Source organism: Nostoc sp. KVJ20 (assembly GCF_001712795.1).
In the GTDB taxonomy this organism is placed as follows: Bacteria; Cyanobacteriota; Cyanobacteriia; order Cyanobacteriales; family Nostocaceae; genus Nostoc.
In genome coordinates, this window is sequence record NZ_KV757622.1 from 57127 (window position 1) to 114797 (window position 57671).

Genomic DNA, 57671 nt, shown 5'->3' on the forward strand with positions numbered 1-57671 from the left:
AGTACGGTGACCTCACCTTCAGTATTTAATGGCACTGTTCGGGTAGCTTTGTCCAGTTCTACTGCTGTCGCGCTACCGACAAGCAATTGAAACGAGAGTAAAACAGTGGCCACAACAACGCCAATTAGTCTTCTAAACATGTTTCCCCTTAAAAAAATTTTGACGCTCAACACAGCTAAGAAAGCGATTCTCAATCTCCAAGCTGCTAATTGCTAATGACTCATTGTTTTTTGCCATTAGCTATCAGTGATTAGCCAAAGCCGAGATCACCCTTCAAGTGACTTCGTTATCACCCACTGAGTCGCTAGTACCTTTTGGGTGTGTTTCAGACGATATTTGGGAAATAATTGCCTTTGCATCTTCTAACGCCAAACGGGTCTTTTGGTGTTTGTAGGCGATTCCCAGTTGGTTGCACAGAGAAAACACTTTTTCTACAGGAATGCTGTAGTCGGCTGCTATCTCTGCGATCGATAGGTCTGCAAAACCCATAATGCTTGTTAACTAATAGATAGAGATTGAGTCTCTGTAATACCAATATCACGTTAGGAGTGCAATTTGTTGCCCAAAATACTGTTTAGGGAATGGGGCATTGGGCATTGGGCATTGGGAATGGGGCATTGGGCATTGGGAATGGGGTATTGGGCAGGGGAAGAATTTTTAACTCTTGACTAATGACTAATGACTAATGACTAATGGCTATTAACCTTTTCCCCCGGTAAAGGTGACGCTTTGAATAAAGTAACGATTAAAAAAGGCATAAATGCCTAAAGCTGGCAGGGTAAAGACCATAGAAGCCGCCATAATGTAGTTCCAATAGCTGATGTATTGACCTTTAAAGGTGTTCAGCCCCAAGGGAAGGGTAAACATTTCTGGGTCAAATAGGATAACTATAGGCAGTAAAAAATTATTCCAACTCCCCATGAATACAAAAACTGCCTGTGCTGCTAGTGCTGGTTTTGCCAAAGGTAAGACAATATATCGGAAAATCCCAAAGGTATTTAAGCCATCCAGTTGCGCTGCTTCTTCTAGTTCTTTAGGAAAATTAACAAAAAACTGCCGCATCATGAAGATAAAAGTGGCATTAACCATGCTAGGAACAATCATGCCTTGGTAAGAATTCAGCCAGCCGATCGCTTTCAAAATCAAAAATGTGGGAATCAGGGTGATTTGCGCCGGTACTGCTAGTACTGCCAAAATTAGGAAGAACCAAAAGCGCTTGCCCACAAAGCGTAGTCTCGCCAAGGCATAACCAGCCATTGAGTTTAACAATAAGTTTAAAAGCGTAACGCTGACGGCGATCGCTACACTATTAAACAACCAACGCCAAAATAGCGGTTCTTGGAGAAAGATTTGCTTGTAGTTATCGAGAGTAAAATTCTTGGGGAGAAAGTTGGGTTCACCACTGACAATCTCTGTTAGCGGCTTAAATGATGCTGAAAGTGCCCAGAGAAAGGGTATTAGGGTAATGATGGCATAGAGGGTCAGCAGGACGTATAAGAGGGCTTTGAGCCAGGATAAGCCAGAGGTGTTAGTCAAATTCGTTCGCCTCCGAAAAGTCGTCGCTGAATCAAAGTAATGGCAATGATGACTGCTGCTAATAAAAATGCGATCGCAGCTGCATATCCCATTTGTAAATTCCGAAATACAGCTTGATAAATCAGCAACACCACAGTTAAGGTAGCGTTGTTTGGCCCGCCAGTACCGCCAGAAAAGATGTAAGACTGGTCAAAAAGTTGAAAAGTCCCAATTACCCCCACTGTTGCCACAAAGAAGGTTACAGGCTTAAGCAGGGGAAGAGTAATGTGGATAAATTGCTGCCATCCATTTGCGCCATCAAGTTCCGCCGCTTCGTAAAGTGTTTGGGGTATATCTTGCAACGCCGCCAGATAAATCACCATGAAAAACGGCGCAGTTGACCAAATGTTCATGATCATAATCCCTTTAAGCGCAACTGCTGGATCGCCCAACCAGTTATAAGTAGGTAGCCCCACAAAAGCGAGAAAATCGTTTAGTAGCCCATCAGTGTTATAAATCCACATAAAGATGAGTGTCAGCACTGCTGAAGAAGTGACTGTCGGCAAAAAATAGAGGATACGCCACCAGTTTTTACCGCGAATTGCAGAATTCAGAGTTACTGCCAGAATTAAAGCCAGGATAGTTTGAGTTGGCACAACAATACCTACATATTCGGCGGTGTTTCTCAAAGCAATCCAAACTCTTTCATCTTCAGCTAATCGTGTGAAGTTCCGAAAACCGATGAACTCGTATTCAATACCGCCAAGAAGTTGGACTTTTTGCAAAGAAAGAAAAACGGCGTAGAGAATGGGTAAGACTACAAAAGTTCCCAAAACTAGAATGGTGGGCATCATAAACATATACCCAGCCAAGTCTTCAGTGATGTTCCGCCTGGGGTTACTCCGCCGCCTGTTGATTTCAAACACTACTGAACCTCCATCTAATCTCGCACTAACCCGGCTGTAGCGATGGATTGTGCATGATTATTTATCGTACTCCCAGACAAAAATAAAGACATTGCTTGTGTGAGTTAGCTGGATATGTAAGTTAGGGAACTATATATTTAGTTTCCTTGGGATGCTCACAAAATGTCATATACAGCCTACTTACGTTCGATTAAAAATAAACTCCAGAGAACTGGGAAAACTCAAAAAAGCCTACGGGTCAAAACTATCATAGAACAGTTTGGCTACCAGCGTAGAAGTCAATCATTCATAGATGATTTTAATACTGCTCTTGATGAATTAGGGCTTTGTGCAAATCCTCAGTTGGATTTGCATATTCCGTTAGATACAAAAATAGCAATTTCTCTTAAAGGCGTAGAACCAATAAATGAAGTTGCTGAATCTCAATCTATTTCAGCCAAACTAAAAGAGGCAATCTCAGTTAAACACGATTTTTTCTACTACTTGTTTGATTTTGGCTCTGAACAAGAATATGAACGATTTCAAGCGTGTTTAGATTCTCACCAGCCAGTAGGTATTTTTTTAATTCCACAAGTAGAAGATTTCTTCTCTGATATTGTTGTCAAAATCTTTAATTATGAATTAATTAGAAAATACCAGTATGGCGGCTATAATAGTATCCCCAAAGCTGCCACTAGGAAAATTCCTACAAGTATTGCCTCAGAAGATAAAGATTGTGAAGATGAACAAGAAAATTCTATTTCTGATGCTAGTATTTTTCAGTTTTATCGTTCAACCATGACCAGTATTATACTTGGCAACACTGGTTTAGAATTGCTTGATTCTGAAAAATTCGATCAGTAGTTTGAACAGATATCTCTATATGCCAATAAATATAATTCCGAACAATTTTTTATTTTATTTCATTGTCCATCGGCATTAGAAATCCAAGCTCATCAACAAGAAGATGCTTTAGGCTACTTGGTAGATAGAGTTGCTAGTAAAATTCCTTTTACTTTTACTCTCAGGTGTAAATATCCAAATGAAGCCTCTATTGAATACAAAGAGGAAGTGTACGCCCATTTCCGCCTATTACTGGAACTTCCATATTATGAAATAGAGGAAGATGATGCATCTTTGCAAGATTACTTTGTCGAATTACAAAAAGCTCAAATACAGGCTGAGTCACAGTTACTATTAAAAATGAAAGCTGAACATTTTTATACTCTGAAGTGGCAGCAGGAAAGTAAAGAATATATCTACCTTAAGTATTTTGCTATTAAAACGTTGGAAAGTCTAGGATATGGGTTATCTAATATCGGCTGTGAAGTTGAGTTGACTTCTAGCGATGAAGAAACAATTGATGAAGAGACATCAGACGATGATGAAGAGTACCAAAATGAGATTATTGAAGTCTATGTCAAAAATCAGGTAGTGGTTGAGATAGAAACTCTCAAATACCAGGAATTTCAGGATAATAACCTCTTTTTAGATTCAATTAAAAGAGTTTTAAGGAAATCCAAAGTATGGCCGAATAAACTAGAAAGCCTTTGGTTAGTAATTCCTGGTTTTGAGATAGCACGAAATTATTACCAATTGAAAAAAGCTAAGGAAATATTAGAATATAAGTTTTCTGGATATTATGGCGATCGCTTCCAAGTTGTAATCATGGCTCCTGATTATGAAAAACACCAATTAGTCCCAGTATCCTTTGACTCTATCGACTATCCATCTTTTAATTATGGAGCTAAAAAACCTAGTTTAGTCCAAGCATATCCAATTACTAACCGCGTCAAAGAATTTAAACTTGACTTTAGCCAAGTACAAGGGCTAAATGAAGAAAAAGAGAAACTAACTAGACTCTTGAAGCTGCAATCTAAAGGATATAAGAGTTCAATTGGTGGAATTCTTTTCTATGGCTTACCGGGATGTGGTAAAACTCTACTAGCAAATGCCTTTGCTAATGAGTCTGGGAGATATTTCTTTAAGTTCTCTCCTGCCGATATTGTCAGTGTTTGGATTGGGCAAAGTCAAAAGAATATTCGAGATATCTTTGCTCAAGCTAAGAAAAAGTCTCCTTCACTTTTATTCATTGATGAATTAGACAGTATTGGATTTAATCGTAATGATGACAACGCACATACAGACCAAAAGGCAACCATCAACCAATTACTTATAGAACTAAATAATCTTCAAAATAGTGATGTAATTGTCATTGCTGCAACTAATTATTTGAGTGGAATTGATAGTGCTTTGAAACGTTCTGGTAGATTGGATTGGAAGATTCCTGTTTTTCCACCCGATCAAGTAGAGAGAAGAGATTTATTTCAATACTACTTGTCGAAAATTGATATTAATCAGCTAGTCAACTTTGAAATTCTGGCAGATAAAAGTGGGAGATTTACTTCATCCGATATTGAGTTAGTTTGTCGGGAAGTTAGAAATGCTATTCTTCTAGAAGAAATCAATTCGGCTTTAACAACTTCAGATGTGATTACTTATATCAATAATCTACAAGATGGTGGGTTAAGTCTTAACGAAGAACAAGTCAAAGAATTTTTAGAAGAGTGTAGGAGAATGAGTGTAAAAAATCCTAAGTTAGAAACTCTGAAATTAGAATGGGGATTGTATTAGAAATGGGCTAATAAAAATAGCGTAGGCGTAGCCCGTCGTAGACATTGCACCTTTTGGTAGTTTTGGAAAATAACTTTAGGAATATGAAATATTTTAATCATCGAAAACTGCTGCTAACAAGTCTAGGAGCAATAGCGATCGCCTACATTTCAACTTGTCTATTTTTGTTTGTTCGGCAGCGTTCTTTGATATTTAGCCCCACTCCACAAATTTTAACTCTACCTAGTTCACCCGACTTTTTTCTTCCTTACAAAGATGTGCGTTTATCTATTACCGACTCTAATGAATATATACATGGCTGGTGGATTCCAGCACCATTACCAAAAGAGAAAGTTTCTTTAATTCCAAATGAGCCTGTAAAAATTTTAAAATCACCTAAAACATTTTTATACTTTTGTGGTGCTGCTAATAATAAAGGTTACTACAATTATATAGGCAGACTTCAAGCAATGCGACAGTTAGGGTTTTCTGTATTAGTGATTGACTACCGAGGTTATGGTAGTAGCAAAGGGAATTTCCCTAGTGAGTCTCAGCTTTATCAAGATAGTCAAATAGCCTGGAATTATTTAGTAAAAATACAACAAATACCTCCTGAGAGAATTGTTATTTACGGCGAATCAATGGGGGGAGCAGTTGCTATAGATTTGGCAGTAAAACATCCAGAAGCAAGTGGATTAATTGTGCAAAGCTCTTTTACATCAATGGCAGAGGAAATCAAATATAGAGATTGGTTACGGATGTTTCCCATCGATCTGCTGCTAACACAAAAGTTTGATTCTATTTCTAAAGTTCGTTCTCTACGTCTTCCCGTTTTATTTATTCATGGAACTGATGACAGCATTGTTCCATCCTACATGAGTCAGCAGTTATATGATGCTGCCCCTGAACTCAAACAACTTTTATTAATTCCAAAAGGAAAACATGTCCAAATTTATCAACCTGGAAGTAACTCGTATTTACAAGCAATTCAGAAGTTTATCCAAAAGGTAGAGTCTCAAGAGTAAGAAATAGATCCATCACAATTACCTTCGACACGATTCAAAAATTCGTCCAAGAATCGATTTTAGTTGTAAAACTTACAACTTCCATTGCTAAATAATTAGTAAACCTCATCTTATTCTAGATTTTTTAGAGCGAACATTGCTCAATCAGATCCCCAGATTCCCGACTTTTCAAAAAAGTCGGGAATCTTGTGCCTCACGATAAATCCTATTCTCATTCCCTGTTCTCCCTAGCCTCTAAAAAAATTTGTTACCAAAACAGAAGCCACGGATGAGTCAGCTAGCTGCACCTATAAAATCAACATAAAGTTTCAGCAATATTACTGGCAAAAGTTAAATAATTTACTAATAATCGGAATTGATGCCGACGGGATAGGCTGTAAATAATCACTTATTGAGACTGACAAATCATGGGGAGTGCAAATAATCAGGGGATTTGCAGGTGGTTTCTACCAAAAGTGACCCGCTACAGTTTAACTTTGTTGCTGAGTGCGGTAATGCTTGCTGATGCTGTGGGGGCGACACCGACAAACCGAGGGTTGCAGATAGCACAGCACCCAGGAACCACTCAACAAAATGCCACTCGTGCTGCTGCGGAACGAGTTACTCAAGAAGGGAAGGAGTTTTATCAACAAGGGACAGCAGAATCACTGCGACAAGCGATCGCAAAATACCAAGAAGCGCTGAAGCTTTGGCAACAAGTTGATGATAGACGCTGGGAAGCCGAAACCCTCAACAATATTGGCAAAGTCTACGACGATTTAGGAGAAAAGCCAGAAGCGCTCAAATATTACAACCAAGCTTTACCAATACTCCGTGCAGTGGGGGACAAGGGAATGGAAGCCACCACCCTCAATAATATTGGCAAAGTCTACAACTCATTAAAAAAAAACCAAGAAGCGCTCAAATTCTTCAACCAAGCTTTACCCATAAGCCGCGCTGTGGGAGACAGAAAAGTGGAAGCCGTCACCCTCGCCTATATTGGCAAAGCCTACGACAATTTAGGAGAAGAGCAAGAAGCACTCAAATACTACAACCAAGCTTTACCCATAAGCCGCGCTGTGGGGGACAGAGGAGAAGAAGCCAGCACCCTCATCAATATTGGCATTGTCTACTCTGATTTAGGAGAAAAGCAAGAAGCGCTCAAATACCTCAAGCAAGCTTTACCCATAAGCCGTGCTGTGGGGGACAGAAAAGTGGAAGCCCGCACCCTCAACGATATTGGCTTTCTCTACGGCTTATTAGGAGAAACGCAAGAAGCGCTCAAATATTACAACCAAGCTTTACCCATAATCCGTGCAGTGGGCGAGAGAAGAAGGGAAGCCACTATCCTCAGTAATATTGGCGCTGTCTACAACTACTTTTTAGGAGAAAAGCAAGAAGGACTCAAATACTACAACCAAGCTTTAACAATACTCCGGGCAGTTGGGGACAGGGAAGAAGAAGCCAAAATGCTCTTTCATATAGCTTTTCTAGAATACAGTCGGGGTAATTTACAACCAGCCCAAACACATATTCAAGCAGCTATTGAAATATTTGAAGATTTACGCGCCAAAATAACTAACGAAGAACTACGCGCTGCTTACGTTGCCTCACTCCAACGCTGCTACCAGTTAAACACCTATCTGCTGATGGAACTGCAAAAAAAAAGACCTATGAAAAGGATATGATGCATTGGCACGAGAGCGATCGCTCTCGTGCCTATATTCTGATAGAACTACTAACCGAAGCAAACATAGACACCCGCAAAAAGATTGATTTTCGGTCAATCCATTGCTTTAATCTGCCGATTATCTTCATTTTCTGCCTTCAGCATCGCCTGCTTTAATGGTTGTTGTCCCAACAAGGCGCTGACAAACTGATTATCAAAGTTATTCATGATCGCACTTGGATACTGACCTACTTGCCACGGTGTAGCGTAATTAACACCCGCTACTAATGGCGATCGCAATGAGTCTTGGTGATAGCCGATAAATATTGAGCAATAGTTCATGCTATGTCCTATTAGAATATGACTATAGTCATGACTATGGTTATTATGAAATCAATTTCCAAAAGTAAACTCAAATCTCAACTTCTTGAGTTCTTACGACTTGTAGAGTCAGAAGGAGAAGAAATTGTAGTTACTGATCGCGGCAAGCCAGTCGTGAAAATTTCCAAATACGCGCAAACACCTTCAACAGAGGAGCTATTTGGAGAGATGCGCGGTAAAGTGAAGTACTTTGAGGATTTAACTACACCAACCGAGGAATGGACAAAAAGTGATTTGGTAGAGGCAAGAAAGATTGCTTAGACTAAGTATTACTCCATCGCTTTAATCTGCTGATTAGCTTCATTCTCTGCCTTCAGCATTGCTTGTTTTAATGGTTGTTGCCCCAACAAGGCGCTGACAAACTGGTTATCAAAATTATTCACGATCGCACTTGGATATTTCCCTACTTGCCACGGTGTAGCGTAATTAACACCCGCGACTAATGGCGATCGCAATGGATCTTGGTCATAGCCCAAATTCTTTGCTACTGATTTACGTGTTGGCAAAGCAAACCCTGTTCCTGTCCACTTTTGCATTCCTTCTTTACCTGTGAGATAAGAAATCAACTTCCAGGCTTCGGCTTTGTGTTGTGCTTGCTTATTCATTACGTAGGCAACTGTAAATACCATCGTGCTTTTTTTGTCATTAATAGTAGGCACTGGTGCAGTAGCAAACTCTATTTGCGGAAAAGTTTCAGTTAGATAAGGAATTGCCCAGTTACCCTCAATCACCATTGCCACTTTATTCTGACCAAACATTTCACTACCTGAGTTTGTCCCCACATCAGATTTTTGGGCAGAGGAGCGGTCTTTTTGATACTGGTCAACTACCAACTCTAAACCTTGTAAACCTGCCTCACTAGCAAAGGTAGCAGAACCGTTTTGATCAACGAGTTGTCCACCAAAGGCTTTGATTTTATAAGCCTGACGCGCCAATTCTGGAATTTCACCAAAGCCGTATTTGTTAAGTTTGCCTGTCAATTGCTTCGAGTAAGTCCGTAATTCATCCCAAGTCGCTGGCGGATTACTCAAGCCTGCAAAGGCAAAGGCTTTTTTGTTATAAAACAAAGCAAGGGTGGAATAGTCTTTGGGAAGACCGTAAATCTGGTTCTGATATTTAAAACTGTTGAGTAGGGTATCCTCGAAGTCTACTAAGTCAAATTCGGGGGTGATGTAACTATCTAACGGTTCTAGGACAGTTTGACTCATCAAGAAAGGAGCTTCCAGCGCATCTAGATAAAAAACATCAGGTGCAGCTTCTCCAACTAAACGAGTTTTGATTACATCCATGTATTGGTCGGAAATTACCTCATATTTGACCTTAATTGCGGGATGTTGTGCCTCAAAGTCTTGCAGTACTTGTCTCAAGAGTTTTTGCTCGACGGGAGAGCCTCCCCAACCACTGAGTTTAATGGTGACTGCGGTAGATGCTAACGGTTGGCTTGGTAATTGTAGGCTTTGACAAGCAATAATAGCGATCGCGATCGCCATCATCAATCCCAAAAAATTAAATAATCTTTGCTTAATCACAGACAGATAACAGTTTCTCTCTTCTTACTTATACCTTCTGTTGCTAAGGAGTGAAATTTTACTTATTTGAAATTTTTGTTGAGAATTGCAAGCTAAAATAACGAAAAATTATCAGCAATGCTTTGAAGAAGGCAGAAGGCAGGAGGCAGGAGGTTCAATTTAGAAGGGGATTCAAACTCCCTCCTAAATTGGGGCCACCAAACTAAAAATTTGGCGGGGGTCTTAAACCCAAGACCCGTCCGGTCACGGGCAAGAGTTAGGGGTCAGTTTTCCTCCTGCCTCCTGCCCTCTAACTCCTGCCTTCATTGATAAAGCATACTGAATTCCTCTGCAACCGGATTTATCCAGGGTACTTCACCCATAAACATAGATTATGGATTCTGTTCAGGTTGAAACAACTGCGCCACTGACTCTGGAATTTCCCCAGATTGCCTTACCACCAACAGCAATCTCTCCAAACTCTCGAATTCCCAAGGATACTATTCGCACTAGTTTAAAAGCTTCTACTGCGGATTCTGTATTAGCATCGGTTTACTCCCTGGGAACTGGCGGGATTTTACTCAGCAATTTATTGGTGGAATTGGGTGCTAGTCCAGTGGTATTTGGGATGCTTTGCTCCATCCCTATGTTGGTCAATCTTATTCAGCCGTTGGGTGCTTACTTGTCGGAACGCAGCACCAGCCGTTTTCAATATTCGCTTCGGACACACGGAATTGGTCGGCTGCTATGGCTGATTTTAGTAATTGGTATTGCCAGCGCCAATTGGGGAGTGGTTGATGCTCACCAGTTAGTGATATTGACACTCTTGATTGTTCTATTCAGCAATCTTTTGGGAGGATTAGGAACCGCATCGTGGCTAAGTTGGGTGGCAATGATAGTTCCCCGGCGATTACGAGGCAGGTATTTTGGGCTACGCAGTAGCGCCGCTAGTCTAACTAATTTGGTTTGCGTACCAATAGCTGGTCTAGTTGTATCACATTGGTATGGGGGATCTCTACAAGGTTATGGGGTAGTTCTACTGGTAAGTGTTGTCTTTGGAATTATGGGATTGGGGTGTCAATATTTCCAGGTGGATATGAATCCGCGATCGCAAAACACTTATTATGGCAAGTTAACTCAAACAAGTGAGATTCAATCAGAGGTTGCAAAAGATGAATCTTCTGAAGTGCTTCAATCAATTCATCCACCACAAAACCAATTAGCTAACAGTGTTTGGAAAAACTCTAACTTTTTGATATTTCTGCTGTATTTCAGCTTTTGGACACTTGCTGTTAACCTCAGCAGTCCTTTTTTTAACCTCTATATGCTGGATACGCTGGATTTAGATGTAAGTTACGTGACTATCTACAACAGCCTTCAGGCGGGGGCGACTTTGCTAATGCTCATCCTGTGGGGAAAATTAGCAGACAAGATAGGCAATCGTCCTATCCTCATCTGTATTGGGATTTTGGTTGGAGTCACACCATTTCTGTGGCTGGGAATTAGTATTAATCGCCTTGATATTTGGTTGTGGTTGCCACTATTGCACATTTTAGCTGGAGGTACTTGGGCAGCGATTGATTTGTGCAGTAACAATATACAATTGGCGATCGCACCAATTAAAAATCAGTCTATCTATTTTGCGATCGCAGCTGCCGTTGCTGGAGTAAGTGGTGCTTTAGGCACAACTATAGGCAGTTTCATCGTCCAATTTGCTCAGTCTGGAGGTTTACTAACCTTGTTTGTCCTCTCTGGTGTATTCCGACTAGTAGCCCTTGTTCCACTCATGTTTCTCCAAGAGCCACAAAGAAGTTAGGGAGCAGGGGAGCAGGGGGGGAAGTTGCAGTAAGTTTTTCCCCTCTGCCTCTTGTGCCCCATGCCTCATTCCCCAAACTTTATTCTGCGGCGGTAGAAGTTAAAGACATTGTTTCCCACAAAACCATGTGAGGTGTTGTTAATACAGGCTGGTGTAGAGCAATCAGCTGGGCTAGGGTGTTCTTTAATTGGGTACGGGGTACGATATCATCCACAAAACCATGCTGGAGCAAATCTTCAGCAGTCTGGAAATTTTCGGGTAGTTTTTCCCGCAGGGTTTGCTCAATCACTCGCCGACCAGCAAAACCAATGGTTGCTTTGGGTTCTGCCAAAATTATATCGCCCAACATTGCAAAACTAGCGGTAACGCCGCCCGTTGTCGGATTGGTCAAAACGGGAATATATAATAATCGAGCGTCTTTATGGCGCTGTAAGGCTGCGGAAATTTTCGCCATCTGCATCAAAGAAAGCATTCCTTCTTGCATTCTCGCGCCGCCGGAGGTGCAGACGATAACTACAGGATACCGTCGTTGAGTGGCTTGTTCAATCATGCGGGTGAGTCTTTCTCCCACAACCGAACCCATACTACCACCCATGAAGCGGAAGTCCATAACCCCAAGGGCAATGGGCAAACCATTAATTTGACCTAAACCAGTTCTAACTGCGTCTATCAAGCCAATTTTATCTTGTGTTTCTCGCAAGCGATCGCTGTAGAGTTTGCGATCGCGAAATTCTAGCGGGTCGGTTGGACGCAAATGCTCATCCAGCGGTTTCCAGGTATTGCTATCTATCAATTGGCGGATGCGCTCATCACTGTCTACCCGATTGTGATGATTACATTCGACACAAACCATCTGATTGGCTTTCAGGTCTTTTGTATATGCCAACACTCCACACTTAGAACATTTATGCCACAGACCATCAGCAATTTCACGTTCTTGGCGTTCGAGGCTGGTAGATCCTGACTTCCGTCGATTTGCAAACCAATCAAATAGAGACTTTAAACCACGTGATTCTTCGTTGTTAGCCATTTTTTATTTTATTTTAAGTGGGTATGAGGTCGAAAACATGTCAAACCGTATTGGATTGTCCTTAATCATTGGTCATTCGTCTTTACTAATGACTTAATGACTACATCGTTAAACTACGCTTTTAAGCAATTCAGACCTTAATTTTCATCTTTGGTTGCCAGCTTAACGAAAATACTTATACCAATACAAGTCTCTTGCTATTTTTTTCGGCAGACTTAATTATATGAACGTACTGACAACGCCATGAGAATACCAACCTCCAAATAAAATGCTCTCCCCCTCCTACCCAAATCAATTATTCGTATTGCTAGGTTCTGAACAAGCGGCATCTGTTGCACTAGCTGTGCTTGCCAACGGTTAATCGTCGTTAAGAGGGTAATACAAGTCACAAGCTGAATATTATCAAAATGTGAAGGGCAGATGGGGTAATGTTGGTTACAGTCACGAATTATAAATATTTTTTATGAATGGGCATTGGGTATGGAGCATTGGGCATTGATAAAGAGGCAGAGGGAGTGTGGGGAGTGTGGGGAGATAGAAAAAAGGTTCCTAACCTTCCACACCTCCCACACCATGAGTGATAAATCCGGGTGTACCCTGCTCCCCTTGCTCCCTTGCTTCTTCTGTAGTTCAATTCAAGACGCTGGAAAAAATAACCGCAGGTAACTAGACAAAATAGCTTCACCGCTAAATAGGGTAATCACAGATCCTAAAGCCAAAAAAGGGCCAAAAGGCATCTTTTGTCCTAACTTTTGTCGCGATGTTTCTTGATTTGCGGCTTTACGTCTACGCATAATAACACCAGTGCCAATTAACGCTCCCAGCGCACAGGCAATAAAACTAGCCAAGAGTAAATATTTCCAGCCTAACCAGGCTCCCATCATGGCTGCTAACTTGGCATCACCCGCACCCATTGCAGTTTTACCAAAGGCAATTGAACCCAATAGGGCGATCGCATCAAATAGCCATAAGCCTAATACTGCACCAACTATCGCCATTATCAGGTGATTTACCAATTCCACAAAACTACCTTCTGGTAGAAAACCAACTACCATTTGAAACAAAATCCCTACCACTAAACCCGACTGAGTAAGTGGATTAGGTAGGGTCATTGTATCTAAGTCAATGAGCGATAGCGCTAATAACCAACTGCAAAAAGCCCAATAGCCTATTGTTAAAGTCGAAACTTGAAATACCAAAAAAATTAGTAAAAAAATTATGCCCGTTACCCCTTCTACCACAGGATAACGGACAGAAATTTTGCTCTTGCAATATCGACACCGCCCTCTTAAGGAAATCCAGCCGAATACTGGTACATTGTCGTAAGCTTTTAGCTGGTTTAAGCATTTAGGACAACGAGAAGGCGGCCAAAGAATTGACAACCCAGCAGGTAGGCGATAAACAATAACATTGAGAAAACTACCAATAGATGCACCCAAAGCAAAGACCATTACACTCGCCGGGATGGCGAACAAAATGTCCATACAGTCATTTGTCCTTTGTCATTTGTCTTGTGTCATTTGTGCTTTGTCATTTGTGCTTTGTCAATAACTAATGACCAATGACTAATGACCAATGACTAATACATGTGGGATTCAATTTGACTTAAGGGCACAAAACACTCTTGAGGTAAAAGAACTGGTTGGTTAGTAAAAATAACCTTACCTCGATGAGTCACACGATTAATTGCTACACCGGAAGGTTGCCCAGCTATTTCGGGATGGACTTCACAGTGAGTATAGTATATCTGCCCAGCAGCTCTGATTACAGAGGGATCAATCAAAGGCGATTGGTTTTTTGGGGCGGTAAAATTTGCTTGTCCTTGTCGTAATGCGTACACTATCGACTGTTATTTGATTGCTAGATTTCCCTTTAGTCTACCCGAAACTTATAGCAAAGGTTGCCAAATTGCCCAAGTTGCTATGCAAAATTATTTTTGTTCGATAGCTTTGATGAGTGAGTCTCCCATAGCGCGGCAACCAAGGAGATTTTTTCCTGGAGAAATTATATCCCCTGTGCGATCGCCTTGTTCTAAAACTTGCAATACGGCTTGTTCTATGTGGTCTGCCGCTTTTGGTTGGTCTAAACCGTAGCGCAACATCATCGCCGCACTCAAAACCTGTGCTAAAGGATTTGCCTTATCCTGTCCGGCAATATCTGGGGCGGAACCATGAACTGGTTCAAATACACCAGGCCCAGAAGCGCCTAAACTAGCTGAGGGTAACATTCCAATACTACCCGTGAGCATGGCAGCAGCATCAGAGAGAATATCACCAAACAAATTGCCTGTAACTATAGTGTCGAATTGCTTGGGAGCGCGTACTAACTGCATAGCAGCATTATCTACATATAAATGAGAGAGTTCGATATCTGGATATTCTTGTGAAAGTTGGGTGATGCGATCGCGCCACAACTGAGATACTTCTAATACATTCGCTTTATCCACCGAACAAAGTTTTCCACCGCGTTTTTTTGCCGCTTCAAAAGCCACCCGCCCAATACGTTCAATTTCAGATTCGGTGTAAACCATTGTATTTACACCGCGTTTTTCACCTGTTTCTGTGGCAAAAATCCCTTTAGGTTTACCGAAGTAAATCCCGCCAGTGAGTTCACGCACCACCATAATATCCACGCCTTCTACAATTTCGCGTTTCAAAGTCGAGGCGTCGATTAGCTGCGGCAAAATTTTCGCTGGGCGCAAATTGGCAAATAATCCTAAACCGGCACGTAGTCCTAACAAACCTGCTTCTGGGCGTAAATTGGATGGTAGGGAATCCCACTTGTAGCCACCAATGGCTGCGAGTAATACAGCATCACTGTTACGACAAGCTTCGAGAGTTGCAGATGGCAGGGGTTCACCTGTGGCATCAATTGCTGCACCACCGATGAGGGCTTCTTGGAATTCAAACTTCAGATCAAATTGCTTCCCTACGACTTTCAGCACGTCTACCGCCACTGCCATAATTTCAGGGCCAATGCCATCGCCGGGGAGTAGTGTAATGCGGTAGTTCTGGGTCATAGCTGATGATTACTAGGTAAATGCTTACAGATCAAATATCATACCTAGCAAAATGTACCGATGGAGTTTTTAATTTATTTAGATGTGTGTTGTCTGAATCGCCCTTTCGATGACCAGACACAAAAACAGATTTTTATACAGAACTTACGCAACTGGCATATTATTTTTAGTTTGTAGTGAGGACTTTAGTCCTCAAAATCAGGGCTGTTCGCGGAGTATTCCCGTAGGGTAGCCCTTACTACAAACCAAAAGGTTTAATTTTTTGTGACACTTGCGTAAGTCCTATTATGTAAAAAGTGCACAAGCAAGACGAGAAGTAGAAAAAAACTGCTATGTAGTAACGATTATCTAGACTAGAAAATCCAGATAATCGCTACGAATACCACCTTATTTTATGACCTGTTCCAAACCTTGATGAAGGCAATCACTGAATGTCCACAAGCATTCATCATTACCCCATTTACCGTACCACCGATCGCAGAGCCTATAAAAGGTACTATCTTTGCTACGTTCAGTAAAGTTTTTTCGCCTGCTTTAGAGATTAACTTAATTCCTAAAGCTTTATTTATCTCAGTAAAAGTTTTACCAGGGACAGACATCAAAGCTTTTTGAATAGCCTGTTGTGCTGCCTTAGTTCCCAATTTATTTGCAAGTTCAGATACACTAACTCCAGCAGCAGCAGCTAAGACTAGGGGTTGTGTAGAATCGCTTGTTATGTCAATGCCGTAAATTGTGAAAAGAGCGGATGTTAGCTTAACTTGGAGAATATAGTGTAATTACAACATCACTTGGTATCCCGGCTATTCCCAAAAGGCCATTACTAATACCATTGCCCACTGACCAAAGTGTTGATTGGTAGATGACATTATTTGCCATATTATCTCTATTACCGATCCAGCGCGAATCGTTCACATAAGTTTGCCCCCACTTGTTACCACCTTCAATAGCACTAGCAATAGTTTGCCCGATAACAGGCATTTTCATAATCGATTCAAAATCCATACAGCTTTTACCTGATTAACTGAGAAGACCTAGAGATTTCTAGCTTTAGTATTCCCCGTAGCAAAACTTAAGAATTGGTATTATTTAAAACTTTAGTGAAGATAGGGTAAATAATGCCCATGACTAAAAGCAGCTTTATATAAAGCCAGTTTCAATTTCCGAAACCAACCTGACAAAAGCTGTAGAAAGAGGTTAGGTTAACTGTTAATCACAAGCCGCACCCCAGCAGCGATGGTAAAAGAATTAGCAATTTGCACCCGTGGGCTAACTAAGCAATTTGACCGCCACGTTGCTGTCAATGATATTGATTTAGAAATCCAGGCGGGGGAAGTATATGGACTGATTGGGCCGAATGGCGCAGGTAAAACAACTCTCATCCGAATGTTGGCAACTGCTGAAGAACCAACTACGGGTGAGATTTATATTAATGGCGATCGCCTACTCCGTGACAAGAGTAATCCCAAACTCAAGCGTCGTCTTGGCTACCTACCCGATGACTACCCACTGTATGAGGATTTAACAGTCTGGGACTACTTAGATTATTTTGCGCGTCTTTATCGTTTACGAGAACCACGCCGCACTCAACGTCTACATGAAGTTTTAGAACTAATCCAACTTGGTAATAAACGTAATAGTCGGATTTCTACGCTGTCGCGGGGGATGAAACAGCGCTTAAGTTTAGCGCGAACCATTATCCACGAACCGATTTTACTACTACTAGATGAGCCTGTTTCTGGGCTTGACCCCATTGCTAGGATGCACTTTCGTGAAATCATCAAGGCTTTGCAAGAAGCTGGGATGACTGTAATCATTTCTTCCCACGTTCTCAGTGATTTAGCTGAACTTTGTACTTCTGTGGGAATTATGGAACTTGGCTTTTTGGTAGAAAGTACTTCCCTACAGCAACTTTACCAACGTCTTGCCCATCAGCAAATTGTGATATCAACTCTGGGGAACTTAGAGACACTTTTGAGTGAACTTAAACATCATTCTTTAGTAGAACAGTGGGAGGTAATACCAGGAAAAAACAGCGTGCGGGTGAATTTTTCGGGCAAAGATGAAGATAGTGCTGAGTTGTTGCGATCGCTAATTAAAGCGGGCATTCCTCTGACTGATTTTCACTGCACACAAGAAGACTTAGAAACTATTTTCTTAAACTTAGGTCACAAACAAGCATCTTGATACATCAATAAATATCACTTTTCCATTTTTGGAGAATTTTTCATCCTATGCTCAATTTAATAGACAAAATCGGCGATTGGAATCCGCAACTATTTCGGGAACTCAAAGGTCGCCTGAAGTTTTTTAATGTAGCGATCGCAGTTGCTACATCTCTACTTCTACAACTGGTAGTTTTTTTATATCAGTTACGCGAGTTTCCTGATGATCAATACGCGCTAACTGCTACATACTGTCGTTTACGTCAAGTATATGAACTGCGACAAAACCAGGCTTACCAGAAATCAAATCAACCTCAAATTGATTATTTCAATGATTTCTTCTCAAAGAATTTTTGTCCACAAAACGAAATTGATTGGCAGTTATGGTGGCGAGATCACTGGGAATATATATTCCTCTCTTTGAGTGTAATTTTTGTATTTACCCTCTTAGTTGCGGGCACTTATTTGCTGATTAATGATTTAGCTAAAGAAGAAACTCGCGGTACATTGAACTTCATCCGCCTCAGTCCTCAATCAGAAACAAGTATATTGACTGGCAAGTTGCTAGGAGTTCCAAGTTTAATTTATCTCGTTATTTTAGCAGCAATTCCTTTACATCTGTGGTCTGGAATTTCTGCAAGAATTGCATCTAGTTACATTTTTAGTTATTACGCAATTCTTGCTGCTAGTTGTATTTTTTTCTACAGCGCTGCATTACTATTTGGCTTAGTTAGTCGCTGGTTTAGCGGTTTTCAGCCTTGGTTAGGTAGTGGCGCAGTTTTGCTTTTCTTGTTCACAACGATGGTGCTGGCATCGTCTTATAGCAATAGTTTAAATAACTCAAATACTTGGTTTAGACTCTTTAGCCCTTGGGATACAACAAATTATCTATTTCCTAATTTGTTCAATCTGTCCAAGGCTTCTCCCCTGAGAAGTTTGGAGTTTTTCTATTTACCATTAGGGGCAAATATTGTTAGTGCTGTTGGCTTTCATCTATTGAATTTAGGATTGTGCAGTTACGGAATTTTCCAAGCTCTTAAACGTTGCTTTCGTAATCCTCAAGCCTTAATAATCAGCAAGAAACAAAGTTATTTATTGGTAGCTTTTTGCCAGGTTATGATGTGGGGATTTAGCTTACAACATTGGAACAGTAATTCCACCTTGTATAATCAGGTTGGGCAAAATTTAATTTTTCTAGTTCTATACAACTTGATGTTGGTTTTAAGCTTAATTGCAGTTCTTTCCCCTCACCGTCAAGATGTACAAGATTGGGCAAGATATCGACATCAGGGAGTTTCTAGCCATAAGAGTGTTTGGCAGGATCTAATTTGGGCTGAAAAAAGCCCTGCACTCGTAGCGATCGCTATTAATTTGACAATTGTTACTATCCCCTGGCTAGTTTGGATTTCACTTACATCTGTTTTTGATACAGACCATAGCCCAAATTGGGAGGGTGATAATTTTGACAGGTTGAAAGTACTTTTAACTATAGCTTTGTCTATCAGTTTAATGATGATTTACGCTACCATCGCCCAATTGATACTTTTACTGAAAACTCCTAAACGTTCTTTCTGGGCAATAGGTACTATAAGTGCAGTAACATTCCTACCACCGATGATTCTAGAATTTATTGGTATGTCGTCGTGGAAACATCCTACTGTCTGGTTATTCTCAACTTTTCCTTGGGCAGCGATAGAATACTCTGGCGCGACAACAATTTTTATGGCGCTTCTAGCCGAGTTGACTGTTTTAGCGTTGTTAAACTTCCAGTTGACAAGGCAGGTGAGGTTAGCAGGCGAATCTGCTACGAAAGCATTATTGGCCGGACGTTAGGTAAGTAGTTATCGATAAAGTTAGAACCCCGATTTCTTTGAGAAGTCGGGGTTCTTGTTTTTCATGAATGGTTTAAGACTGCTATATTATCTATTATTTGCCAATATCGGCTGTTAAATTTTTAATAGACACAAGTATTACAACAATCAGAAAATCATGTTAAATATCCCTACTCAAGACCTACGCCATACAGCCATCCAGTTTTTAGAACAAAGTCCCCCACAGCGTCTACAAATTCTTAAGCAACTGGGCATAGCTCGTTATGAGTTTTTAACTAAAATGCGACTAAATGAAGCAAATATCATCTGTATTATGCGGTTTTTTAAATATCCAAGTCAGCTAAAGTTTCCTAATCTGATCGGAGCAGATTTATCTGGTTTAATTTTAGATGATATAAACTTCATTCGAGGTAATTTATCAGGGGCAAATCTACAAGGTAGTAGTTTAATTAATGCAGACCTTTTATTTGCAAACTTTACGAAAGCCGACTTAAGAAATGCAGATTTACAAGGTGCAACTCTTAACGAGACTATTTGGTTGGAGACTCTAGTAGACAAGTGTCATCTTGGCGTAGGTACTGGTTTAAATAATCTGCAACGTCAAGAATTAAAACTACGCGGAGCTAGATTTAATTCTTGAGCAGATGGTAATTAAAACACAAAAAATTATAAGATGATTAAATTGAAATTGACTGGATAAGTTAATGAGTATTAAGTTGCCCCAAAAATTGATGTTGCTTGGCTCAGGAGAACTAGGCAAAGAAGTTGCGATTGCAGCTCAACGTCTTGGTAATTATGTAATTGCTGTTGACCGCTATGCCAATGCTCCAGCGATGCAGGTTGCTGATGCTTATGAAGTTATTTCTATGCTCAGTGCTGATGATTTAGAAGCTGTAGTGACAAAGCATCAGCCAGATATTATTATACCAGAAATTGAAGCCATCAGAACCGAAAAACTGATCGAGTTTGAGCAGCGAGGTATTACAGTTATCCCGACTGCGGCTGCTACTAACTATACAATGAACCGCGACAGAATTAGGGAACTGGCACATCAAAAATTGGGCATCAGAACGGCTAAATATGGCTATGCAACAACTCTAGAAGAATTGATTGCGATTTCTGATGATATTGGATTTAGTAATGTTGTTAAACCTGTGATGTCATCATCTGGTAAAGGTCAGTCTGTAGTGCAGGATAAGAGTGAGGTTGAAAAGGCTTGGAATTATGCGATCGCTAATTCTAGAGGAGACAGTCAAAAAGTCATCGTAGAAGAATTTATTAACTTTGAAATTGAGATAACTTTACTGACAATTAAACAGTGGAATGCACCGACAATTTTCTGTTCTCCTATTGGTCATCGCCAAGAACGAGGAGATTATCAAGAATCGTGGCAACCGGCAGAAATTTCGGAAGAGAAGATATTAAGAGCGCAAGAAATAGCCATAAAAGTCACTGATGCATTAGGAGGAGCCGGAATTTTTGGTGTTGAATTTTTCATTACCAAAGATGAAGTGATTTTTTCTGAACTTTCTCCCAGACCCCACGATACGGGAATGGTGACATTAATCTCACAAAATCTCAATGAATTTGAACTACATCTGCGAGCTATTTTAGACTTGCCAATTCCTCATATAGAACAGCTAGGAGCATCAGCTAGCGCGGTAATTTTAGCATCAGAAAAATCTGATTCTGTTGCTTTTGATGGTGTAGCCGATGCTTTGTCAGAAAAAGATGTAGATATTAAATTATTTGGTAAACCGAATGCTCATCCTTATCGGCGAATGGGCGTAGCTTTAGCGAAAGGTATTAATATCCAAGAGGCTAGAGAAAAAGCTACTAGAGCCGCAAATAAAATCACAATTATCTGATACCACGCTACTTCTGGTTTTGCGATCGCGCTCAAAAGACTAATTAGCGATCGCACAACCAGAAGCAGAAGCAGTGGGAGTAAGTGCCGCCTCCCTCCTTAACTAGTACAACACGGCGGAAATAAACCAATCATTCTAAATCAACGAAACCCTTATGCTGTATTAATTTTTAATTTTTAATTTTTAATTCCGCCTTGCGGTACTAGCTTGATCTGATCTCTACAACCTGCCTGTAAAATTGAATAGATACATCAAGGCTTTTAGGCGCTGTGAACTTTTTTATCGGTTGTGCTGTTTGGGCATATAAAGGTTGGGTAGGCGAACTTTATCCCCAAGGAACTCGTACTGCCGATTTTCTCCATCTCTACAGTCGTCGTTTCACGACTGTAGAAGGTAACACCACCTTTTATGCCGTGCCTAACGAAGAAACTGTAACCCGTTGGGCTGCCGAAACACCAGCAGGTTTTAAATTTTGCCTGAAATTACCGCGAGATATTACTCATCAAGGGTTGCTACAACCTTATATTCCAGCCGCTTTAAAATTTCTGGAGGGGATGCGGCCTTTAGGTAAGCATCTTGGCCCAATGTTTGCCCAGTTACCACCCAGTTATGCACCTGTATTGCTTGACGATTTGACCAACTTTTTGGAAGCTTGGCCGCATACAGAAGCACCCCTAGCGGTGGAAGTTCGGCATTCCGACTGGTTCAGGGAACCCCATGCTAGTAATTTGACGGCGCTTTTAGAAAACCTCGGTGTGGGACGGGTACTGTTAGACTCGCGCCCCATTTACACCGGAGATGATGACCCCCAGCTGCTATCGGAACGGCGTAAACCCAAATTACCGTTGCAATTGAGCGTGACAGCGCCTTTTACGCTGATTCGGTTTATTTCTCATCCAAATTTATCAGTGAATCAGCCGTTTATGGAAGAGTGGGTAAAGCAGATTCAGCAATGGTTGCAGATGGGAGTGCGAATTTATTTCTTTGTTCATTGTCCAATAGAAGCGCGATCGCCCAACATAGCGCGTCACTTCCAACAGCTATTGGAACAAAGTGATACACCAGTTCCACCTCTACCTTGGAATAACCTAGAGCATCCCCCCAATCAACTCAGTTTATGGTGATTTAAGCGAAGTTTTTAATAGTAGTTCTATCAAAGGAGGTTGAAATGAGTCGTCTTCTTTATGAAAGTTCGGTCTCGTACAAAGGATATCTCATCATTCCATTTGTTTTTGGCAAGGCGGATAATTACGAGATTTATTCATATAAGTTGCTATCGGAAATTGGGCATAAAAGCCAGTTTCATAAAGCGGAAAATCCAGCAGGAATTTATGGAAGTGGTGTTAGTAATATTGTTGATATTGCTAAAGAACATATTGAACACAATTCCGAGTTTGTTCCCCAATCGGATAATTTCAAGTCTCGCTACATTTACAAAAACAATTTGATTATCATCTTCCAAGAAAGAGACAAATATTTTTATGACCATTATCCACCAGAATTATTGAATAATATTGCAGCTCCAAAATTATTTAAGTCAGAATATGAATGTTTGAGTTGGATTAAGCAAGGGTTTGATGGGCGACATGTGCAGCAAAGAGCTATTTGAATACCCCCTTAATCCCCCCGATGTATTGGGGGGAAACCGGAAAATAATCTAGTTCCCTCCCCTTTACAAGGGGAGGGTTAGGGTGGGGTAAAAATATTTGATACATCAATCATGACTTTTCAAACAACCTCTTAGGAGTTATATCAAGTTCGGATCAACACTTATCACTTTTTCCAGATTCAGGCTTATAGTAAAGGGCTGATTTATATAAGACTTGTTCTTGATGGGTTTCTAAAGTGCAATGAGATAAAGGGTAAGTTACACAAGTAACAACATAACCAGCCTGTATTTCACTTGGACGAAGAAATTTTTGCTCGTTTTGATCAACTTCACCGCTAATAAGTTTGGCGACACAGGCAGAACATTCGCCTTGTTTACACCCAGACGGTAGGCGGATACCAGCTTCTTCTGCTATATCCAAAATATATTGATCGTCTGGTACTTGAATGCTGCGATCTAACCCAAGTGTAGGATTGATGAATCGAACTTGATAAACTACCATCTGCTGTTTCTAATTATTGTTTAACTGCTTTCATCGACAGACTAATTCGCTTAAGTTTCTCGTCGATTTCTAACACCTGCACTTTGACTACTTGTCCAACTTTGACAACTTTGTTGGGATCATCTACAAATCTATCAGCAAGTTGGGATATGTGTACCAAACCATCTTGATGTACGCCGATATCAACGAAAGCACCGAAGTTTGCGACGTTTGTCACGATTCCTTCTAGTTCCATTCCCGTTTTTAAGTCTCTAATTTCTTTAATTCCTTCTTTGAAGGTGGCATACTTAAACTCAGCACGAGGATCTCTACCGGGTTTTTCCAGTTCACTGAGGATATCGCGCAGTGTGGGTTCGCCGACGCTATCGGTAACATATTTCTTCAGGTTGGTCTTTTTGAGTTTTTCGGCGATTTGTGTTACCTGATTTAATGGCACATTTAGATCAGATGCGATCGCTTCTACTACAGAATAACTTTCTGGATGCACTGCTGTATTATCTAATGGGTTGTCACCGCCGCGAATCCGCAGAAAACCTGCTGCTTGTTCAAAGGCCTTTGGCCCCAGCTTCGGAACTTTCAAAAGTTGGCGGCGATTTTTAAAGGCTCCATACTGGTTGCGATAGGCGACAATGTTATTGGCAACACTTGCCGTAATCCCAGAGACGGAAGTTAGAAGTTCTTTGGAGGCGGTGTTTAAGTCTACGCCGACGTAATTCACGCAGCTTTCTACGGTGTCATCTAACTTCTTTTTCAACAACTTTTGATCGACATCGTGCTGATATTGTCCCACACCAATGGATTTGGGATCGATTTTCACCAGTTCCGCCAAGGGGTCTTGCAAACGGCGGCCGATACTAATAGCACCGCGCACGGTAATATCTAAATCGGGAAACTCTTCTAACGCTACTTTACTTGCAGAATATATAGATGCGCCAGATTCATTCACCATCACCTTAACTGGTTTGCGTTCTATGGTTTGTAATACTTGCGTCACAAATTCCTCTGTCTCACGAGATGCTGTACCATTACCGATGGCGATTAACTCAATCTTGTACTTTTCAATCAGATTTTTGACAGCTTGTGCTGCTTTGAGGCGTTGTTCAGCCGCTTGGTGAGGAAATACTGCTTGATATTCCAAAAATTTTCCAGTTTGGTCGAGGACTGCAACTTTACACCCAGTTCTAAATCCAGGGTCTATGGCCAGTGTTGGTTTCATCCCTGCTGGTGCAGATAGCAGCAACTCCCGCAGATTAGTTTCAAATGTCTTGATTGATTCTATATCTGCATAGACTTTAATCTCAGAAATCACCTCTCCCATTAGAGATACTTTCATCAAACGGTTAAATGCATCCTTCAACATCGCTTGATAAAAATCCCGAATTGTCCGTACTTTGGTTTTAATTTCTTTTGACTCAAGATAGTAAAGTACCGTATCTTCATCGAAAGCAATTTCAAAGCTTAATACTTTTTCGGTTTCACCCCGACACAAGGCCAGCATATTGTGGGGTGCAATATTTTTTACCTTAATTTGATAGTTACGGTACATCTCAAATTTGGTTGTACCTTCGGGATAATCATCTTTGATGCGGGAGACAAATACCCCTTCGTCTAAAAGATAATCGCGGATATATGCGCGTAACTCAGCTTTTTCAGCTACTTCTTCCGCCAAAATGTCAGCAGCACCTTTAAGCGCCTCTTCTGCTGTTTTTACTCCCTTGGTTTCAGAAATATACTTAGCCGCTTCTTCTTCCAAGGAAGCAGTTGCAGCATTTTTGACATTTAGCGACTTGATGAATTCCGCCAGTGGTTCGAGTCCTTTTTCTCTGGCGATGGTGGCGCGGGTGCGTCGCTTTGGTCGATAAGGTAAGTATAAATCCTCAAGTTCGGTTTTTTGTAAGCAGGATGAGATTTTGGCTTTAAGTTCATCTGTAAGTTTACCTTGGTCAGCGATCGCACTTAAAATTACAGATTTTCGTTCTTCAAGTTCTGTTAAATAAGTATATCGATCAGCCAGTTCACGTAGTTGCACTTCATTCATCTCATCGGTGCGCTCTTTGCGATAACGTGCAATAAAGGGAATCGTTGCACCCTCCGCCAAAAGTTCCAGCGCGTTTTGCACCTGATGGGGTTTGAGGTTTATTTCAGTTGCCAGTAGTTGAGGAATGTTCAGCATTAGGTGTCTAAAATGAAAAAATGAAAATGTTACTTCTAAAGGTAATATGCTAGAACCTTATCTTGGCGCAAGACCAAATTTTTCAGCCAATTTACCAGATGATTACTCACAAGAGGGGAATTGGCGAAATAGAAAAAAACCACCTACGCAAGTTTTCAACCCTTTCAATCCCTATAGATGAATAAGCATTTGTATAGGATAGTGCAACGAAACTGAGTCAAGAGAATGATACAAGGAGTTTCACCGAAGGCATTGTGTAATCTCTACAAACTAAGCAAGCTACGCCCAGTCTTTCTTAACTTACTACTTAAAGCAAGCTTGGCGCACCATCAACCACAGAAGAAGAAGTTTTTCGCCCAGCTTTTGGGTACTTCATCTATCGCAATAATTATTCCCATTGGCATAATATACAACGTTGCATAGTCTTTATTTTCTATAATATTTATTTCAAACGACTGTTGTGGCTCAAACCTGATTGGATGTAAGATCAACCACAATTACAAAAACAATTTCAATTTGTTTTATAAGCACAACAACTTTTAGTCCAGAGGTTAGTAAAATGCCTTTGTCTTTCTTGATACCATTGTGTACTGCTTTAGCCACTGGCTACTTGTTCAAAAAAAGTACTGATGAAATTGCATATCTTTCAGGTGTATTTGCTGCTATTAGCTTGATTTTAAGTTTGGTATTAGCGCCTTGGCAGATTCAGTTTGGATTGTTAATCATTGTCTTCATTATTACCAACAGAATTTTGCAGGATAATGAGTCCAAACAATAGGAAAACAAATTACATAAACTGAATAATCACAACCACAACGATTCATACCCTTGATTGCCATCTATAATTTTTCTTGTAATTTAGTGTAACTCTGTGCTACGTCTTGCCAAGGGTTGCACCGTTGTTCGAGTTTAAATTTTGCTTTCGGAAACTCTTAGCTTGGGACTTATCGAGTTTGATCCTAAGTCCCTAACTCTGCAAGTCTTAGTATCCAGAAGTGCTTCATAAATGTACAAATCCTCAAAATAAAAATTCACATAAAGTTTTGATTCTATGAAGTTTTTGTTTAAGTATATTTTCGGTAAATGAAGTTTTGATGAAGTATGACGATAAATTTGCAACACGCTTTTCTCGTGGTATTCTAGTAGGTGATTATATGTAACAATAAACTTGGAGAAAAAACTTAGTTAAAATTACCAAGAGAAATCAAGCAAACCTAATACTCGATAATCTAAAATTATATCAAATACAATGCAATCAAGGTCAACTCCGAGTTGATTAGCCAACCCTAGTTTGCATTAGCTGTTAGTGTTGTCAAAAGCTCTATTTGGATATTCAGTAAAAGTCCACAGAAACCTGTAAAGCGCATTACCGTAGAATGATTTGTCGAGTCTACAATTTACGCAGCCAAGCAGACTTCTGTTACTTATTGGGTTCCCATGTCCAAAAAGAGCATATATACACACTCGATTTGAGAAAAATTGTTATGAATCGGCTTAGTTCCCATTCGAGGTTATAGATACATCTGTGAGCCAGAATAAGTTCTATGGTATGTCAGTAAATTAATAAACTTTCCTGAAACCAATTAAGAACATTTATCAATCCAGTTAAGTTAATGGCTTGAGAAGTTCAGTAGTTTCTTCAACAAGATATCTACAGCAGGATACAACTAATGACAGTTAATAAATGGATTAATCAAAAATTCTGGCAATCCATTTTTATTTGTTTAGCTCCATTTGTTGCACATATAAGTCGAATCCAAGTTGAGCATAAGCAATGTCTACGACGGGCTACGCCTAAGCACACTGCTAAACTTTGTTCAGAGGTCATTTATGGCAAAGCCTTCAACCTTCACTACATCTGTATCTTTTATAACCTAGATATTGCGATCGCACTAAAACTAGTTTTGAAGCGTAACTGGCGCTCTATTGCGAATCATACAAATACCATCATGGAAGCCGCATAGTATTTAGTTGTTAACTCTAGGACATGAGCTTCAACGTTTATTTTGATATCAGCCCTTTCAACATAGCTTCCTAACTTTGTTGTCTATTTACTGAAGTAGAGGTTGAACTGCACAGAAGGTGTGACCAAAATCCAAAACAAAACGTTTAAAGAAACGGGCTGTTTACTGTCTGGTTCATACCTACTATATCGACTGAGGCAAATGTACTATGAAATCTATCTCGCAAATTTCCAGCTTTAAAATAATTCCTTATACTATCTTGTTTATCAGCATTTTATTTAGTATTTCTGGACAATTGCTGATGAAGCATACCATGAGTCATCCAAACGAGGGACTATTAACTTGGGAATTTCTGCAAAAATTAGCATTAGCTATTACTGTTTATTGCTTGGGAGTAGTAAATTGGATATTGGCTCTGCGAACTGTAAAATTAAGTATTGCTTATCCACTGACTAGTTTAAATTATGTCGGTATACTTTTCGGCTCATACTACTTTTTTAATGAAGAGATTACACTAACTCGGATAGCGGGAGTCATCACGATTTTTGTGGGTGTTCTCTTAGTTGTGATTCCACTTAAAAAGTCTATATAAATTTTCTCTAGTAAATTCCATAAAAAGTATTGACAAATGAACATCATTACTTGGCTGCTTTTAATGTTTGTAGTTTTATTGGGAACAACAGCTAACCTTTCACTAAAATATGGACTTTACATTTCTAGCCCTACTAAGGGAGAAAGCACATCTATCCGAAATCTGTTATTTTCTCGTTATTTTTTGATTTGGTTTGTCTGCTATATATTCATGACTGTCTTGTGGCTTTATGTATTGCGGATAATCCCTCTGAGTCAAGCGTTTCCAGTTCTAGGATTAATGTATGCACTTATACCAATTGCTTCTCACTATCTTCTAAAAGAGCAGGTGATATTTAGCCAGTGGGTAGGAATTTCTATTATTATCACTGGTGTGGTTCTTGTTGTTAACTAATAGTTAAAAATGCCATAAGTTGGGTTATTAATATTAAAAATGAAAAGTTTATGAGAGATAAATATCAAAAACATTTCTACAAAAATCTAAATTTATGAATATAGGCATTATTGGCGGGGGTATAACTGGGTTAGTATTAGCCCAACGTCTTTCACATCAAGGACATACTGTCACTGTATTTGATAGCAACAAGCAGCTTGGTGGACTTACAACCTATCATGATTATGGGTTATTTACCTGGGATCGTTTTTATCACGTTATCTTACCTTCTGATACTCATTTAATAAATTTTCTCAGAGATATTGGTCTTGGAGATAAACTGCGTTGGCATCGGAGTTTAACAGGTTTCTACGACAATAAAAAATTCTATTCTATAAGTAACGCTATAGAGTTTTTGCGCTTTCCTTTATTTGGACTGATAGGAAAAATCAGATTAGCTTTTACCCTTTTATATGGTTCACGCCTGAATAACTGGCGACGCTTAGAGAAGATTTTAGTTGAAGATTGGCTATTAAAACTCGGTGGTAAAAGCACATACGAAAAGCTCTGGAAACCCTTGCTTTTATCCAAACTAGGAGAAAATTATAAGCGAATATCAGCAGTTTTTATCTGGGCTTACATCAAACGACTATTTTCAGCGCGAGATTCTTCATTAAATAAAGAACAACTTGGTTATGTCTCAGGCGGTTACAAAACTGTTTTTGACCATATAGAAAAATTAATTTATGCGGCTGGAGGTCATATCCACACAGGTGTCGCAGTGGAATATATTGCACCTAATCCAGGAGGTGGAATGTGGGTAGAATATCAGGGCAAAAAGGAGCATTTTGATAAAGTCATTTTTACTGGCCCAGTTAATATACTGCAACAGGTTGCTGCTAATGAGTTGGTGAAAGTTTCAAAGACTGGTGAAACAGTAGAATACCTGGGCGTAGTCTGTATGGTACTGATTACTCGCAAGGCTCTAGTGCCTTATTACGTAGTAAACATTGCCGATAAAAATATTCCTTTTACCGGAGTCATCGGTATGAGCAATTTAGTTTCTTTGCAAGAAACAGCAGGATATCACATGACATTCCTGCCAAAATATATACTTTCCACTGACCCGTTATTAAAACAGCCAGATGATGAATTGCGCCAAGTATTCTTCCAGGGTATACGCTTGATGTTCCCTGAACTCAAAGCAGATGACATTGTAGCGGCACACATTAATCGAGCTATTAAAGTTCAGCCACTACAAGTTTTAAATTATTCAAGCCTTGTTCCACAAGTGAGTACAGGAAACGATGATTTTTTCGTCGTTAACACCTCACAGTTGGTTAATGATAGCGTCAATAACAACGCAGTTGTGCGACAAGTTGATGAATTTCTCAAGAAATCAACATTACTGAATTCTTGAAATTTGAAAATGATATTTTGAAAATTACACGAGGTACTTATGAGTCTTTTTGTTCTTTTACCCGCATATAACGAGCAAGCATCAATTCGTCCCTTGTTCAAAAGATTTCAGACATTACAGGAAATCTCTAAGATGGAGATAAAACTGATTCTTGTTGATGATGGTAGTAGTGATGCAACTGCCGAGACAGCTTTAGAAGAAGCTGAATCACTGGGCATATTACTGAAATTAGTCCAACATCCCAAAAATGCTGGTTTAGGTCAAGCAATTAAAACAGGTTTCATGACTTTCTTAGAAATCTCTAAAGAAGGTGATTTTTTAGCTGCGATGGATTGCGACAACACTCAACCACCAGAACTCTTAATCAAGATGTATGACACTATGATAGCTGGTAGCTATGATATTGCGATCGCATCTAGATATCGAAAAGGTTCTAAAGTCATAGGTTTATCAAAATTTAGAGAGATAATGAGTTACGGAGCCAGCTGGCTTTTTAGAATTGCCGCCCGTGTACCCGGCGTAAGAGACTATACTTGTGGTTACAGACTGTATAACCGTAATTTCGTCAGTAAACTAGATATGTATTATGGGGAAAATCTATTTACTGAAAGTGGATTTGCTTGCATGATAGATTTACTGCTGAAAGCTAAAGTCCTCAAACCTAAAATTGCAGAAATCCCAATGGTTTTGAGATATGACCAAAAGCCAACTGCTAGCAAAATGAAAATTATCAAAACTATTACTCGAACCTTAAAACTCCTGTTTAAAAATCTAACATCGACAGCGCCAACTTCAAATTTAGGTCAGACTTTCAGTGACCAAGGAACAGCAAGAGTTCCATTGAAAATGGGAAATCGTAAATAAATCTTAGAGTGATACTCTAGATTAAATTAAGCTAAACAGCAAAAAAATTGCATATTTAATATGAGTTATTCGTCAAGAAGTTTCTATCTTCTGCTACAGGTGGGGTTTATCCCATTCCACTCTTAGCTCATGACTTCCTTTGTGATAACTAAGTTTTTACACCGACACCCTCAAGTTTCAAAATCTCAGCCCGCCTTTGCGGGCTTTGTTTATCAAAACAGAATTCTTCTTCAAATAGTCCCAAACTTCTAGTCTGCGGGTGAGTTTTCCAAAGCGTTGCTGAATTGGAGGGAAATCCACACGCCTTTCTGCCAACTCTGGCTTTCACTCATTTGTTAGACTAAACACACCAGAATTTTTCAGTCAAATCTCTGAATTACGCCAGCAGACGAGGCTATCCATGCTTACAAGTACGCTACTTCTCTCGAATCAACTTCCCACACTCCAATATTCTTCCACACCAGAGCGTTTCGATGAAACCTGGGAAGCCCCTCTGGCTACTCTCCTGGGACTAGGACGCGCCGCTGGTGCTGACTTCATCGAATTATTTTTAGAGCGTCGCAACTATATTAGTTGTCTTGCAGAAGATGACTCCATCACGAGTATTTCACCCAGTCTCTCTACAGGCGCGGGAGTTAGAGTATTTCGCGGTAAAGCTGATTGCTACGTCAGCACCAATGACCTTTCTTTTTCCGGTTTGAAAGCAGCCTTAGAAAAAGGTCTTTCTATCTTAGGATTGCAACTACCTACTGCGAAAGCTTTCATCCCAGAAATCAACCTAGAATTACTCAGAGATTACGCCACCAAAAGAGGCAAAGATGCATGGCTACCAGTGTGTAGCTCCATCCGCGAAATGGGAGAAATCCTTCTTGATGGTACTGCCCACCTGAAGCAAAAAGCTAGCCATGTCCAATCGCGCCGTGCTACCTATTTCCGGGATTGGCAAGAAGTTTTAATCGCCGCTAGTGATGGGACTTTTGCTCGTGATATTCGCCTCACACAATCAGTAGGATTTAACCTATTGTGTGCTGATGGTGCTAATCGTAGCTCAATTGGCGATCGCGCAGGTAATACTAGCGATGCCAACTTCCTGAGAACTTGGGATTCTCAACAAGCCGCCGAGAAAATAGTAGAATCGGCTGGAAAAATGCTCTACGCAGATTACGTGGAATCAGGGACTTACCCGATTATTATGGCCAATCACTTTGGCGGGGTAATCTTCCACGAAGCTTGCGGACACTTGCTAGAAACCACTCAAATTGAACGCAATACCACTCCCTTTGCTGACAAAAAAGGCGAAAAAATTGCCCATGAAAGTTTGACAGCTTGGGATGAAGGGCGCTCTGAAAATGCCTTCGGAACAATTGATATGGATGACGAAGGTATGCCTGCTCAAAGAACCTTATTAATTGAAAAAGGTGTTCTGAAAAACTTCTTGGCAGATAGAACAGGTTCCTCACGCACCGGACACCCCAGAACTGGAAGTGGACGCCGCCAAAATTATACCTATGCAGCTGCTAGCCGGATGCGTAATACTTATATTGATTCTGGCGAATATAGCAATGATGAATTATTTGCCTCTGTTGATAAAGGTATTTACTGTAAAAAAATGGGTGGTGGTAGCGTTGGTGCTACAGGCCAATTTAACTTTAGTGTTGATGAAGCTTATTTGATTGAAAATGGCAAAATCACCAAACCACTAAAGGGAGCAATTCTAATCGGTGAAGCGAAGGAAATTATGAATAAAATTTCCATGTGTTCCCAAGATTTGGAAATTGCACCAGGTTTTTGTGGTTCCGTCAGTGGCAGTATTTACACCACAGTCGGACAACCCCACATCAAGGTTGATTCTATTACCGTCGGTGGAAGATAAGAATTTTAGATTTTAGATTTTGGATTTTGGATTACAATATTCAAAATCCAAAATACTCAAGTTCACTGATTGCTCCGTAGCTTCAATCTAAAATCTTAAATTATTTGAGTGTTGCTTCAGTCAGAACTCTACGAGAGAAATACAAGCAATAACATCAAAAATCCCAAATCTAATATTCAAAATAGAATCGCTTCCAATCCAAAATCTAAAATCCCAAATCCAAAATTGACTATGCCCAATATAAATGAGATTGCAAATTCCGCCAAGGACAATGCTGGTAAACTTGGTATTAAGAAATTCGACATTTATGGCTCAACAGTAGATGATACTAGCGTGCAAGTAGACCAAGGTGAACCAAAACAAGTCAAAGCTTCAAATCGCTCTGGTGTTACTGTTCGTGTCTGGAATGAAGATAATACAATGGGTGTCACCAGCACCACAGATGTAGACTCCAAGGGACTGGAATTAGCTTTAAAAACTGCTTACGAAGCCAGTTTTTTTGGTGTTAAAGAAAATGTTCCTGATTTTAGTCCAGAGGCTACTATTCCTATTCCAAATAAGCCTCAAGATAAGACACCTCAAGCACCTGTTGCGGAACTCATAGAAAAATTGTTGGTAGCTGAAAAAGAATTACTGGCGGCTCATCCAGCAATTAAAGGCGTACCTTATAACGGTTTGTCACAAAGAGATATTGACAGATTTTATCTCAATAGTGACGGTGCGGTGAGAACTGAATCTCACTCCTTAGCATCAGTTTATCTTTACAGTAAAACTGAGGAAGAAGGGAAAAAACCGCGTAGTGCAGGAGCTTTTAGAATCAACCAGAGTTTAGATAATCTAGATATTAATGGTTGCATCAAAGAAACCGCCGATAAAACTATCAGCCATTTGAATTATGAAAAAATCAAAACTGGTAAATATCGAGTTGTTTTTTCAGCTGAAGCTTTCTTAAGTCTATTGGGTGCTTTTTCTAACTTGTTCAATGCTCAAAGTATTTTAGACAATCAAAGTCTATCTACTCCTGATGATTTAGGTAAGCAAATTGCTTCCCCTCTAATTTCAGTTTATGATGATGCCTTGCACCCAGCTAACGTAGGTGCAGAAACTTTTGATGGTGAAGGAACTCCGACTCGTCAAATTTCGCTAATTGAAAATGGCGTTTTAACAGGATTTCTTCATAGTGCCGGTACTGCTAAGAGGTTAAATGCCCAGCCAACGGGTAATGCTAGTATTGGGGCAAAAGTCAGCGTCAGTCCCAATTTTTATCATGTTTTTTCAACAGCAACTCCTGAGCAGGAGTTTAGCTTAGAAACGGCTGAAAATGTGATTCTTATCGATGATTTGCAAGCCCTCCATGCTGGAGTTAAATCCTTGCAAGGTTCCTTCTCTTTGCCGTTTGATGGTTGGCTAGTTAACAAGGGTGTGAGAACAAGTATTGAGTCAGCAACTGTTGCTGGCGATTTCTTAGAACTCTTGAAGTCAATTATTTATGTAGAAAAAGAGCCAGAGTTAACGCCAGGAGGAGTTTGTCCGAAAATCTGGGTTAATGAACTGTCAATTACTGGTGAGTAAAACTTAACAAGTGCAGGGTTAGGAGTTGAACATAACTCTTAACTCATCACTTTGGTATCAATCAATTAATATTCACCACCGACGCTAATGGCAGTATTAAATACATCAGCACCGCTTAAATCAATATTGGCTAAAACTGCGCCATCAACTTCAGTATTATATAAATGAGCATTACTCAAATCAACGTTGGTGAGATTAGCATCATTTAAGCTAGTACCACTAACAAAGGCATTTGTGAGATTAGCAGACTTTAAATTTGCACCAGTTAAATCAGCACCTTCTAGGTTCGCGTTTTCGAGATTAGCCCCTTTTAAATTTGCGTTTCTCAAGTCAACACCTATGAGATGAGCGCCTTTAAGATTTGCTCCTGTTAAATTACATCCGAAACATTCTCTAGTTTCTAACAAGCGGCGGACAGGGGCGGAGTTTTCTGCTTTGACGGAAATGGGAGCAGCTAGAGATAGCGTGCTGAGTAAGGCTGCTGCCGTCAAAAAGATTGGTTTCATATTTACCTCCAACATTTCTAGAAGTTATTCAATTTTTAACTTCTATGATTCCACTGTCCCAAAATTCCAGAATTTTGTCCTCATGCGATCGGAAGAACATATAATTTCTATGAGATTAGGTATTCTTCCGTCAGATAGTCCGATAGGAGTAAGATTCACTGAGATTATCGAACAGAATTCAGGAGTCAGGAGTTAGAATTCAGCAATGTTTTCTGTATGACTGGCGGATAGCGTAGCGTAAAGCCTGCGGCATGGCAACTCTTAGAGACGCTACCGCGAACGCTTAGAGCGAGTCTTCGATAGCGCAGCGGTAGCGAGTATTTTCGAGTCGCGTCTGAATCCTCGACTGATAGCGCAGGCGGCAAGCGAGTCTTCTCCCTTTGGGAGAAGGGGAGACGCTTTAGCGCAACGAGCATCTTGATTCTGACTCCTGAATTCTGAATTCTTCTTCAAATTAAGCCTTGCCGCTACCTAATAAATACAGCAGCGCCATGCGAACGGCAACACCACTGGTAACTTGCGATTGAATGAGACTAAATTCTGGGTCATCCATCAACTCAGAACTAATTTCAACACCACGGTTAACTGGGCCGGGATGCAAAACTTTGACGTTAGGTTTACAAAGTTGCAACTTTGTGCTTGTAATGCCAAATAGCTGATGATATTCTCGCAAACTTGGCAATAAATGAGCCGTCATGCGTTCCTTTTGCAGACGCAAAGTCATCACAAAATCGGCATTCTGCAAAGCTGGTTCTAGTTGCCAATGAAGAAATAGTTTGGGATTGGGGGGATAACTCCTGACTTCTGACTCTTCAGAGATAAACTCGGCAAATAACTTGGGTAAGAGGGTGGGTGGGGCTGCAAGATGTACTTCGGCGCCACTGGCAATTAAACTCCAAATATTTGATCGCGCCACACGAGAATGGAGAATATCCCCAACAATGGCAATCTTTTTCCCCTTTAAAAGTTCTAGTCGGGGATGATCTGGGTCAATTAGAGTAGTTATGGTAAATAAATCTAGCAGTGCTTGGGAAGGATGTTCATGTTGACCATCACCAGCATTGAGGACGCTAACTCGTACACCTAGACGATCCATTTCAGCCGCGATCGCATTCGGTACTCCTGCCTCTCGATGGCGGACTACCATAATATCAGTTCCCATAGCCAAATAGGTCTTCGCTGTGTCGAGAATTGTTTCTCCTTTAGTCATAGAAGATGTGGCTGCGGCGAAATTCAGCGTATCTGCACTTAAGCGTTTGGCTGCGAGTTCAAAACTACTGCGAGTGCGGGTAGACGATTCAAAAAATAAATTTGCCACCACCTGTCCCTGCAAGGTTGGTACTTTCTTCGTCCGCCGCGATAGCACCTCTTGAAAACTGGCAGCAGTTTGCAAAACTGTATCGTATTCGGCGGTAGTGAAGTCAGCTAGGGAAAGAACGTGATGACGATTCCAGGTATTAGTAGGCATATTTGGGGACTGGGGACTGGGGATTGGGGACTGGGGACTGGGGATTGGGAAAGATGAGGGGGACAAGGGAACTACTAAATCCCATGCCCCATGCCCCATGTCCCATGCCCCATGCCCAATTCCCAATCCCTTCAAGTTGGTAAATGGAAAACGTTTAAAGCTAGAGCAATTAGGCTGAGGAATGTTAAAAACCCAATTGTATCTAGCATTGTAGTCACTAATGGGCCACTAACCAAAGCAGGGTCAAGTTTCAAGCGCTGCAAACCCATTGGCAGTAAAGTGCCGAGTGTAACAGCCACAATTGTATTAGTTGCCATTACCATGCCGGCAATTAAAGCCACCCATCGCTCTTGGGGTCGCGCCCAAATTAAGGAAAGTAGCATCATCGTTATGGCTAAAACTACGGCTGTGCCTAGACCTGCTAAAACTTCTTTGCGGAGAATTTTTAGAGTATCTTTGGGTGTTACCTCGCCTACTCCCAAGCCGCGGATTGTCACCGTTAATGATTGAATCCCAACAGTACCACCAGTGTTAGAAAAAATTGGCATGATGACTGCTAGAACTGGCACTGCGGAGATTACAGATTGAAAAGGGGCGATCGCACTGGCGGCACCAATATATAATGCCATGATGCCCAACAGCCAAGGTAAGCGGTTGCGGATGGTGAGTAAGGGAGAAGATAAAGCTGCTTCATCACCACTGACACCCCCCAGTTTTTGGATATCTTCTGTGGCTTCCTCTTCCAAAATATCCATGACATCATCAATGGTGACGATGCCTACCAATCGGTCTTCTCGGTCAACTACGGGGATAGCGATTAAGTCGTAGCGCTGCATGATTCGCGCCACTTCTTCTTGAGGGGTTTCAGTTGTCACCTTAATGACGCGATCGCTAGCAATATCTTTGATGAAAACATCGGGAAAGGTAAACAGTAATTGGCGCAGTGAAACTACTCTCACCAGCGTCCGGTTATCATCGGTGACGTAAGCGTAGTAAATCGATTCTTTGTCTTCGTCCTGACGGCGGATTTTGCTCAGGGCTTCACCGACAGTCAATCCCTGGCGCAACCGGACATATTCGGTGGTCATTACCCGCCCAGCCGTGCCTTCTGGATAGCCGAGAATCGTTGCTGTTGCTTGCCTTTGTTCTGGACTAAGTTCTTGTAATAACCGTTTGATTACCCCAGCAGGTAGTTCATCAAACAACTCTGCCCGTTCGTCGGGACTCATCGCTTCTACAAGTTGCACTACTTGGACATCATGGAGAGAATTAATTAGTTCTTCCTGCACCTCTGTGGGCAGATATTCAAATACATCAATTGCCTGAGCTTTATTGAGTAAACGAAATGCGATCGCGCGTTTTTTCTCAGGCAATTGTGTAATGTATTCTCCCACATCCACAGGTTGCAAGCGATTTAAATCCCATTTCAACTGGTTTAAATCGGTAGTATCAGTCAGCAAATCACGAATATCTTGTGTGAGCATGAAATACGTCTCCTAAGTCTCCCCCGCGCTGGGAGACTTCCTCACCAGCTCAGAGGAGGTTGATACTGCCATCTGGTGGACTATTGCCCATAAAATTTCAACAATTCAATATCGATAGCTAAATTAAGGCATCGCTAGTCATCATCCTAACCCGGAATAGGACTCTCCGGGAAATACTGAATATTAGCATTCAGTATTTGTTGATATTGGCCACTAGTAGCTAAGTTAATTACCCTAAAATTTAGGTAATTCTCGTCTAGCTTAAAGTAGATTTTACTATTGCTATTAACTATGTGTCTTGGCAATCAGCAATTTTTTTTGCAAACTTTATAAAGTTAAAATATTTACAATACCAATAAGTAATTTTTGGCATCAAGCAATTTCATGCATAGTCACCTGGACGACGAAGAATCAGAAATGGGTTGGCAGGTTTCACTTCATGGTTGCGGTAATATGCTTTAGCGATCGCTCTTGAGCGTGTCCAGCTTTCTGTATACTTAGATATTAAAATTTTGTAAGTTACTTGCAACCTATCTATTTTTCTCTGTTGAAAAATTATAAGTAGCGTCTTCCAGACAAACTAGGGCGGTTATTCGCACCGGGGATTTTTAGCATAATTTGTCAAAATTAAAGATAACTATGAGGTTCAAAATATGAAATTTTCAATCCAATCACTTTACGCCTGGTATCGGGATGTGCTTCGTAACCCCAAATACCGTTGGTGGGTAATTTTAGGAACGTTGGTCTATTTGGTCAGCCCATTTGATATTCTCCCAGATTTTATACCTGTGGTGGGACAGATTGATGATGTTTTTCTTTTGACCCTGCTAGTGAGTGAGGTGTCTGGGCTAGTAATTGAGGGCTGGAAAGCTCGTAAGGGTGAGGTGGGTGCTGAAGTACCTAATACTAGTGAAGGTTCTACCTCTAGTGGAAGTACTATTGATGTTGATGCTGTTTCTGTTAAGTAGTTTTAATAAAACCCCTGCTTTTGGAATCGGAGGTGGGGGATATTTTTTTTTAACGCATGGCGCTTCTCTTTGCGATCCTACCCTGCGGGAAGGCGAAGCGCCTATACGTTTAAAAATCCTTCACAAATTCCGTCAAGAACCTGAACGCCTTCAAAATATAACTGGCGCAATCTCTAGGAGAGGTGTTGTAAAACGATCGCCACGCACTTGCCTTATCCTCATCATAGCGATCGCTGCGTTGACTATGATTCTCTAGCCAAGCCAATCGCACTGCATGGCCAATTAGCACATCCAACACGATATATTCTTCGATTTGCAGCTTGGGATTATTGGCTGCGATCGCAGCTAATTCGATCAATGCTTCAATGTTAACTTGGCGGTATTCTGGAGCTTCGATTTTATTCAGCAAATGCTCAACTAACAGCGCAAAATTTCTTTCCCCCGCTGTCATTTCCGACAGCATTATCTCACTATCTAAGCGATTGCGGCGCTCTAGTTTATCGCCAATTACTAGACCCTTGCAATGCTGCATTAATAGCCAAACTTGCTTAAAAAATTCTTTTGGTACTCGCCCCGTCGCACCTTCAGCTTGGCGAAACCGTCGCCAACCACCAGGCGGGACTTCTATTCCTTCGGCGATTCCTGGTAATACCACCCAAGCAATATCACTTTCTTTTTGTTTGACGTGCAGTGATTCTTGCTGGCGCAACAGGTTACTCATGCCAGTATATCCAGTTAATACCTGACGTAAGCGCATTTTCACTTCAAAGGGTGAAAGTTGCATTAAGTAATCGTAAGCTTCATCTTGAGTGACATGTAATTCCCGCGCTAGTTCGCTGGTTATTAATAAGATCAGATAGCCGACTCTCAGCGTTAGTAGTCCTTGGAATAGTTCGGGTTCTGAGCGAATTAAGATACCAAGATAGATTAAAATCTCTTGAGTGAGGACGCGATCGCGGATATCTTCACGACAAAAATGGTTAATTTTATCGGCAATCTCATCGTGAGACATGGGTACGCTAATCAAGGACGCTTCACTGTAAGCTTTACCCACAGCAATTTGCTTACCCCGTACCAAAATACTCGTTACTGCATCTGATAGGCTGATATCAACCATTTGGCGTAACCCAGCAGCCCGACGTACCACTGCCCAAATACCTAAATCTCCAGCTTTGGTGTAAACTTCATCTAGCAAATCGCCTACGGTGACGCGATATCCTGGGCCACCGTACCCTGTATCAAATTCCATTCCCTGTAAGCGAGTTAAAGTTTGCAATAACTCAATTTGCTCGTAGATGTTCTCTGATGAGCGCAAAGAAGAAAGTAATAACCCAAAGTTGGTTTCATACTCCATTTGAAATTCTTGGGTATGTCCTAAGCGCCAGTTTTTCTCAGGATGATATGCTAGATAATAGCAACGTGGGCTAGCATTTTTCACTGGCGATCGCGAGAATTCTGCATTGGGAAGAAAATCAATTCTTTGGATTCCAGCTGTTAACATTAGCTGATTTAGCCGCCCTAATTTCACCCGTACACCATTACAAACACCATCTTTCAGTTCTTGCATCAGTTCTAGTAATGCCTCAGAACCACTTTCTAACATGGTGTGCGTCAACATTAAAGTCAAGGTAGGACGCCCTAAATCGCTCCAATATTTTTGAATATAAGCTAATTCGCTTCTAATTTGATCTAGCAAAAAATGGTAATCAAGAGTTAGATAAAACTGCTGAGAGTCGGAAAATGAAGGCAAAAATACAATTGTTTCACCGCTAATCCGAAAGATTCTAGATGTTGTTAAACTCCGCAGTCGCCGCACTGGCCGCCCAGTTAAACCAAGTTTATCGTTACGTCCAATTTGGGTATAAATTGCTGAAAATTCTCCAGCTTTTCTCACCTGAATCGGTTCTACTTGGGTAGGTGTTTGCGCTTCAATTCCGTGAACTTCTAGTTTCGTCTGTAAATCTTCGTCTTCTGCTAATAAAGCAATTTGTACCAAAGATTCGCGCTGTTTTCCTACACACAAATGTCTTCCCAAAGGGTCGATATCACCAACCGCCAGTAAACCTTCACTTAACATTTGGCTGAGGAAATATAAACTCTGCGCCCACACCAAAGGAATATTTTCATTGGGCAAACGTGGTTGCGTTTGAGGTGCTAACTTTTCTGCTTCGATGTTTTCGGCTGGAACATAATAAAGTTCCGGCAATAAACGCAAACCATCTTGTTCAATAAGTAATGATTCTAAAAGCTCTTGGTATTTTTTAACTTGTTCTTGTTCGCCGCAAAATAATCCATCTAAAACTAAATAAGTGAAAAATAACGGCCATTCGCATTCAATATGCTCAAATTGCTTGAGTTCCCACGGTTCGTAGTGCAAGCGCTGATGATCTTCTAAAACGGTTTGGTGTCCATCACGCAGGAAGCGTTTGCAGCCGTATTTACCTGCGAGTTTATTGATAATATCGTTTAAAGTGCGATCGCGTAACTCAAAATCTTCCACTGCAAAGGCAGGATAACTAATAATACTCAACAGCGCTGCATCAATTTCTTTAGAACCAGATTCTCTCGGTAATAGCGATTCTAAAGTAATCCGGGCACGGGCGATTTCATCTGGTAGCACATGAATCACCGATGCTTGACTACCACGCACACCAAACAAATCTAGTCCGTTGATAGCTTCTAAAGCAGCTTTTGCCATGCCTACAGAACTGGCATTTAACTCTGCACTACCACGATTAATTTTATTCCCACGTTCCCAAATGCCATAATCTGGTGTGCGGTAAGCTCGTCCAATGTAGTAAACCAAATTTTGGACGAAATTCACTTCATCAATGGTATAAATTATTTGCAATCCCGCAGCCGTCATTTGCCCCAACATCAGTAAAAATATAGATGTGGCATCAAGTTGCAAATGTCCCCATTCGTCATCACCAACAACAATGTCACCAGTTGCGGTATTATATTTGGCGTGTAGTCCATCTAGTAGCGACTGAGTATGCTTAAATGTCTCTACTTTATGAGCTTGTCGCATCATCGCAAACAACAACCCGCGCATCAGTTTGATGACACTGTGTTCTAGTTCATAGGTGCGTCCCTGATCGTCGTCAATCTTGCGGTATGCAAGTCCTAAACCCCAAACTGCCAAAATGCTGTAAACATTGTCTCGCACCCAGGCATCAGTATAATCGCCGTGGGCTGTAATCGCTGTACTCGCAGGTAATAAACCAGTAATCGGATTTTGCCGAGTCAGGATGATTGTTTTGATTTGCTGGTAGTAATAATCCAGGCGAGAGAGCAATTTAGTAGATGTTTTCATGGTTTGGTTCAGAACAACTTGCAAAATTCGACCCTGTGAAGTGAATTACCTAAATCAAGCCAGAACAATCTCTGTAATGGTTGATGGGACAACAGCTAAGGGTGGTGTGAGTTTATTATTATCTCCTGTTAATACGCCTCTGGGTACTTAATTTTAGCGATCGCCCAATTATTAACCTAAGTTTCTAACCAAGTCTCAAACACGGTTCCGTATGTTTTTCAACGCCTCACACTTCTTGAGACCGTCCAACTCTATCGCAGGCATTCACTTACACCGCTAAAATGATTTTAAGGCAACTCCTCAGCAGAATCACGACGCTGAAAATTAGCCTGTAAGTATTATCTGGTGCGATCGCAGGAGGCAAAAAATGGGCTTGGCTGGATTAAGAATTGTGTTGGTAGAACCAGCTGGGCCGATAAATATCGGCGCGATCGCCAGGGTAATGAAAAATTTCGGGCTATGTAATTTAGTATTAGTGAACCCCCAATGCGATCCGCTATCGACGGAAGCTTTGATGATGGCTGTTCACGCTCAGGAAATTATCGAATCTGCGGTATTAGTAGCAACCTTACCAGAAGCATTGCATGGATGTGTCAGAGCGATCGCTACTACTGGTCGCGTTCGCAGTTGGGAAACTCCCTTAGAAAATCCCCGCACTGCCCTACCCTGGCTACTGGAGGAACCAGAAAAACCCACAGCACTGATTTTTGGCAGGGAAGACCGGGGATTAAGCAATGAAGAATTAAATTATGCACAGCGGTTTGTTGGCATTCCCACAAGTAAAGATTATGTCGCCCTAAATTTGGCTACCGCCGTGGCAATCTGTTGTTATGAATTATCACAATCTGCCCAGCAAGCTAACACTCAGACTTTACCCCAAACTGAACTTGCATCCTTAGATGTTGTAGAAGGATATTATCAGCAATTAGAATCACTATTACTGAAAATTGGTTATGTGTATCCCCATACGGCAGCTAGTCGCATGGAAAAATTTCGCCAAATGTATAATCGCGCTCACCTGAAAACAGGGGAAGTATATATGCTCCGAGGAATTTTGCAGCAGGTAGAATGGGCCCTTAAAAACCAGAGGGATGGTGAAAACTTGTAATAATTCGTTTAATATATACGCAATCATCCCCCCAAAATATTTAACATAGCTTAAACTAAACGTAAAAATGCTACTTAGTGGCAAAATGAAATTTGAGTATTAATATTGCTTAAAGATTAAGTTTTGGGTTAGGAGTCTGCAAGAAAACAGTCAAGTGGGTCACAAGGAGTAACGGTGTCAGAGTCAAGTGACGAACTAACAGCTTTCTCGCGGCGTCAACCCTTAAATCGCCGCCAGCGTCCACAAAAAGTTCAAAAAGTGGCACAGAAGAAAGTTAAAGCCAACAGCCAGCAGCAAACTGTCAGTGGACGACAAGCGGCGCTAACACGCCCAAAAAATCAAATCAGTCCTCCCCCAACCCCTAGTGCTACACGTAGGGTCAAATCGGGGTTAGTCATGCCAACGGCAGTAAAACCGATGCCTAGTGTCAAGGGGAAAATTCCTCCCTTTCGACCGGGTGCTGTGATGGTGAAAACGGTGCGGATGGAAAAGCCAAAAATGGGTAGGCGCTCATCGCGAAAAACACGGTTAAAGCCAATGGCAAAAACTGTATTGTATGTTTTACGGTTATTGATTGTGGGTGTTGGGATGGGTGCAATTGTGGGCACGGTGTTGTCAGTTTTAGACCCAGCTAATCGCATCAGTACATCGGCGTCCCCATCTAATACTAATGTGGTGCGATCGCAGCCACAACCCACCCAAGCTCCCCCAGCCGCAGCTGCGAGTATGTATTTATCTCAAGAAATTACCTCTTTGAAAAATGCCGTGCAAAATTTGGCGGATACCAACCCAAATCTCACACCGGGAGTTTTCTTATTAGATTTGGATACAGGTAATTATGTAGATGTCAATGGCTCTACCAGTTTTCCGGCAGCTAGCACGATTAAAGTGCCAATTCTGATTGCCTTTTTCCAGGATGTGGATGCGGGGAAAATTCGCCTGGATGAAATGCTGACCATGCAACAGGATATGGTCGCTGGTGGTTCGGGAAATCTGCAATACAAGTCACCCGGAACCCAGTACGCTGCTCTGGAAGTCGCTACCAAGATGATTACAATCAGCGACAACACAGCGACAAATATGCTGATTACCCGACTCGGAGGCATAGACGCTTTAAACCAGCGTTTCCGTAGTTGGGGATTGACAGACACAATAATTCGCAATCAACTCCCAGATTTGCAAGGGACAAACACCACAACTCCCAAGGAACTAGGGAATTTGATGGCGATTGTGAGTCAGGGAAATTTAGTCAGTATGCCATCACGTGATCTCATGCTCGATATCTTGCGTCGTACTCAGAGAGACTCTCTGCTACCATCGGGTTTGGGGGCAGGTGCGAGAGTGTACCACAAAACTGGCGATATCGGGACAATGTTAGCAGATGCAGGTTTAATTGGTGTTCCAACTGGCAAGCGCTATGTAGCTGCTGTCATGGTACAACGCCCCAATAACGACCCTCGCGCCGAAAAATTGATTAGCTCAATTTCTCGTGTTGCCTACCAAGAGTTTAGCCAGATTCCTGTTACACCCAATAGTCCTACAAGCACTATACCCGCAAACAGTTATGTGAATCCTGCTTTACCCAACGGAACAACAGGCACCGTACCGATGAGTGTTTATCAGCCTCCTGTTGTGAGTCCTGTACCCAACGGTATGGGAGGTACTGTACCCACAAACGGTTATCAATCTCCAGTTGTAAATCCCCAATATTATCCTCCGAGATAATTCATAATTAAAAATCGTTTATTGAAGAATTCAGGAGTCAGAAGAAAAACAGTCTTGACTTTCCTTAAAATTCGCTGTAAGTCTTTAACCAGACACGATATTATTCATTCGCCAATCGTACAGAATACCCAACTGAATTCTGACTCCTGACTCCTGAATTCTGTTGTGACAAGTACTACATTTGCGCTTCAATTTGCCTGACTACTGTTAGTGCTGAGTAACTCACGCCAGCAGTACCTTCTCCTGGATGGGTGGAGTCACCAACTAACCACAAATGTTGGATGGGTGTGCGATTTGCGAAGCCAAAGGGGCCAAAGGTGGGTATTCTTTGACCAATACCACCGACTATACCGCGATCGCGTCCTGTGAAATGGGCAAAGGTGCGGGGTGTGGCGGCTTCTTGATAAAGAATAGTTTCTGGTTTGAGATAAAAGTATTGAGCTAGACGAGCGATCGCTTCTTGGGTAAACTTTTCTTTTAGCCCTTCATAATCATCAGTCTGCCACCACTCTGTAGGATCGACAAATGAAGAAGCAATAATTGTCGCTTTCCCCTCCGGTGCGCGACCGTCTCCAGGATGACTGACGGAAACAAATAGGGAATTATTCTCACCAATCGGGCCATCAGCATCGTACAGAAATTGGAGATGGGGAGGACACCCAGACGGAATTGCGCTGGCATCCACACCCAAATACACCACAAAAGCGCCCGATGCTTGGGGTAGTTTTTCCACGCGGTTTTTATAACCAGATGGCGCTTGTTCTCCCAATAACTGCACCAAGTTTTGCACAGTAACGTTACTAACTATGTGGTCGGCTGCTTCTGTCCAGACTGCGCCAGTTTTCTGATTTCTAATTACTACAGCACTGGCTTTGCCGTTTTCGACTTTGATTTGTTCTACAGTGTGGCGCATCAATAACTTGCCACCATCTCTTTCTAAGGATTGTACCAAGCGATCGCTTAATACTTGCATACTTCCCTGGAGGTGAAACAATCCTTGGGGTAATTGGGATACACTCAACGCCGTCGCTGCATAAAGTAGTGCTGTTTCTTCTGCATTGACTTGGGAATACAACTTCAGTTGCAAATCCAAAAAAGTTCTTAATCGTCGGTCATTACCTAATCCACATAACCGTAAAGCATCTCCTACCGTAAATAAAGTGAAGGGTACGGTAATTAATGTACTGGGACGCACCGCTTGCGCTAGCTGCCACAAATCCCATAAATTACGCGGTGGTAGCACCGGGTCGCGTCCTTGGAATTCCCAACTCGCATCAAATAAAGTTGCCATCAACTGCCAAAACGGTTCGCTACCAGGAAACTGTTTTTGTCGTTCCTCTTGCCATTTCTCTTGGTCGCGCCAAACGTTGATGGGTGTGCTTTCCCCAGGTAAATATACCGCACAAGCCGGGTCACAAGGCGTTGCTGCCGGTAAATCTATTGCCAATTCTGAGAAAATGCGGTGGTGAATTCCCCCTGGTTCTAAGCCTGCAACCTGAGTTGCACCAACATCAAAGGTAAATCCCTGGCGTTTAAACGTCGAAGCACAGCCTCCTGGTACGAGGGCTTGGTCTAGAATGAGGACGCTGTAACCTCTATGAGCTAATAATGCCCCAGCAGTCAGTCCACCGATTCCTGCACCAATAACAACTACATGAGATTTACTTTTGTCAATAGAAATGCTGGACATTGAGATTTAGTTTTACAATTCTTAATATTGCTATTCATAATTTTATAGCGTGATTGATTAAACCACAATCTTCGTTAGGGGTGCATCCCATTGGTGTCAACTTAATGCTAAACTGGCGAATTCTATTCGCCCTGGCTCTAAGTTGATGACTAGACAGATTAAAATAGTGGTGGAATAGAATTTTAGTTTTTAGTCGTTAACTGTAGTTAATTTGATAACTAAGAGTATTTATGTATATTAACGAAAAAGTACGTTTAATATCATCTACACTATCTTCTTTAGCTCTTTTAGAGTTAACATTCTTGAGAGCAATAATTGATTCTATTATTACAAAAAAGGAAGACAATGTTAGAGTAAGTATTCTTTTCAGTGGCGATGAAGTCCAAGTTATTAGTTCTGGGATTAGTCAGAATAAAACAACTATTCCTCAGACTTCATTCACGACTGAATCGACTGTAGTTAATAACCCTGTAATCAGTTATACAATTAGTGAAGTAAAACAATTAACTCCTACTCAAAACTCTCCTAGACCTTTAGGTATTTGGAAAGGAAAAGTAGAAATATCAGAAGATTTTCATAAAACATCAAGTGATATTATTTCTGAATTTGGTATTGAATAATAATGGAATTGTTACTTGATACCTGTGCTGTAATATGGTCACTTGAAGATAACTCTTGTCTTTTGCCTGAAGTTCGTAAACAAATTTCAGATTCTTCAAATAAAGTAGTTGTTAGTGCTGTTAGTGTTTGGGAAATAGAAATAAAAAGAAAAAAAGGACAGTTTAAAACCCCAGATAATTTAATACAAGCCATCATTGATACTGATTTTAGTTTTTTATCAATAACAGAACACCACGCTGTTAAAGCAGCATTGTTACCTGAGCATCATAAAGACCCTTTTGATAGGCTTTTAATAGCACAAGCGATACTAGAAAAGATGATTATAATTACTTCCGATACTCAATTTATCAATTATGGAGTACCACTTTTATTTGCTACAAAATAATTAAACAGATGTAATTGTACCTAGATTGACACTTTGAATCGGCTAGTACCGCACGGCGTAAATAAGCCACCCATCTTAAACGTCTGAAACCCTTGCAAACAATTAATTACGAATTACGTTAGCGACGCAGGAGCGTCATTACAAATTACGAATTACGAATTACGAATTACGAATTACGCCTTGCGGTACTAGTCCTGAAAACTACAAAACTTCACTGAGCAGTAAGTCGCAGATAAGATAAAGAAGTAACATCGCTCCTCACACACAAGTAGCAATGACCTCAACCCTACGGAAATTTCCCCGTCTTAATGCTCCGACACTGCACAAGTTGCCCAATGGTTTGACAATCATTGCCGAGCAAATGCCAGTTGAAGCCGTAAACCTCAATTTGTGGATTAAAGTTGGCTCTGCTGTAGAACCTGATGCCATTAATGGCATGGCTCACTTTTTAGAACACATGATTTTTAAAGGAACAGAACGACTGGCTAGCGGCGAATTTGAACGTCGAATTGAAGAACGGGGTGCTGTTACTAATGCTGCTACTAGCCAAGACTATACTCATTACTATATAACCACTGCACCCAAAGATTTTGCCGAGCTTGCACCACTACAAATAGATGTAGTATCTAACGCGAGTATTCCTGATGATGCTTTTGAACGTGAGCGATTGGTAGTTTTGGAAGAAATTAGGCGTTCAGAGGATAATCCCCAGCGGCGGACATATCGGCGGGCGATGGAGACAGCCTTTGATCAGTTACCCTATCGCCGTGCAGTATTGGGGCCAGAATCGGTGATTGCCGAACTTAAACCCCAGCAGATGCGAGATTTTCATACTAATTGGTATCAACCGCAGTCAATTACTGCTGTGGCTGTGGGCAATTTACCCGTGGAAGAATTAATTGCAACTGTTGCTGAAGGATTTACAAAAGCCGCTAAAATTCCCCACTCCCCATTACCCCTTATCCCCAGAGGGGGCCCCACCTTCCCCACTCCCCACTCCCTACTCAACTCTGAATCACCATTTACAGAAATTGTCCGTCGAGAATTTATTGATGAAAGTCTGCAACAAGCAAGGCTAGTGATGGTTTGGCGGGTTCCCGGAATGACCCAGTTAGATCGCACCTATGGATTGGATGTTTTAGCAGGAATTTTGGGACACGGGCGGACATCAAGACTAGTGAGAGATTTACGGGAAGAACGAGGATTAGTTTCTTCAATTTCTGTGAGCAACATGAGCAATCAGCTGCAAGGGATATTTTATATTTCAGCTAAATGTGCAGTGGAAAATTTAGCAGTTGTAGAGGATGCGATCGCTCAACACATTGGTAAACTACAAACAGAGTTGGTAACAGAATCAGAAATTGCCCGTATACGGCGGCGAGTAGCCAACAGATTTATATTTGGTAACGAAACACCAAGCGATCGCTCCGGGTTGTATGGTTATTATCAATCTTTGGTGGGAGATTTGGAACCTGCCTTTAACTACCCAGCGATAATTCAGAGCCAAGATGCAACAGACTTGATGCAAGCAGCTAATGAGTATCTTTCCCCAGATGCTTATGGTGTGGTTTTTGTAAAGCCGTAAATTAAAAATTGGGAATAGGGCATGGGGCATTGGGCATGGGGAAGAGGAAAATAATTAATAATCAGTACCAATGCCCAGTTATTAATCCAAAATCCAAAATCTAAAATCCAAAATTGCATCATGTGGACTCAAATCGACACCCATATTAGCCAGGTGACTGGCGAAAAATTTCAGAGTCAGCAACGGCGATCGGTTGGTGGTGGGTGCATCAACCAAGGTTATGCTGTTTCCAATGGTGAGATAACCTACTTCGTCAAGCTTAACCTTGCATCCCAAATTGCGATGTTTGAAGCCGAGGCGTTGGGTTTAAAGGAAATGCTAGCAACAGCTAGTATTCGCGTTCCCAAACCAATTTGTTGGAATACTGCTGATAATTCTAGCTACATCGTCCTGGAATGGTTGGAACTTGGTAGCGGTAACAGCAACTCATGGGAAGAGATGGGGCGCAAGTTAGCGGCGATGCATAAAGCTAGCAGCAGTCAAGGTTTTGGTTGGAAAATTAACAATACCATTGGTTCCACACCCCAAATTAATACTTGGACAGCAGACTGGACGGAATTTTATATTAAACATCGTTTGGGTTATCAATTTCAATTGGCAAGGCGACGGGGAGGTAATTTTCCCCAGCAAGACAAGTTACTAGCAGCTATTCCTGAACTATTGGCAAATCATGAGGTGCAACCTTCTTTAGTACACGGCGATTTATGGGGCGGAAATGCTGGGTGTACTGCGTCGGGAGAACCTGTGATATTTGATCCAGCAACTTATTTTGCGGATAGAGAAGTTGATATCGCTATGACAGAATTGTTTGGTGGGTTCCCAGCAGCATTTTATCAGGGTTACAACGGGGTATTTCCTTTAGATTCAGGCTATGAACGCAGAAAAACGCTCTATAACCTCTATCACATCTTGAATCACTTCAATTTATTTGGTGGTGGTTACGATTCGCAAGCCAACCGGATGATTAACCAGATTTTGCGCTAAGTGGAGTCTACACAACTTAGCATTTTTATGATACAATTGTACTATAAAAATATGAACGTCTGCTGAGTATGCAACGGTAAGTACAAATTTCCCTCAGTCCGTAGTGAATAGACTCAAACAAACTTTGCGCTTCTCTACGTTTAAACTTTAACCCTCAGCTAACCGCAAATTTACGGAACTTTGTACAAAGTTTCGTAATCAAATTATTGTGTGTTTACTCTTCAATTTTACACAGTTGTAACAGCTTATTTTGTCAGAGTAATAGACTTCAGTAACCGTGGTTTTACAAGATTCTTAACCTTTATCTGTAGGTTGGTAATATGACAAAGAATCAAATTTCTCTAGTAGAACTAATCCAAATTATTGGACAATATCGCAACAATATTATTGTCAATATCAAACACCTGCAAGAACATTATCAAAGAACAGGTATCAAGCGTGTTAGAGGTGTTAGAAACGAAAATGGGGAACTGCTCCAACCTTGGTTGCGAACAGAATATATGGATAACGCTGAGTATGTCGGTATGGGCGAGTTTCAGTTTAACCGCAATACTGCTACTATCAATATGCTTGTCAAACGTAAAGTCAAACTTGCAAAATCTGAAGACAAAACTCCCACTCTTGAAGTAGCAGGGTTGCTAGTAAATGACCTCAATAGCTTTAATAATTATACGATTGTAAGTGACGGCAAAATCAACGTAAAGTCATTACGAGTCAAAATCAGCAGCAAAAAGGTCTTTGACTTACTCAAAGAGAAAGGCATTCTAGATGCGGAGAAATTCGACTTTCGGGCTGAATATACCATTCAGTTAGATAACTTGCCACTTGTCGCTGCTAATAGTAGTTACAGCAGTGTTGATGGAGTATTCAATGAACTAGCAGAAATTAAAGTTCTGACTAGTATTATTGGCGCTCACTTGAGAAAGGAGTCAGATGTATTTATCGAGACGCAGTTAGATGAATTTAAAAATCACTATTTGTCCAAGAATATTTACATCAACTTTCCTACAACTAACGAATACACTGATATCACCGAAGCTTTAGCTAATGGTACTCTTGACTCAAGATTAAGCTATAAAATCGATATTGGCAGTCAAGATATTTTGAACCTGAGTAAGTTACCTTCTGCTAATAAGTTTCTCAATAGAATGTATCGTCTTTATGACCAGGAAACTGGAGAAATTTTCATTAAACCTAGTTTTGAAATGGCATTTAATGAGAATCTCGCTGTTAGAGACAGGTTACTGTCATCACGCACCAAGATTACAAAAGTTGATGAGTTTATGAAACCAATTTTCGATGATTTTCTTGGGCTTGAGAAAAATGGCATTGTTGGAGGTATTCTTAAGAAAGTTGGTGCTGATAGCTTGGCGCAGTTGTTGCAAGATAAACAAACTGGTAAGCAAATTAGCAAAGAGGAAATGGTTGCAGCTTTAACGACGGCGAGTCATAAGCTAGAAGAATATGCGGAAAATATCTACGAAGATAAGATATCTCCATTGGTATTTTACATTGGTTCTACTGGACTGTTGCCAAAACAAATGGAAGCAAAAGCCATGACAGCTGACGAAGCTACTGCTAAATATCCAAATTTGAAATTTTCTAAAGATGAGCAAGAAGGTACTTTTTTTGCAGTTGGTGATAGTATTATCAGCATATACACCAAGACTGAATATTACAGCAAACTTATTTCTGTAGGTGTAGATAATTAGATTGGATATACTAATCTAATTTTATTTGCGAGACTGCAAATAGTATAATCCCGACTTATCAAATAAGTCGGGATTCAATACGGTTATGTTACGGTTTTTGATGAAAATTATAGTTCGCAAAGATCCGATAAATCATCACAAAGACGCGATAAATCGCCGTCTTTACAAAATACTGATTATTGTAAAGACGGCGATTCATCGCGTCTCTTGTCTTAACCGAAAAGTATTGAGTCGGGATTCTTATCTTTCACTAATAATTTAGGACTGCTATAGGACTCATATTTGATTTCTGAAAAAACTCAGTACAACTAAGAAGCCTTCTTTCCTGTTGCCTATTGTCTATTGCCTATTCCCTGCCTACGCAAATCAGTTCAGAAATCAAAGCGGATTCCTATATAGCAATTATAATTACTATTATGGTTTCCCTAAAATACAGTTAGAGCTTGGATTAATTGTAGAAGCAATGGAACTGGTAGGTGAAGACATTAAAACAATAATACTACCTATAATCTGTAAAGACAGTAGCAAGAAAATACTGTAGTAAATTATTTTTAAATCTTTATTAATGATTTGAACATAACGTTCTATAAAGGAAGAATAACCTGCTATTCCCACAGAGCCAAAGCTTCCAATAATCAATAATCTCATCAATAATTCAATAGAAGATGTAAATAGCGATCGCTCTTGATTAGGACAGGGTACAAAACTATATTTTTCAATTGTTAAATTCCCTAAAACAGAGTTAAATAGCCCTGGCTGTACAACCATTAATGGTTGACTTATTTCGTGGGGATATTTGACTAAATGGTTACTTACAGAACGATTATTATATTGATCTACAGCTAATATATTCGCCATTGATTCTTCAGATGGAATAAGCACAGCAGCAATACTCAAGGTAAGGCTAGTAGCAGCGACTACAATTTTTTTATTTATTTTCATTCAAATTTTCCTTTTTATTCGTATAAAAATTGTTGTTTACATCCCCAATCCTGACCGGATAAATAAATCAGCAATGCTACCAAGTCCTATCCCAAAACCCGGAATTATAAATAGAAGCATCATGGCAAATAATCCAAATTGGCTATATTGCAATGGTTTTAGCTGAGGAAAAATTTCACTGAAAATATGAAAGCCATCGAGTGGCGGAATTGGCAGCAGATTAAACAGAAATAACGTCAAATTAATCCGAGCCGCTAGGTAAAGAAATTCGACACTCACGAGTCCTGAAAGACTAGGTTTAAAGAAAAGTTTGAGCAGCACAACAAATAGAACTCCTAAAGCCAGATTTGACAATGGCCCTGCTGCTGATACCAAAATATTGCCTAACTTTCCAGAACGAAACTTAGATGGGTTGACGGGCATTTGTCCCCAAGCTATACCCATAAGACAGAGAAAGATGAGCGATTCTTTGCCCATGTGGACTACAGGATTCAGCGTCAGATGACCGGTTTGTTGTGGAGTATTATCTCCCTGACTCATCGCAGCCCAGCCGTGAGCAAGCTCATGCAAAGTGATGGAGAATATGACAATAACAACGATTCTGAAAAAATGAATCGGCTCTGTGATTAGTGTTTGGATAAACATATATTCTGGCTCGTGGTATGGTTGAAGCTGAAATCTGCACTTTCCGAAGACACGCATGAAAAAGTTACTCAATTTCAAAACTACAAGTTTTGAGAATTAAGTGCGATCGCAAATAAATTAGGTGTAAATTAAGTAAGCTATTTTTGTGCGACTTCCAAGACTAGTTCAAAAATCTATGGAGACGTTGGTTGTTGAGAATAAAGCGAATCAGTTGTTTGAAATCAGCGTAGGCTGGGGCGTGTTTTCAAAGTTTTAGATCCCCCCAACCCCCCGATAAATTGGGGGACTAAGAGTTTCTTAAAGTCCCCCTTTTGAAGGGGGATTTAGGGGGATCTAAAAACTTATAGGCTAAACGAGTAGTTTGAAAACACGCCCTAGCCCGTTGTAGACGCTGAGTAAGTCAGTATTTGTATCATAATTTACTATATTTTGGTAATGCCCCATATCTGTAATAACAAACTAGTTACTTTAATGTTATTAAAATAACTAAGTAAAAGTCCATAGTAATTATTCGTATATTTTATGATTCAATTCCGTTAGACTTTCTGAGTACAAATTGCTTGTATTGCAATCAAACAATCAATTTTAGTATTTAATAGCCTCGTTATCCTACTGGTTAACACGTAGTTAAAATTAAAGATTCTGTATATAAAGCTCTTATATTACTAATGAGTCATTGCATATTTCAGCTTGATTAACCAACATTTTTTAATAACTGACCAGATGGTAATTCTCAGTCAGCTATTACTTAGCAATACTTAATACACCAAAAATAAATATTGTTTACTAAATAATTTAAAAATTAATACAGTAATTAGACAGGATAATAACGGCTTATTGGTATTATTTTGATGCACAAACGCAATGATGATGAACAACAATGGATGAAGATCAGCGCCGTTCTTATTGGCGTGCTAATACTACTTTAATTCGTAATCTTTTAATTGTCTGGGCATTGGTTTCCCTAGTTTTCAGTATTTTGTTGGTTCAACCTTTGAATGCAATACGGTTTTTTGGCGTACCCTTTGGCTTTTGGATGGCACAACAAGGATCAATCTTGGTATTTGTAGCCTTGATTTTCATTTATGCCTTCCAAATGGACAAGCTAGACCGCAAATTCAATCTCGGTAAGCAAGACCAAAAATACAATCTTAAGAAGTGAGGAAAAACCGTGTCAGTTGAAATTTGGACTATTGTATTAGTTGGACTTTCCTTTGCTGCCTACATTTATATTGGTTGGCAATCACGAGTCGAAAATAGTAAAGACTTCTTTATAGCCGGTCAAGGGATACCTTCAATTGCTAATGGTGCGGCTACGGCCGCCGACTGGATGTCCGCAGCCTCCTTTATTTCAATGGCGGGGCTGATTTCTTTTTTGGGTTATGACGGTTCTATTTATTTGATGGGGTGGACGGGTGGCTATGTACTGCTGGCATTATTGCTGGCTCCCTACCTGCGGAAATTTGGTAAGTATACAGTGCCAGATTTTGTAGGCGATCGCTACTACTCTAATATCGCCCGTTTGGTGGCAGTAGTTGCAGCCATTTTCGTCTCCCTCACCTATGTTGCTGGACAAATGCGCGGTGTGGGCATTGTTTTTAGCCGCTTCTTACAAGTAGATATCAATACAGGTGTGATCATCGGTATGGTGATCGTCGGCTTTTTCTCTGTGTTGGGCGGAATGAAAGGCATTACTTGGACACAAGTGGCACAGTACTGTGTGTTGATTTTTGCTTACTTGATTCCAGCGATCGCGATCGCCTGGTTTCTCACTGGTAATCCTGTTCCTCAGCTAGCATTTACCTTCAGTGATATTGCTGACAAACTCAATAAAATTCAGGTTGACCTGGGGTTTAAGCCATATACTGAGCCATTTGTGAACAAGTCAATGCTAGATGTGCTGTTCACCACTATTGCCCTGATGGTGGGCACTGCTGGCTTGCCCCATATTATTGTCCGATTTTACACAGTTAAGAGTGTACGTGCAGCCCGCTTTTCTGCTGGTTGGGCACTATTATTTATTGCCATTCTTTATACAACCGCTCCAGCCCTCTCCATGTTTGCTCGCTACAACCTGATCGATTCCCTGCACAATCAGACAGTTGCAGAAGTGCAGCAGCTAGACTGGGCTACCAAGTGGGAAAAAACTAAACTGTTGGCTTTTGATGACATCAATAAGGATGGGCGTTTCCAGTTAACTCCAAACAAAGACACCAATGAAATCAAGATTGACCGAGATATCATTGTGCTTTCTACCCCAGAAGTAGCTAACCTCCCTCCGTGGGTGATTGGCTTGGTAGCGGCTGGTGGTTTGGCTGCTGCTTTATCTACAGCATCAGGTTTATTGCTGGTAATTTCCAGTTCCATCGCCCACGATATTTACTACCGGATCATCGATTCATCAGCCTCAGAAGAAAAACGGGTGTTTGTCGGGCGGATCATGGTAGGTTTTTCCCTTGTCCTCGCCGGATATTTTGGGGTGAATCCGCCGGGATTTGTGAGTGAGGTGGTGGCTTTTGCCTTTGGTTTAGCCGCTGCTAGTTTCTTCCCGGTGATTTTCCTGGGGATTTTCGATAAGCGCACTAATTCCGAAGGTGCGATCGCCGGCATGGTGACGGGTTTAATTTTTACGATTATTTACATTGTCGGCGTCAAGTTTGGCGGTATGCAACCCTGGTTTTTTGGGGTTTCTCCCGAAGGAATTGGAACTTTGGGGATGCTAATTAATTTCGCTGTCACCCTAGTGGTTTCGCGCCTAACGCCACCTCCTCCAGTCGAAATTCAAGCGATGGTAGAAGACCTCCGCAGCCCATTGATTGAAGAATAGGATTTTGGGCATGGGGCATTGGGCATGGGGCATTGGGCATTGGGCATCGGGCATTGGGCATAAGAGGCAGAGGGGAAAGACTTATTACTGCTACTTCTCTTCTCCTCCTCTGCTCCCCTGCCCCTCTGCTCCCCTGCTCCCCAATACCACTACTGCCCAAGTTCTTTGATGTTATTCATCACTTGTTGATATAAGTCATTATTTCCTTGATTTTGAAAAATGTTTGCTGCTTGTTCCAAGTCCTTAAGCGCTCCCTGTCTGTCTCCATTGGTGGCGCGGGCATTTCCTCGGTTATTGTAGGCAGGGGCAAAGTTAGGATTGAGGCGAATGGCTTCATTGTAATCTGCGATCGCACCCTGGGGATCTCCATTGGCAACACGGGCATTTCCTCGGTTATTGTAGGCGATCGCATATTTGGGATTAAGGAGAATCGCTTGGTCAAGATCATCTAATGCCCCTTTTTTGTCTCCATTGGTGGCGCGGGCATTCCCCCGGTTATTGTAAGCTTCGGCATAGTTGGGATTCAGGCGAATCGCTTCACTGTAATCTTTAACTGCTTCTCTGTTACCTCCTAGTGAGGCGCGGGCATTTCCCAAGTTATTGTGGGCTTCGGCGTCGTTAGGGTTGATGCGGAGTGCTTGATTGTAATCTGCGATCGCTTTTTCTTTATCTCCCAAATCAAAATAGGCTAATCCCCGACCGTTGTAAGCTGCGCCATACTGAGAATTCTGATCAATCGCCTTACCATAAGAAGCGATCGCAGCTTGCAAGTCGCCGTTTAAATGCTGATTCTTTCCCTGAAGATAGAACTGCCCACCCTTAGATGTTGTAGCTGAACGACGGCTAGGTTGACTGACTCCTATTTCTGTCACTAATACATTGTCATTCTTACTGCAAGAAACACTGCTAATTGCAGTCAAGGTAGTAAAAATAGCTATGGTAAATAAAGTATTTACCCTTGTCTGCCTTTGCCTAAATAAACGCCGTTTCATAAGTTAATATAAACTGCCATAACGCCTGAACAAAATTAGTACCAAAGTCTAGATTTTAATTCTTTAACTCAATAGTTATTTTAACTTTTGATAGACATTAAAAGTCAATTGACATATTTGCCTGATATTTAATAGTTATATTAAGGAAAAAATCTGATTCATAAAGTATAAAAATTGTCAATTTGGCTCTTTGCTATTGTCATATTTGCGCTTTTTGACAATAGATTTATCAGCAATCAACTACTGTTGCTCATGTTTTTTAGAACACTGTTGAAAAAATATATTTGAAATATTAAGATTTCTACTTTACAAGAACTCCATAAATTCTGACATTTGTAGCTAGATGAACAATTTACTCATCTTCTGTTTCACTCTCTTGAATTTTGGAAGTCAGCCGCCAAGAGGTGATTTTCTCAATATCTACAGACAATTGTTCCAGATTTTGCCCTA

Annotated in this window: 53 protein-coding genes and 1 pseudogene (2 of these 54 only partly in view); 30 read left to right on the forward strand and 24 right to left on the reverse strand. The window is 40.9% G+C overall.

Features of this window, described 5'->3' with window-relative positions; translation table 11 throughout:
* The 4 genes from psbV to A4S05_RS16435 form a co-directional block, all read right to left on the reverse strand.
* A protein-coding gene (gene psbV, locus A4S05_RS16420) for a photosystem II cytochrome c-550 (protein WP_069070872.1) crosses the window boundary here: on the reverse strand, positions 1-140 show its start. Its footprint begins 352 nt before the window's first position; the window shows 140 of its 492 coding nt (coding positions 1-140); the start codon lies at positions 138-140; its stop codon lies beyond the left edge, outside the window.
* A gap of 133 nt (positions 141-273) precedes the next feature.
* Positions 274-489, reverse strand: coding sequence for a hypothetical protein (locus tag A4S05_RS16425; RefSeq protein WP_069070873.1), 216 nt, complete (start codon positions 487-489; stop codon positions 274-276).
* Between the two features lie 210 nt (positions 490-699).
* A complete protein-coding gene (locus A4S05_RS16430; protein WP_069070874.1) occupies positions 700-1536 on the reverse strand; it encodes a carbohydrate ABC transporter permease in 837 nt (278 codons plus the stop codon).
* Complete coding sequence (locus A4S05_RS16435) at positions 1533-2441, reverse strand: carbohydrate ABC transporter permease (RefSeq protein WP_069070875.1); 909 nt, start codon at positions 2439-2441, stop codon at positions 1533-1535. The genes A4S05_RS16430 and A4S05_RS16435 overlap by 4 nt, the downstream gene beginning before the upstream one ends.
* A gap of 162 nt (positions 2442-2603) precedes the next feature.
* Between A4S05_RS16435 and A4S05_RS43350 the strand changes: the two genes are divergently transcribed.
* The 4 genes from A4S05_RS43350 to A4S05_RS16450 all read left to right on the forward strand — a co-directional run bounded on the left by A4S05_RS43350 (position 2604) and on the right by A4S05_RS16450 (position 7725).
* A complete protein-coding gene (locus A4S05_RS43350) occupies positions 2604-3284 on the forward strand; it encodes a hypothetical protein (RefSeq protein WP_256091000.1) in 681 nt (226 codons plus the stop codon).
* Positions 3285-3401: 117 nt separating this feature from the next.
* Positions 3402-5054 carry an ATP-binding protein gene (locus A4S05_RS16440; protein ID WP_256091002.1) on the forward strand — a complete coding sequence of 551 codons (1653 nt, stop codon included), beginning with the start codon at positions 3402-3404 and terminating at the stop codon, positions 5052-5054.
* A gap of 83 nt (positions 5055-5137) precedes the next feature.
* Positions 5138-6058, forward strand: coding sequence for an alpha/beta hydrolase (locus A4S05_RS16445; protein WP_069070876.1), 921 nt, complete (start codon positions 5138-5140; stop codon positions 6056-6058).
* Positions 6059-6513: 455 nt separating this feature from the next.
* The gene (locus A4S05_RS16450) at positions 6514-7725 is read left to right on the forward strand and encodes a tetratricopeptide repeat protein (protein WP_256091003.1); all 1212 of its coding nucleotides are present in this window, start codon (positions 6514-6516) and stop codon (positions 7723-7725) included.
* Between the two features lie 95 nt (positions 7726-7820).
* Here A4S05_RS16450 and A4S05_RS16455 read toward each other — a convergent pair.
* Positions 7821-8027 (reverse strand): annotated as a pseudogene (locus A4S05_RS16455) (ABC transporter substrate-binding protein); the annotation flags it as partial.
* 66 nt (positions 8028-8093) lie between these two features.
* Between A4S05_RS16455 and A4S05_RS16460 the strand changes: the two are divergent.
* Positions 8094-8348: a type II toxin-antitoxin system Phd/YefM family antitoxin gene (locus A4S05_RS16460; protein ID WP_069070879.1), complete on the forward strand. Its 255-nt coding sequence runs from the start codon at positions 8094-8096 to the stop codon at positions 8346-8348.
* A gap of 8 nt (positions 8349-8356) precedes the next feature.
* Here the strand turns inward: A4S05_RS16460 and A4S05_RS16465 are convergent, their stop codons facing one another.
* On the reverse strand, positions 8357-9577 hold the full coding sequence (locus A4S05_RS16465) for an ABC transporter substrate-binding protein (protein ID WP_069070986.1): 1221 nt from the start codon (positions 9575-9577) through the stop codon (positions 8357-8359).
* Positions 9578-9989: 412 nt separating this feature from the next.
* On the opposite strand from A4S05_RS16465, the gene A4S05_RS16470 reads away from it, so the two are divergent.
* Positions 9990-11411: an MFS transporter gene (locus A4S05_RS16470; protein ID WP_069070880.1), complete on the forward strand. Its 1422-nt coding sequence runs from the start codon at positions 9990-9992 to the stop codon at positions 11409-11411.
* A 79-nt stretch (positions 11412-11490) separates the two neighbouring features.
* Here the strand turns inward: A4S05_RS16470 and accD are convergent, their stop codons facing one another.
* The 6 genes from accD to A4S05_RS38950 form a co-directional block, all read right to left on the reverse strand.
* Entirely contained in the window at positions 11491-12441 is a 951-nt protein-coding gene (gene accD / locus A4S05_RS16475) for an acetyl-CoA carboxylase, carboxyltransferase subunit beta (protein WP_069070881.1), read from the reverse strand.
* Positions 12442-13076: 635 nt separating this feature from the next.
* On the reverse strand, positions 13077-13925 hold the full coding sequence (locus A4S05_RS16480; RefSeq protein WP_069070882.1) for a prepilin peptidase: 849 nt from the start codon (positions 13923-13925) through the stop codon (positions 13077-13079).
* Positions 13926-14020: 95 nt separating this feature from the next.
* Positions 14021-14281 carry a hypothetical protein gene (locus A4S05_RS16485; RefSeq protein ID WP_069070883.1) on the reverse strand — a complete coding sequence of 87 codons (261 nt, stop codon included), beginning with the start codon at positions 14279-14281 and terminating at the stop codon, positions 14021-14023.
* Positions 14282-14371: 90 nt separating this feature from the next.
* Positions 14372-15460, reverse strand: a complete 1089-nt coding sequence (gene leuB / locus A4S05_RS16490) for a 3-isopropylmalate dehydrogenase (protein ID WP_069070884.1) — start codon at positions 15458-15460, stop codon at positions 14372-14374.
* Between the two features lie 392 nt (positions 15461-15852).
* Positions 15853-16101, reverse strand: coding sequence for a hypothetical protein (locus A4S05_RS38945; RefSeq protein ID WP_084227131.1), 249 nt, complete (start codon positions 16099-16101; stop codon positions 15853-15855).
* Positions 16102-16213: 112 nt separating this feature from the next.
* The gene (locus A4S05_RS38950) at positions 16214-16462 is read right to left on the reverse strand and encodes a hypothetical protein (protein WP_084227132.1); all 249 of its coding nucleotides are present in this window, start codon (positions 16460-16462) and stop codon (positions 16214-16216) included.
* 231 nt (positions 16463-16693) lie between these two features.
* Between A4S05_RS38950 and A4S05_RS16500 the strand changes: the two genes are divergently transcribed.
* The 6 genes from A4S05_RS16500 (at position 16694) to A4S05_RS16525 (ending at position 22931) form a co-directional block, all read left to right on the forward strand.
* A complete protein-coding gene (locus A4S05_RS16500; protein ID WP_069070885.1) occupies positions 16694-17644 on the forward strand; it encodes an ABC transporter ATP-binding protein in 951 nt (316 codons plus the stop codon).
* A gap of 47 nt (positions 17645-17691) precedes the next feature.
* Positions 17692-19455 carry an ABC transporter permease subunit gene (locus A4S05_RS16505; RefSeq protein WP_069070886.1) on the forward strand — a complete coding sequence of 588 codons (1764 nt, stop codon included), beginning with the start codon at positions 17692-17694 and terminating at the stop codon, positions 19453-19455.
* Positions 19456-19611: 156 nt separating this feature from the next.
* Positions 19612-20094, forward strand: coding sequence for a pentapeptide repeat-containing protein (locus A4S05_RS16510; protein WP_069070887.1), 483 nt, complete (start codon positions 19612-19614; stop codon positions 20092-20094).
* Positions 20095-20158: 64 nt separating this feature from the next.
* Complete coding sequence (purT, locus tag A4S05_RS16515; RefSeq protein ID WP_069070888.1) at positions 20159-21322, forward strand: formate-dependent phosphoribosylglycinamide formyltransferase; 1164 nt, start codon at positions 20159-20161, stop codon at positions 21320-21322.
* 269 nt (positions 21323-21591) lie between these two features.
* Positions 21592-22446 (forward strand): DUF72 domain-containing protein, encoded by an 855-nt coding sequence (locus A4S05_RS16520; protein WP_069070889.1) that lies wholly within the window; start codon positions 21592-21594, stop codon positions 22444-22446.
* A 44-nt stretch (positions 22447-22490) separates the two neighbouring features.
* The gene (locus A4S05_RS16525) at positions 22491-22931 is read left to right on the forward strand and encodes a hypothetical protein (RefSeq protein WP_069070890.1); all 441 of its coding nucleotides are present in this window, start codon (positions 22491-22493) and stop codon (positions 22929-22931) included.
* Positions 22932-23085: 154 nt separating this feature from the next.
* Here the strand turns inward: A4S05_RS16525 and A4S05_RS16530 are convergent, their stop codons facing one another.
* Both A4S05_RS16530 and A4S05_RS16535 read right to left on the reverse strand, forming a co-directional pair.
* Positions 23086-23433 (reverse strand): 2Fe-2S iron-sulfur cluster-binding protein, encoded by a 348-nt coding sequence (locus A4S05_RS16530; protein ID WP_069070891.1) that lies wholly within the window; start codon positions 23431-23433, stop codon positions 23086-23088.
* A gap of 13 nt (positions 23434-23446) precedes the next feature.
* Entirely contained in the window at positions 23447-25606 is a 2160-nt protein-coding gene (locus A4S05_RS16535; RefSeq protein WP_069070892.1) for a Tex family protein, read from the reverse strand.
* Between the two features lie 559 nt (positions 25607-26165).
* Between A4S05_RS16535 and A4S05_RS16545 the strand changes: the two genes are divergently transcribed.
* The 8 genes from A4S05_RS16545 to A4S05_RS16580 all read left to right on the forward strand — a co-directional run bounded on the left by A4S05_RS16545 (position 26166) and on the right by A4S05_RS16580 (position 34263).
* Positions 26166-26384, forward strand: coding sequence for a hypothetical protein (locus A4S05_RS16545; RefSeq protein ID WP_069070894.1), 219 nt, complete (start codon positions 26166-26168; stop codon positions 26382-26384).
* Positions 26385-27276: 892 nt separating this feature from the next.
* Positions 27277-27570 (forward strand): hypothetical protein, encoded by a 294-nt coding sequence (locus tag A4S05_RS16550; RefSeq protein WP_069070895.1) that lies wholly within the window; start codon positions 27277-27279, stop codon positions 27568-27570.
* Positions 27571-27778: 208 nt separating this feature from the next.
* Entirely contained in the window at positions 27779-28162 is a 384-nt protein-coding gene (locus A4S05_RS16555; RefSeq protein ID WP_069070896.1) for an EamA family transporter, read from the forward strand.
* A 36-nt stretch (positions 28163-28198) separates the two neighbouring features.
* Positions 28199-28555 (forward strand): EamA family transporter, encoded by a 357-nt coding sequence (locus tag A4S05_RS16560; RefSeq protein ID WP_069070897.1) that lies wholly within the window; start codon positions 28199-28201, stop codon positions 28553-28555.
* A 94-nt stretch (positions 28556-28649) separates the two neighbouring features.
* Entirely contained in the window at positions 28650-29954 is a 1305-nt protein-coding gene (locus A4S05_RS16565; protein WP_069070898.1) for an NAD(P)/FAD-dependent oxidoreductase, read from the forward strand.
* 39 nt (positions 29955-29993) lie between these two features.
* Complete coding sequence (locus tag A4S05_RS16570; protein WP_069070899.1) at positions 29994-30818, forward strand: glycosyltransferase family 2 protein; 825 nt, start codon at positions 29994-29996, stop codon at positions 30816-30818.
* A gap of 400 nt (positions 30819-31218) precedes the next feature.
* Positions 31219-32691, forward strand: coding sequence for a TldD/PmbA family protein (locus A4S05_RS16575; RefSeq protein ID WP_069070900.1), 1473 nt, complete (start codon positions 31219-31221; stop codon positions 32689-32691).
* A 231-nt stretch (positions 32692-32922) separates the two neighbouring features.
* On the forward strand, positions 32923-34263 hold the full coding sequence (locus tag A4S05_RS16580) for a TldD/PmbA family protein (protein ID WP_069070987.1): 1341 nt from the start codon (positions 32923-32925) through the stop codon (positions 34261-34263).
* A gap of 65 nt (positions 34264-34328) precedes the next feature.
* Here the strand turns inward: A4S05_RS16580 and A4S05_RS16585 are convergent, their stop codons facing one another.
* The 4 genes from A4S05_RS16585 to A4S05_RS41670 all read right to left on the reverse strand — a co-directional run bounded on the left by A4S05_RS16585 (position 34329) and on the right by A4S05_RS41670 (position 38250).
* Entirely contained in the window at positions 34329-34769 is a 441-nt protein-coding gene (locus A4S05_RS16585) for a pentapeptide repeat-containing protein (RefSeq protein WP_069070901.1), read from the reverse strand.
* A 454-nt stretch (positions 34770-35223) separates the two neighbouring features.
* A complete protein-coding gene (locus A4S05_RS16590; RefSeq protein ID WP_069070988.1) occupies positions 35224-36237 on the reverse strand; it encodes an aspartate carbamoyltransferase catalytic subunit in 1014 nt (337 codons plus the stop codon).
* 131 nt (positions 36238-36368) lie between these two features.
* Positions 36369-37721, reverse strand: a complete 1353-nt coding sequence (gene mgtE / locus A4S05_RS16595; protein ID WP_069070902.1) for a magnesium transporter — start codon at positions 37719-37721, stop codon at positions 36369-36371.
* Between the two features lie 382 nt (positions 37722-38103).
* Positions 38104-38250, reverse strand: a complete 147-nt coding sequence (locus A4S05_RS41670) for a hypothetical protein (RefSeq protein WP_176727022.1) — start codon at positions 38248-38250, stop codon at positions 38104-38106.
* 124 nt (positions 38251-38374) lie between these two features.
* Here A4S05_RS41670 and A4S05_RS16600 point away from each other — a divergent pair, with 124 nt between their 5' ends.
* The gene (locus A4S05_RS16600) at positions 38375-38689 is read left to right on the forward strand and encodes a YkvA family protein (RefSeq protein ID WP_069070903.1); all 315 of its coding nucleotides are present in this window, start codon (positions 38375-38377) and stop codon (positions 38687-38689) included.
* A 109-nt stretch (positions 38690-38798) separates the two neighbouring features.
* On the opposite strand, the gene A4S05_RS16605 is transcribed toward A4S05_RS16600, so the two are convergent.
* A complete protein-coding gene (locus A4S05_RS16605; protein WP_069070904.1) occupies positions 38799-42005 on the reverse strand; it encodes a glycoside hydrolase family 15 protein in 3207 nt (1068 codons plus the stop codon).
* Positions 42006-42372: 367 nt separating this feature from the next.
* Between A4S05_RS16605 and A4S05_RS16610 the strand changes: the two genes are divergently transcribed.
* Both A4S05_RS16610 and A4S05_RS16615 read left to right on the forward strand, forming a co-directional pair.
* The gene (locus A4S05_RS16610) at positions 42373-43113 is read left to right on the forward strand and encodes an RNA methyltransferase (protein WP_069070905.1); all 741 of its coding nucleotides are present in this window, start codon (positions 42373-42375) and stop codon (positions 43111-43113) included.
* A 174-nt stretch (positions 43114-43287) separates the two neighbouring features.
* A complete protein-coding gene (locus A4S05_RS16615) occupies positions 43288-44838 on the forward strand; it encodes a serine hydrolase (protein WP_069070906.1) in 1551 nt (516 codons plus the stop codon).
* Positions 44839-45013: 175 nt separating this feature from the next.
* Here A4S05_RS16615 and crtD read toward each other — a convergent pair whose 3' ends face one another.
* Positions 45014-46528, reverse strand: a complete 1515-nt coding sequence (gene crtD, locus A4S05_RS16620) for a C-3',4' desaturase CrtD (protein WP_069070907.1) — start codon at positions 46526-46528, stop codon at positions 45014-45016.
* A gap of 230 nt (positions 46529-46758) precedes the next feature.
* Between crtD and A4S05_RS16625 the strand changes: the two genes are divergently transcribed.
* The 5 genes from A4S05_RS16625 (at position 46759) to A4S05_RS16645 (ending at position 51815) form a co-directional block, all read left to right on the forward strand.
* The gene (locus tag A4S05_RS16625; protein WP_069070908.1) at positions 46759-47148 is read left to right on the forward strand and encodes a hypothetical protein; all 390 of its coding nucleotides are present in this window, start codon (positions 46759-46761) and stop codon (positions 47146-47148) included.
* 2 nt (positions 47149-47150) lie between these two features.
* Positions 47151-47534, forward strand: a complete 384-nt coding sequence (locus A4S05_RS16630; RefSeq protein ID WP_069070909.1) for a type II toxin-antitoxin system VapC family toxin — start codon at positions 47151-47153, stop codon at positions 47532-47534.
* Positions 47535-47808: 274 nt separating this feature from the next.
* Positions 47809-49119 (forward strand): M16 family metallopeptidase, encoded by a 1311-nt coding sequence (locus A4S05_RS16635; RefSeq protein ID WP_069070910.1) that lies wholly within the window; start codon positions 47809-47811, stop codon positions 49117-49119.
* A 120-nt stretch (positions 49120-49239) separates the two neighbouring features.
* Positions 49240-50103, forward strand: a complete 864-nt coding sequence (locus A4S05_RS16640) for a fructosamine kinase family protein (protein ID WP_069070911.1) — start codon at positions 49240-49242, stop codon at positions 50101-50103.
* A gap of 320 nt (positions 50104-50423) precedes the next feature.
* Complete coding sequence (locus A4S05_RS16645; RefSeq protein WP_141699730.1) at positions 50424-51815, forward strand: hypothetical protein; 1392 nt, start codon at positions 50424-50426, stop codon at positions 51813-51815.
* Between the two features lie 414 nt (positions 51816-52229).
* Here the strand turns inward: A4S05_RS16645 and A4S05_RS16650 are convergent, their stop codons facing one another.
* On the reverse strand, positions 52230-52757 hold the full coding sequence (locus A4S05_RS16650; protein ID WP_069070912.1) for a hypothetical protein: 528 nt from the start codon (positions 52755-52757) through the stop codon (positions 52230-52232).
* 36 nt (positions 52758-52793) lie between these two features.
* Positions 52794-53402: a site-2 protease family protein gene (locus tag A4S05_RS16655; protein WP_069070989.1), complete on the reverse strand. Its 609-nt coding sequence runs from the start codon at positions 53400-53402 to the stop codon at positions 52794-52796.
* 880 nt (positions 53403-54282) lie between these two features.
* Between A4S05_RS16655 and A4S05_RS16660 the strand changes: the two genes are divergently transcribed.
* Positions 54283-54564, forward strand: a complete 282-nt coding sequence (locus A4S05_RS16660) for a DUF4212 domain-containing protein (RefSeq protein WP_069070913.1) — start codon at positions 54283-54285, stop codon at positions 54562-54564.
* 9 nt (positions 54565-54573) lie between these two features.
* Entirely contained in the window at positions 54574-56229 is a 1656-nt protein-coding gene (locus A4S05_RS16665; RefSeq protein WP_069070914.1) for a sodium:solute symporter family protein, read from the forward strand.
* Between the two features lie 149 nt (positions 56230-56378).
* On the opposite strand, the gene A4S05_RS16670 is transcribed toward A4S05_RS16665, so the two are convergent.
* Positions 56379-57221 (reverse strand): tetratricopeptide repeat protein, encoded by an 843-nt coding sequence (locus A4S05_RS16670; RefSeq protein WP_069070915.1) that lies wholly within the window; start codon positions 57219-57221, stop codon positions 56379-56381.
* Between the two features lie 352 nt (positions 57222-57573).
* Positions 57574-57671: the final stretch of a ribonuclease D gene (locus A4S05_RS16675; protein WP_069070916.1), read on the reverse strand. It continues 823 nt past the right edge of the window; the window shows 98 of its 921 coding nt (coding positions 824-921); the start codon falls outside the window, past its right edge; it ends in the stop codon at positions 57574-57576.

Coding starts and splice junctions, on each gene's coding strand:
- A4S05_RS16425 (WP_069070873.1), bottom strand. CDS start 489: ATGGGTTTTGCAGACCTATCGATCGCAGAGATAGCAGCCGACTACAGC.
- A4S05_RS43350 (WP_256091000.1), top strand. CDS start 2,604: ATGTCATATACAGCCTACTTACGTTCGATTAAAAATAAACTCCAGAGA.
- A4S05_RS16445 (WP_069070876.1), top strand. CDS start 5,138: ATGAAATATTTTAATCATCGAAAACTGCTGCTAACAAGTCTAGGAGCA.
- A4S05_RS16460 (WP_069070879.1), top strand. CDS start 8,094: ATGAAATCAATTTCCAAAAGTAAACTCAAATCTCAACTTCTTGAGTTC.
- A4S05_RS16465 (WP_069070986.1), bottom strand. CDS start 9,577: ATGGCGATCGCGATCGCTATTATTGCTTGTCAAAGCCTACAATTACCA.
- A4S05_RS16470 (WP_069070880.1), top strand. CDS start 9,990: ATGGATTCTGTTCAGGTTGAAACAACTGCGCCACTGACTCTGGAATTT.
- accD (WP_069070881.1), bottom strand. CDS start 12,441: ATGGCTAACAACGAAGAATCACGTGGTTTAAAGTCTCTATTTGATTGG.
- A4S05_RS16480 (WP_069070882.1), bottom strand. CDS start 13,925: ATGGACATTTTGTTCGCCATCCCGGCGAGTGTAATGGTCTTTGCTTTG.
- leuB (WP_069070884.1), bottom strand. CDS start 15,460: ATGACCCAGAACTACCGCATTACACTACTCCCCGGCGATGGCATTGGC.
- A4S05_RS38950 (WP_084227132.1), bottom strand. CDS start 16,462: ATGGATTTTGAATCGATTATGAAAATGCCTGTTATCGGGCAAACTATT.
- A4S05_RS16500 (WP_069070885.1), top strand. CDS start 16,694: ATGGTAAAAGAATTAGCAATTTGCACCCGTGGGCTAACTAAGCAATTT.
- A4S05_RS16505 (WP_069070886.1), top strand. CDS start 17,692: ATGCTCAATTTAATAGACAAAATCGGCGATTGGAATCCGCAACTATTT.
- A4S05_RS16510 (WP_069070887.1), top strand. CDS start 19,612: ATGTTAAATATCCCTACTCAAGACCTACGCCATACAGCCATCCAGTTT.
- purT (WP_069070888.1), top strand. CDS start 20,159: ATGAGTATTAAGTTGCCCCAAAAATTGATGTTGCTTGGCTCAGGAGAA.
- A4S05_RS16525 (WP_069070890.1), top strand. CDS start 22,491: ATGAGTCGTCTTCTTTATGAAAGTTCGGTCTCGTACAAAGGATATCTC.
- A4S05_RS16530 (WP_069070891.1), bottom strand. CDS start 23,433: ATGGTAGTTTATCAAGTTCGATTCATCAATCCTACACTTGGGTTAGAT.
- A4S05_RS16535 (WP_069070892.1), bottom strand. CDS start 25,606: ATGCTGAACATTCCTCAACTACTGGCAACTGAAATAAACCTCAAACCC.
- A4S05_RS16545 (WP_069070894.1), top strand. CDS start 26,166: ATGCCTTTGTCTTTCTTGATACCATTGTGTACTGCTTTAGCCACTGGC.
- A4S05_RS16550 (WP_069070895.1), top strand. CDS start 27,277: ATGACAGTTAATAAATGGATTAATCAAAAATTCTGGCAATCCATTTTT.
- A4S05_RS16555 (WP_069070896.1), top strand. CDS start 27,779: ATGAAATCTATCTCGCAAATTTCCAGCTTTAAAATAATTCCTTATACT.
- A4S05_RS16560 (WP_069070897.1), top strand. CDS start 28,199: ATGAACATCATTACTTGGCTGCTTTTAATGTTTGTAGTTTTATTGGGA.
- A4S05_RS16565 (WP_069070898.1), top strand. CDS start 28,650: ATGAATATAGGCATTATTGGCGGGGGTATAACTGGGTTAGTATTAGCC.
- A4S05_RS16570 (WP_069070899.1), top strand. CDS start 29,994: ATGAGTCTTTTTGTTCTTTTACCCGCATATAACGAGCAAGCATCAATT.
- A4S05_RS16575 (WP_069070900.1), top strand. CDS start 31,219: ATGCTTACAAGTACGCTACTTCTCTCGAATCAACTTCCCACACTCCAA.
- A4S05_RS16580 (WP_069070987.1), top strand. CDS start 32,923: ATGCCCAATATAAATGAGATTGCAAATTCCGCCAAGGACAATGCTGGT.
- A4S05_RS16585 (WP_069070901.1), bottom strand. CDS start 34,769: ATGAAACCAATCTTTTTGACGGCAGCAGCCTTACTCAGCACGCTATCT.
- A4S05_RS16590 (WP_069070988.1), bottom strand. CDS start 36,237: ATGCCTACTAATACCTGGAATCGTCATCACGTTCTTTCCCTAGCTGAC.
- mgtE (WP_069070902.1), bottom strand. CDS start 37,721: ATGCTCACACAAGATATTCGTGATTTGCTGACTGATACTACCGATTTA.
- A4S05_RS16600 (WP_069070903.1), top strand. CDS start 38,375: ATGAAATTTTCAATCCAATCACTTTACGCCTGGTATCGGGATGTGCTT.
- A4S05_RS16605 (WP_069070904.1), bottom strand. CDS start 42,005: ATGAAAACATCTACTAAATTGCTCTCTCGCCTGGATTATTACTACCAG.
- A4S05_RS16610 (WP_069070905.1), top strand. CDS start 42,373: ATGGGCTTGGCTGGATTAAGAATTGTGTTGGTAGAACCAGCTGGGCCG.
- crtD (WP_069070907.1), bottom strand. CDS start 46,528: ATGTCCAGCATTTCTATTGACAAAAGTAAATCTCATGTAGTTGTTATT.
- A4S05_RS16625 (WP_069070908.1), top strand. CDS start 46,759: ATGTATATTAACGAAAAAGTACGTTTAATATCATCTACACTATCTTCT.
- A4S05_RS16630 (WP_069070909.1), top strand. CDS start 47,151: ATGGAATTGTTACTTGATACCTGTGCTGTAATATGGTCACTTGAAGAT.
- A4S05_RS16635 (WP_069070910.1), top strand. CDS start 47,809: ATGACCTCAACCCTACGGAAATTTCCCCGTCTTAATGCTCCGACACTG.
- A4S05_RS16640 (WP_069070911.1), top strand. CDS start 49,240: ATGTGGACTCAAATCGACACCCATATTAGCCAGGTGACTGGCGAAAAA.
- A4S05_RS16645 (WP_141699730.1), top strand. CDS start 50,424: ATGACAAAGAATCAAATTTCTCTAGTAGAACTAATCCAAATTATTGGA.
- A4S05_RS16650 (WP_069070912.1), bottom strand. CDS start 52,757: ATGAAAATAAATAAAAAAATTGTAGTCGCTGCTACTAGCCTTACCTTG.
- A4S05_RS16655 (WP_069070989.1), bottom strand. CDS start 53,402: ATGTTTATCCAAACACTAATCACAGAGCCGATTCATTTTTTCAGAATC.
- A4S05_RS16660 (WP_069070913.1), top strand. CDS start 54,283: ATGGATGAAGATCAGCGCCGTTCTTATTGGCGTGCTAATACTACTTTA.
- A4S05_RS16670 (WP_069070915.1), bottom strand. CDS start 57,221: ATGAAACGGCGTTTATTTAGGCAAAGGCAGACAAGGGTAAATACTTTA.